This is a genomic window from Streptomyces achromogenes subsp. achromogenes (genome assembly GCF_000720835.1).
Taxonomy (GTDB): domain Bacteria; phylum Actinomycetota; class Actinomycetes; order Streptomycetales; family Streptomycetaceae; genus Streptomyces; species Streptomyces achromogenes.
Map to the genome: position 1 here is coordinate 1 of NZ_JODT01000020.1, position 56,615 is coordinate 56,615.

Annotated in this window: 50 protein-coding genes, 5 tRNA genes and 2 pseudogenes (1 of these 57 running past the window's edge); 39 read left to right on the forward strand and 18 right to left on the reverse strand. The window is 72.3% G+C overall.

Annotation, left to right across the window (positions count from 1 at the left end):
- The 4 genes and pseudogenes from IH25_RS0121155 to IH25_RS0121170 all read right to left on the reverse strand — a co-directional run.
- Positions 1–130: pseudogene (locus tag IH25_RS0121155) on the reverse strand (ATP-binding protein); the annotation flags it as partial.
- Positions 111–509, reverse strand: coding sequence for a DUF742 domain-containing protein (locus IH25_RS0121160; protein WP_030612634.1), 399 nt, complete (start codon positions 507–509; stop codon positions 111–113). The gene IH25_RS0121160 and the pseudogene IH25_RS0121155, both read right to left, overlap by 20 nt.
- Before the next feature lie 111 nt (positions 510–620).
- A complete protein-coding gene (locus tag IH25_RS0121165) occupies positions 621–1,034 on the reverse strand; it encodes a roadblock/LC7 domain-containing protein (RefSeq protein ID WP_014675212.1) in 414 nt (137 codons plus the stop codon).
- A 9-nt stretch (positions 1,035–1,043) separates the two neighbouring features.
- The gene (locus IH25_RS0121170) at positions 1,044–4,979 is read right to left on the reverse strand and encodes a sensor histidine kinase (RefSeq protein ID WP_030612638.1); all 3,936 of its coding nucleotides are present in this window, start codon (positions 4,977–4,979) and stop codon (positions 1,044–1,046) included.
- Between the two features lie 572 nt (positions 4,980–5,551).
- On the opposite strand from IH25_RS0121170, the gene IH25_RS0121175 reads away from it, so the two are divergent.
- From IH25_RS0121175 to gltX, 3 genes are all read left to right on the forward strand, one after another.
- Complete coding sequence (locus IH25_RS0121175; RefSeq protein ID WP_030612639.1) at positions 5,552–5,746, forward strand: hypothetical protein; 195 nt, start codon at positions 5,552–5,554, stop codon at positions 5,744–5,746.
- Between the two features lie 265 nt (positions 5,747–6,011).
- The gene (locus IH25_RS0121180) at positions 6,012–6,797 is read left to right on the forward strand and encodes a fumarylacetoacetate hydrolase family protein (RefSeq protein WP_030612642.1); all 786 of its coding nucleotides are present in this window, start codon (positions 6,012–6,014) and stop codon (positions 6,795–6,797) included.
- On the forward strand, positions 6,790–8,304 hold the full coding sequence (gltX, locus tag IH25_RS0121185) for a glutamate--tRNA ligase (protein WP_078844349.1): 1,515 nt from the start codon (positions 6,790–6,792) through the stop codon (positions 8,302–8,304). The genes IH25_RS0121180 and gltX overlap by 8 nt, the downstream gene beginning before the upstream one ends.
- A 69-nt stretch (positions 8,305–8,373) precedes the next feature.
- Here gltX and IH25_RS0121190 read toward each other — a convergent pair whose 3' ends face one another.
- Positions 8,374–8,658 (reverse strand): hypothetical protein, encoded by a 285-nt coding sequence (locus tag IH25_RS0121190; protein ID WP_037655370.1) that lies wholly within the window; start codon positions 8,656–8,658, stop codon positions 8,374–8,376.
- Between the two features lie 41 nt (positions 8,659–8,699).
- Between IH25_RS0121190 and IH25_RS0121195 the strand changes: the two genes are divergently transcribed.
- From IH25_RS0121195 to IH25_RS0121220, 6 genes are all read left to right on the forward strand, one after another.
- A complete protein-coding gene (locus IH25_RS0121195; RefSeq protein ID WP_030612652.1) occupies positions 8,700–9,431 on the forward strand; it encodes an HAD family hydrolase in 732 nt (243 codons plus the stop codon).
- A gap of 92 nt (positions 9,432–9,523) precedes the next feature.
- Positions 9,524–9,595: transfer RNA gene (locus IH25_RS0121200), tRNA-Gln, on the forward strand.
- 21 nt (positions 9,596–9,616) lie between these two features.
- Positions 9,617–9,689, forward strand: a tRNA-Glu gene (locus IH25_RS0121205).
- 29 nt (positions 9,690–9,718) lie between these two features.
- Positions 9,719–9,791: transfer RNA gene (locus IH25_RS0121210), tRNA-Glu, on the forward strand.
- Positions 9,792–9,812: 21 nt separating this feature from the next.
- Positions 9,813–9,884 (forward strand) — tRNA-Gln (locus IH25_RS0121215).
- Between the two features lie 43 nt (positions 9,885–9,927).
- A tRNA-Glu gene (locus tag IH25_RS0121220) sits at positions 9,928–10,000 on the forward strand.
- Between the two features lie 60 nt (positions 10,001–10,060).
- Here IH25_RS0121220 and IH25_RS0121225 read toward each other — a convergent pair.
- Positions 10,061–10,705, reverse strand: coding sequence for a MerR family transcriptional regulator (locus IH25_RS0121225; protein WP_030612654.1), 645 nt, complete (start codon positions 10,703–10,705; stop codon positions 10,061–10,063).
- Positions 10,706–10,785: 80 nt separating this feature from the next.
- Between IH25_RS0121225 and IH25_RS0121230 the strand changes: the two genes are divergently transcribed.
- The gene (locus IH25_RS0121230) at positions 10,786–11,283 is read left to right on the forward strand and encodes a DUF4188 domain-containing protein (RefSeq protein ID WP_030612656.1); all 498 of its coding nucleotides are present in this window, start codon (positions 10,786–10,788) and stop codon (positions 11,281–11,283) included.
- A gap of 121 nt (positions 11,284–11,404) precedes the next feature.
- Here IH25_RS0121230 and ndgR read toward each other — a convergent pair whose 3' ends face one another.
- Entirely contained in the window at positions 11,405–12,121 is a 717-nt protein-coding gene (gene ndgR, locus IH25_RS0121235) for an IclR family transcriptional regulator NdgR (RefSeq protein WP_023546516.1), read from the reverse strand.
- A gap of 208 nt (positions 12,122–12,329) precedes the next feature.
- Between ndgR and leuC the strand changes: the two genes are divergently transcribed.
- From leuC to IH25_RS0121255, 4 genes are all read left to right on the forward strand, one after another.
- Complete coding sequence (leuC, locus tag IH25_RS0121240; RefSeq protein WP_030612659.1) at positions 12,330–13,754, forward strand: 3-isopropylmalate dehydratase large subunit; 1,425 nt, start codon at positions 12,330–12,332, stop codon at positions 13,752–13,754.
- Positions 13,755–13,759: 5 nt separating this feature from the next.
- The gene (gene leuD / locus IH25_RS0121245; RefSeq protein WP_030612661.1) at positions 13,760–14,353 is read left to right on the forward strand and encodes a 3-isopropylmalate dehydratase small subunit; all 594 of its coding nucleotides are present in this window, start codon (positions 13,760–13,762) and stop codon (positions 14,351–14,353) included.
- A 275-nt stretch (positions 14,354–14,628) separates the two neighbouring features.
- Positions 14,629–14,859: an SCO5555 family protein gene (locus IH25_RS0121250; RefSeq protein ID WP_030612664.1), complete on the forward strand. Its 231-nt coding sequence runs from the start codon at positions 14,629–14,631 to the stop codon at positions 14,857–14,859.
- 137 nt (positions 14,860–14,996) lie between these two features.
- Positions 14,997–15,653 (forward strand): HU family DNA-binding protein, encoded by a 657-nt coding sequence (locus tag IH25_RS0121255; RefSeq protein ID WP_030612667.1) that lies wholly within the window; start codon positions 14,997–14,999, stop codon positions 15,651–15,653.
- A 71-nt stretch (positions 15,654–15,724) separates the two neighbouring features.
- On the opposite strand, the gene IH25_RS40760 is transcribed toward IH25_RS0121255, so the two are convergent.
- Both IH25_RS40760 and cofC read right to left on the reverse strand, forming a co-directional pair.
- A complete protein-coding gene (locus IH25_RS40760; RefSeq protein WP_030612670.1) occupies positions 15,725–15,928 on the reverse strand; it encodes a hypothetical protein in 204 nt (67 codons plus the stop codon).
- A 10-nt stretch (positions 15,929–15,938) separates the two neighbouring features.
- Positions 15,939–16,589: a 2-phospho-L-lactate guanylyltransferase gene (gene cofC, locus IH25_RS0121265; protein WP_030612671.1), complete on the reverse strand. Its 651-nt coding sequence runs from the start codon at positions 16,587–16,589 to the stop codon at positions 15,939–15,941.
- Between the two features lie 198 nt (positions 16,590–16,787).
- Here cofC and IH25_RS0121270 point away from each other — a divergent pair, with 198 nt between their 5' ends.
- The 3 genes from IH25_RS0121270 (at position 16,788) to IH25_RS0121280 (ending at position 19,864) form a co-directional block, all read left to right on the forward strand.
- The gene (locus IH25_RS0121270; RefSeq protein ID WP_030612674.1) at positions 16,788–17,576 is read left to right on the forward strand and encodes a lysophospholipid acyltransferase family protein; all 789 of its coding nucleotides are present in this window, start codon (positions 16,788–16,790) and stop codon (positions 17,574–17,576) included.
- Positions 17,573–18,583 (forward strand): NAD(P)H-dependent glycerol-3-phosphate dehydrogenase, encoded by a 1,011-nt coding sequence (locus IH25_RS0121275; protein WP_030612678.1) that lies wholly within the window; start codon positions 17,573–17,575, stop codon positions 18,581–18,583. The genes IH25_RS0121270 and IH25_RS0121275 overlap by 4 nt, the downstream gene beginning before the upstream one ends.
- 123 nt (positions 18,584–18,706) lie before the next feature.
- Positions 18,707–19,864: a D-alanine--D-alanine ligase family protein gene (locus IH25_RS0121280; RefSeq protein WP_030612681.1), complete on the forward strand. Its 1,158-nt coding sequence runs from the start codon at positions 18,707–18,709 to the stop codon at positions 19,862–19,864.
- A 13-nt stretch (positions 19,865–19,877) separates the two neighbouring features.
- Here IH25_RS0121280 and IH25_RS0121285 read toward each other — a convergent pair whose 3' ends face one another.
- Positions 19,878–20,399, reverse strand: a complete 522-nt coding sequence (locus IH25_RS0121285) for a DUF3515 domain-containing protein (protein ID WP_030612684.1) — start codon at positions 20,397–20,399, stop codon at positions 19,878–19,880.
- A 20-nt stretch (positions 20,400–20,419) separates the two neighbouring features.
- On the reverse strand, positions 20,420–20,653 hold the full coding sequence (locus IH25_RS0121290) for an Lrp/AsnC family transcriptional regulator (protein ID WP_030612688.1): 234 nt from the start codon (positions 20,651–20,653) through the stop codon (positions 20,420–20,422).
- A 267-nt stretch (positions 20,654–20,920) separates the two neighbouring features.
- On the opposite strand from IH25_RS0121290, the gene IH25_RS0121295 reads away from it, so the two are divergent.
- Together IH25_RS0121295 and thiD are read left to right on the forward strand one after the other, a co-directional pair.
- Positions 20,921–21,886: a thiamine-phosphate kinase gene (locus IH25_RS0121295; protein ID WP_030612691.1), complete on the forward strand. Its 966-nt coding sequence runs from the start codon at positions 20,921–20,923 to the stop codon at positions 21,884–21,886.
- Positions 21,883–22,668, forward strand: coding sequence for a bifunctional hydroxymethylpyrimidine kinase/phosphomethylpyrimidine kinase (gene thiD, locus IH25_RS0121300; protein ID WP_030612694.1), 786 nt, complete (start codon positions 21,883–21,885; stop codon positions 22,666–22,668). Before IH25_RS0121295 ends, thiD begins: the two co-directional genes overlap by 4 nt.
- A 153-nt stretch (positions 22,669–22,821) precedes the next feature.
- On the opposite strand, the gene rpmB is transcribed toward thiD, so the two are convergent.
- Positions 22,822–23,007: a 50S ribosomal protein L28 gene (gene rpmB / locus IH25_RS0121305; RefSeq protein ID WP_003993230.1), complete on the reverse strand. Its 186-nt coding sequence runs from the start codon at positions 23,005–23,007 to the stop codon at positions 22,822–22,824.
- 259 nt (positions 23,008–23,266) lie between these two features.
- Here rpmB and IH25_RS0121310 point away from each other — a divergent pair, with 259 nt between their 5' ends.
- Positions 23,267–25,027, forward strand: coding sequence for a DAK2 domain-containing protein (locus IH25_RS0121310; protein WP_030612697.1), 1,761 nt, complete (start codon positions 23,267–23,269; stop codon positions 25,025–25,027).
- A 53-nt stretch (positions 25,028–25,080) separates the two neighbouring features.
- Here the strand turns inward: IH25_RS0121310 and IH25_RS0121315 are convergent, their stop codons facing one another.
- Positions 25,081–28,233, reverse strand: coding sequence for a hypothetical protein (locus IH25_RS0121315; RefSeq protein WP_030612700.1), 3,153 nt, complete (start codon positions 28,231–28,233; stop codon positions 25,081–25,083).
- A gap of 585 nt (positions 28,234–28,818) precedes the next feature.
- On the opposite strand from IH25_RS0121315, the gene recG reads away from it, so the two are divergent.
- The 8 genes from recG to mutM all read left to right on the forward strand — a co-directional run bounded on the left by recG (position 28,819) and on the right by mutM (position 36,185).
- Complete coding sequence (recG, locus tag IH25_RS0121325; protein ID WP_030612706.1) at positions 28,819–31,020, forward strand: ATP-dependent DNA helicase RecG; 2,202 nt, start codon at positions 28,819–28,821, stop codon at positions 31,018–31,020.
- A 41-nt stretch (positions 31,021–31,061) separates the two neighbouring features.
- Positions 31,062–31,649: a 16S rRNA (guanine(966)-N(2))-methyltransferase RsmD gene (gene rsmD, locus IH25_RS0121330; protein ID WP_030612709.1), complete on the forward strand. Its 588-nt coding sequence runs from the start codon at positions 31,062–31,064 to the stop codon at positions 31,647–31,649.
- Between the two features lie 26 nt (positions 31,650–31,675).
- Entirely contained in the window at positions 31,676–32,155 is a 480-nt protein-coding gene (gene coaD / locus IH25_RS0121335; protein ID WP_030612712.1) for a pantetheine-phosphate adenylyltransferase, read from the forward strand.
- 58 nt (positions 32,156–32,213) lie between these two features.
- Positions 32,214–33,353, forward strand: coding sequence for an ATP synthase F0 subunit B (locus IH25_RS0121340; protein WP_030612715.1), 1,140 nt, complete (start codon positions 32,214–32,216; stop codon positions 33,351–33,353).
- A 130-nt stretch (positions 33,354–33,483) separates the two neighbouring features.
- Positions 33,484–34,128, forward strand: coding sequence for a YceD family protein (locus tag IH25_RS0121345; protein WP_030612719.1), 645 nt, complete (start codon positions 33,484–33,486; stop codon positions 34,126–34,128).
- Between the two features lie 2 nt (positions 34,129–34,130).
- A complete protein-coding gene (rpmF, locus tag IH25_RS0121350; RefSeq protein ID WP_003951102.1) occupies positions 34,131–34,304 on the forward strand; it encodes a 50S ribosomal protein L32 in 174 nt (57 codons plus the stop codon).
- A gap of 19 nt (positions 34,305–34,323) precedes the next feature.
- Positions 34,324–35,232, forward strand: coding sequence for a ribonuclease III (gene rnc, locus IH25_RS0121355; RefSeq protein WP_030612722.1), 909 nt, complete (start codon positions 34,324–34,326; stop codon positions 35,230–35,232).
- 92 nt (positions 35,233–35,324) lie between these two features.
- Positions 35,325–36,185 (forward strand): bifunctional DNA-formamidopyrimidine glycosylase/DNA-(apurinic or apyrimidinic site) lyase, encoded by an 861-nt coding sequence (mutM, locus tag IH25_RS0121360; protein WP_030612726.1) that lies wholly within the window; start codon positions 35,325–35,327, stop codon positions 36,183–36,185.
- Here mutM and IH25_RS0121365 read toward each other — a convergent pair.
- A complete protein-coding gene (locus tag IH25_RS0121365) occupies positions 36,158–36,553 on the reverse strand; it encodes a winged helix-turn-helix transcriptional regulator (RefSeq protein WP_030612730.1) in 396 nt (131 codons plus the stop codon). The two genes, mutM and IH25_RS0121365, sit on opposite strands and share 28 nt — an antisense overlap.
- Positions 36,554–36,691: 138 nt before the next feature.
- Between IH25_RS0121365 and IH25_RS0121370 the strand changes: the two genes are divergently transcribed.
- On the forward strand, positions 36,692–37,276 hold the full coding sequence (locus IH25_RS0121370; protein ID WP_030612732.1) for a flavodoxin family protein: 585 nt from the start codon (positions 36,692–36,694) through the stop codon (positions 37,274–37,276).
- Between the two features lie 37 nt (positions 37,277–37,313).
- Here the strand turns inward: IH25_RS0121370 and IH25_RS0121375 are convergent, their stop codons facing one another.
- Positions 37,314–38,630, reverse strand: a complete 1,317-nt coding sequence (locus tag IH25_RS0121375; protein ID WP_030612735.1) for a CAP domain-containing protein — start codon at positions 38,628–38,630, stop codon at positions 37,314–37,316.
- A 158-nt stretch (positions 38,631–38,788) separates the two neighbouring features.
- Between IH25_RS0121375 and IH25_RS0121380 the strand changes: the two genes are divergently transcribed.
- The 4 genes from IH25_RS0121380 to IH25_RS0121395 all read left to right on the forward strand — a co-directional run bounded on the left by IH25_RS0121380 (position 38,789) and on the right by IH25_RS0121395 (position 45,182).
- The gene (locus tag IH25_RS0121380) at positions 38,789–39,070 is read left to right on the forward strand and encodes an acylphosphatase (RefSeq protein WP_030612738.1); all 282 of its coding nucleotides are present in this window, start codon (positions 38,789–38,791) and stop codon (positions 39,068–39,070) included.
- 380 nt (positions 39,071–39,450) lie between these two features.
- A complete protein-coding gene (locus tag IH25_RS0121385) occupies positions 39,451–39,654 on the forward strand; it encodes a hypothetical protein (protein WP_030612740.1) in 204 nt (67 codons plus the stop codon).
- 248 nt (positions 39,655–39,902) lie between these two features.
- Positions 39,903–43,514: a chromosome segregation protein SMC gene (gene smc, locus IH25_RS0121390; protein WP_030612743.1), complete on the forward strand. Its 3,612-nt coding sequence runs from the start codon at positions 39,903–39,905 to the stop codon at positions 43,512–43,514.
- A gap of 249 nt (positions 43,515–43,763) precedes the next feature.
- Complete coding sequence (locus tag IH25_RS0121395) at positions 43,764–45,182, forward strand: sugar porter family MFS transporter (RefSeq protein ID WP_030612745.1); 1,419 nt, start codon at positions 43,764–43,766, stop codon at positions 45,180–45,182.
- A 138-nt stretch (positions 45,183–45,320) separates the two neighbouring features.
- Here IH25_RS0121395 and IH25_RS37670 read toward each other — a convergent pair.
- Positions 45,321–46,291, reverse strand: a pseudogene (locus tag IH25_RS37670) (LLM class flavin-dependent oxidoreductase).
- An 80-nt stretch (positions 46,292–46,371) separates the two neighbouring features.
- A complete protein-coding gene (locus tag IH25_RS0121405) occupies positions 46,372–47,823 on the reverse strand; it encodes a cytosine permease (RefSeq protein ID WP_030612747.1) in 1,452 nt (483 codons plus the stop codon).
- Between the two features lie 169 nt (positions 47,824–47,992).
- Between IH25_RS0121405 and ftsY the strand changes: the two genes are divergently transcribed.
- Positions 47,993–49,198 carry a signal recognition particle-docking protein FtsY gene (gene ftsY / locus IH25_RS0121410; protein WP_030612749.1) on the forward strand — a complete coding sequence of 402 codons (1,206 nt, stop codon included), beginning with the start codon at positions 47,993–47,995 and terminating at the stop codon, positions 49,196–49,198.
- A gap of 110 nt (positions 49,199–49,308) precedes the next feature.
- On the opposite strand, the gene IH25_RS0121415 is transcribed toward ftsY, so the two are convergent.
- On the reverse strand, positions 49,309–49,965 hold the full coding sequence (locus IH25_RS0121415) for a bifunctional DNA primase/polymerase (RefSeq protein ID WP_030612751.1): 657 nt from the start codon (positions 49,963–49,965) through the stop codon (positions 49,309–49,311).
- A 457-nt stretch (positions 49,966–50,422) separates the two neighbouring features.
- On the opposite strand from IH25_RS0121415, the gene nsdA reads away from it, so the two are divergent.
- The 5 genes from nsdA to ffh all read left to right on the forward strand — a co-directional run.
- Complete coding sequence (nsdA, locus tag IH25_RS0121420; protein WP_030612752.1) at positions 50,423–51,901, forward strand: transcriptional repressor NsdA; 1,479 nt, start codon at positions 50,423–50,425, stop codon at positions 51,899–51,901.
- 344 nt (positions 51,902–52,245) lie between these two features.
- Positions 52,246–53,583, forward strand: coding sequence for an ammonium transporter (locus tag IH25_RS0121425; RefSeq protein ID WP_030612754.1), 1,338 nt, complete (start codon positions 52,246–52,248; stop codon positions 53,581–53,583).
- On the forward strand, positions 53,580–53,918 hold the full coding sequence (locus IH25_RS0121430) for a P-II family nitrogen regulator (RefSeq protein WP_030612756.1): 339 nt from the start codon (positions 53,580–53,582) through the stop codon (positions 53,916–53,918). Before IH25_RS0121425 ends, IH25_RS0121430 begins: the two co-directional genes overlap by 4 nt.
- Before the next feature lie 28 nt (positions 53,919–53,946).
- Positions 53,947–56,403 carry a [protein-PII] uridylyltransferase gene (locus IH25_RS0121435; protein ID WP_030612759.1) on the forward strand — a complete coding sequence of 819 codons (2,457 nt, stop codon included), beginning with the start codon at positions 53,947–53,949 and terminating at the stop codon, positions 56,401–56,403.
- Positions 56,404–56,471: 68 nt separating this feature from the next.
- Positions 56,472–56,615, forward strand: partial view of a signal recognition particle protein gene (gene ffh / locus IH25_RS0121440; RefSeq protein ID WP_030612764.1) — the 5' end (the start) only. Its footprint extends 1,410 nt past the window's final position; only the first 144 of its 1,554 coding nucleotides appear in the window; its start codon is at positions 56,472–56,474; the stop codon falls past the right edge of the window.

Genomic DNA, 56,615 nt, shown 5'->3' on the forward strand with positions numbered 1-56,615 from the left:
CCTCTGTGCGCAGCGGGTTGATCTCCGAGACGGCGCCGACGAACGTGGTCTTGCCCACGCCGAAGCCGCCCGCCACCACGATCTTCGCGGAGGTGGTGGCCCGGCCCGCGTCAGAGCTTGCGAAGTCCACTGAGCACCCTTTCGAGCAGCGTCACATCCGGAGCGCCGCCGTTGTTCTCGTCGCCACCAGGCTGGTGGATGGCGACCATGCCGGCCTCGGCGAGGTCGGCCACCAGGATCCGGGCCACGCCGAGCGGCATGTTCAGCAGCGCCGACACCTCCGCGACCGACTTGACCTCGCGGCACAGATGGCAGATGCGCTGGTGTTCCGGCAGCAGCCCCATGAGCACGGCCGGGTCGGCCGTGGTGCTGATCAGCGCCTCGATGGCGAGCTGGTAGCGGGGCCGGGTCCGGCCGCCGGTCATGGCGTAGGGCCTCACCAGCGGCTGGTCGCCCTCGTCCCCGTACGGCTCCGCGTACGGATCATGATGGGCGGTGGGCGGGGTCATGAATCCTCCGGGCGGGACAGCAAGTCGGTCAGTCAAGCCGTCTGACGGGGCCGGTGGGGGGATTGTGGCGGCCGGACGGTGTTTTCGTGAGGTGGGTGGTGCCGGGGCCGGTCAGTGAAGCAGACTGCCCTGGAGTTCGGCGCGCAGGTCCGGGGTGAGTACCGCACCCGCGCGGTCGACGAGCAGTGCCATCTCGTAGCCGACGAGGCCGATGTCCGCCTCGGGATGGGCCAGCACCGCGAGGGACGACCCGTCCGAGATGGACATCAGGAAGAGGAACCCGCGTTCCATCTCGACGACCGTCTGTGCCACGGTGCCGCCCTCGAAGATCCGGGATGCCCCGGCGGTCAGCGAGGTCAGCCCGGAGGCGACGGCCGCCAGCTGGTCGGCGCGGTCTCTCGGGAAGCCTTCGGACATCGCCAGCAGAAGGCCGTCGGCGGAGACCACCACCGTGTGGGACACCCCGGGGGTGTTGTCCACGAAGTTGGTGATCAACCAGTTCAGGTTCTGTGCCGCCTGGCTCATCGGACTCAACTAACGCTCCTGCTGGTTGGTGGGGCTCGGGAAGCTGCCGGTCTGGCCGCTGCCGGCCTGACGGCCCTGAGCGATGCCCCGACGGAGATTGGTCAGCCGGCCGCGTACGTCATCGGGCGCACGCGAGACCTGCGGACCGCTTTGGTGCTGTTGCTGCTGGGCGGTGCCGGGCACGAGGTTCGCCCGGGGCACACGGCGCGGCAGGCCGGAGGTGGTGACCCCGCCCGCGGCGGGCTGCCGTACGCGCTCGGCCTGCCGGACGAGTTCGTCGTTCGGCGAGGTGCGCCAGGAGCCGGTGTTCGACCCGGACCGCTGCGGAGCGGACGCGGGCGACTGCTGCTGCGCCTGCTGCGGCTGTGCCTGCTGCGGCGCGGACGCGTTCTCCTGCTGCTGCTGGAACCAGTTGGTCTCCAGCGTGTCGAACAGCGGGGTACGACCGTCACCCGGGCCGCTGGCCGGCGGCAGCGCCTCCGGCTCCTGGCGGACCGGACGCTGCTGCTGCGGGGCGGCCGGGCGAGGGGCGCCGAAGTCGTCGTGGCCGGCCGGCCGCGGACGCTCGAACTGCCCGGTGTGGCCGGGGTCCGGCCGGCCGGGAAGGGCGTGCTGTCCGGTGGAGCCGCCGTCGTAACCGCCGTCGTACGCCTGCGGGGCCTGCGGCGCCGGGAACTGGCCCGTGTGCCGGTCACCGTGGTCCGGCCGGCCGGAGCCCGGCGCGCCGAACACGTCGGAGCGGGCGAACGAACCGGTGTCCTGCCGGGTGCCGGGGGCGTCGAAGGGACCCGCCTGCCGCTCGGCGTCCGGACGCGCGAACTGACCCGTGTGCCGGGTGTCGGGCTGCGGGAATCGGCCGGTCTGCTGGGTGTTGTCGAGCTGCGGGAACTGGCCGGTCTGCCGGCCGTTGTCCAGCTGCGGGAACTGGCCCGTCTGCTGGCCGCTGTCCGGCTGCCCGAACCCACCGGTCTGCCGGCCGCTGTCCGGCTGCGGGAACTGGCCCGTCTGCTGGCCGTTGTCCGGCTGCGCGTACCGGCCCGGCTGCTGGAGGTCGTCCGGGCGGGCGAACTGGCCCGTGTGCTGGGCGGAGTTGTCCGCGCCGGGCAGCTCCGGGCGCTGGAAGGCGTCCATCGCGGCCGGACCCCGGTCGTCGATGCGGGGCATCTCCGCGGTCGAGCCCGGACCCTGCTCGTCGTGGCCGCGCGGGGTGTCCAGCGAGGCACGGGACAGCGGGGCCTGTTCGGCCCAGCCCGGGGTGCGGGACTGCGGCTCGCCGCCGGGCAGCTCGGCCCGCGGGCCGCCGCGCGGCGGCAGCTGGGGCCGGCGCCCCTGGTCCGCCGGGCCGTCGGGCCGCTTGCGGCCACGGCCGCCACCGTTGTTGCCGCCGAACAGGTCCTGCTGCGGACCGTTCGGGTGGGCGGTCTGCAGACCCTGCGGCGCACCGGGCGCCTGACCGCCGCGGCCGCCCGCGCCGGAACCGGCCGGCACCCGGCCGCCCTGCTGCGGCGCGGCACCGGGGCCGCCCTGCGGACCGCGCGCTCCGCCCGGCGCACCGGGACGGCCGCCCTGGGCCGTATTGGGCAGCGCCGCCCGGGGACCCTGCCCGGGACCGGCCTGGCCGCGCGGGGCGGGACCGCCGCCGAGCAGACCGCCACCGGGCTGGCCGCCACCGGCGTTCTGGGCCTGCCGCCTGGCCGCGGCCGCACCGGCGGCGGCCTGCGCGGCGGCGGGGCCACCGGAGGACACGGGCGCGCCGGACTTGCCCGGAACCGGCTTCCGGTCGCCCTGGGCCACGTCCACCGGGAGCATGACCAGCGCGGTCGTACCACCGGAGTCGGACGGGCGCAGCTGGATGCGGATGCCGTGCCGCTGCGAGAGCCGGCCGACCACGAACAGACCCATGCGGCGGGACACCGACACGTCCACGGTGGGCGGCGAGGCGAGCCGCTCGTTGATCGCCGCGAGGTCCTCGGGGGACAGGCCGATACCGGTGTCGTGGATCTCGATCAGGACGCGGCCGTCGGGCAGCGCGTGACCGGTGACCTTGACCTTGGTCTGCGGCGAGGAGAACGAGGTCGCGTTCTCCAGCAGCTCGGCGAGCAGGTGCACGAGGTCGTTGACGACCCGGCCGGCGACCTGGGTGGTGGGGACGGCGGCCAGCTCGATGCGCTCGTACTGCTCCACCTCGGAGGCGGCGGCACGCAGCACGTCGACCAGCGGGACCGGGCGGGTCCAGCGACGGCCCGGCTCCTCACCGGCGAGCACGAGGAGGTTTTCGCCGTTACGGCGCATACGGGTGGCGAGGTGGTCCAGCTTGAACAGCGAGGACAGCTGGTCCGGGTCGGCCTCGCGGGACTCCAGCTCGGAGATCAGCGACAGCTGGCGCTGGATCAGACCCTGGGAGCGGCGCGAGAGGTTGGTGAACATCGCGTTGACGTTGCCCCGCAGCAGGGCCTGCTCGGCGGCGAGGCGGACCGCCTCGCGGTGCACGTCGTCGAAGGCCGCGGCCACCTGGCCGATCTCGTCCCGGGAGTGCACACCGACCGACTCCACGGAGGTGTCCACGTCCTGCGGGTCGGACTCGGAGAGCTGCTTGACCAGCTCGGGCAGGCGGTCCTGGGCGACCTTGGTCGCGGTCTCCTGGAGCCGGCGCAGCGAGCGGATCATGGAGCGGGCCACGACGAACGCGCCGACCAGCGAGACACCGAGCACGAGCAGGATCAGCGCACCGGAGATGATGGCGTCACGCTGGGTGGCGCTCTTCAGCTCGCGGGCCTTCTGCTCCATCTCCTCCAGGAGCGTGTGCTCGATCTTCTTCATCTGCTCGATCTTGGTCGAGCTGTCGTCCACCCAGTCCTTGTACGAGCGCGACGGCAACTGCTGGAGGCCGTCGGGGGACTCGAAGGACCGCTTGGCGTAGGTGTCGGCCGCCTCGATCGTCGGGTTGCCCTCGTCGATCGGCTTCAGCAGCTCCTCGGCGTTCTGGTCCGCGTAGATCTTGCGGAAGATCGCCAGCTCGGAGTTCTCGCTCTCGTACGCCGACTGGCCGTAAAGGCGGTCGTTCTCGGAGAGGTCGCCCTTGGTGGCGGGCGTCGCCGGCAGCGCGGCGGCGATCATGGCCCGCTGCACGGAGGCGTACTCCTTGGCGGTGGAGAAGGCCGCCAGGGCGCGGGTACGGGAGATCATCTCCGGGTTGCTGGACGCCTCGGCCATGTCCTGGGAGAGGCCGATCAGCTGGGTGATGAGCCGGTGGTACGACTCGACCGTCTGGGAGGCGTTCTGCTCCGACCCGTACGCCTTCTGACGGATCTTGGCCAGGTCGTCCAGCTGGTTGGCGAGGCCGACGAGCGCGTCACGCACGCCCTGGAGCTTGCCGTCCTTGCTCGCCGCGTCGATCTTCTCGGAGTCGTCCAGGAAGTCGTCGCGGGCCCGGTCGGTCTTCTGCTGGTAGGCCTTGATCTGGTAGTCGTTCGCGTTCAGACCGCCGCGCGACAGCGGGCCGGCGGACTGGTCGCGCTCCTCCTGGAGCGCCGCGGCCAGCTCGGTGGCCTGCTTGGTCATCTCCGTCAGCAGCTTCATGTTGTCGAGCTGCTGGATGTCGTTCAGGTTCTCGTTGATACGCAGGGCGCCCAGCGAGGTGGCCGCCACCACGGGGAGCGCGAGCAGCGAGACCAGGCGGGTGGAGATGCGCCAGTTGCGCAGGTGCAGCCGGGAGCCGGAGCCGACGGAGCCGCCCGGGACGGGCTTCACGGTCGGCGTGGGGGCGCCGGCGGGAGCCGTCTTCGCGGGGGTGGACAGGGCGGGGGCGCCGGGGCGTCCGCCGCCGTCCTTGGCCGGGGCCGGGCCCGGACCCTGGGCGTGCTGGGGCGTCGAACCGCGGTCGGTCCCGCCGTGCGGCTCCGGCTCCGCCGAAGCGCTGCCATCCCTCTTGAAACGTCCCTGCACTAGCGTCGCAACCTCTGGACCAGGCGCCCCTCCGCATGAACGGAGGGACACGGTGTCGGCGTTGTGGGGAGCGCCCTGAATACGCCCCCCGGGTGGTCTTGAGTGACCGGCGCTGGCTTCCCCCTGTCTCGCCGCCACTCGGCGCTGTGTCGCGCCCCCTGTGCGCCGGCTCGATCCCGCGGCGGTCCGTGGAATTCCAGCACAGTGCAGGATCTCCAACAAGGGCGGCGGGCCGAGCTGTGACCTCCGTGACAACCTGTGAGTGGTGGGTTACCAGCCGTTGAGTCATTTTCGGTCGAAAACGGGCATACGACGGCGAGTTGCCGGTCGGTGCCAGGTGTCCCAGTCGACATGATCAGGAGCGGAATGATGGCTTCAGGGATCCAATGTCCGTTTCGTTGGGACCAATTGACGGCCTGATTTGACCGGTTTGCCCATGAGTTGGTGAGCAAACTCACACACTTCTGAAGGACACTTGGCGACTTCGTCGGGGAATCGGATGTTTAGCCTGACGCTTTACAGGACGGGCGACTCTGCCAACCCACTCCACCAGAGGGCACAGGACGACAACGGTGAAGACGACGATGATGTTCCGCAAGATAGCCAATCCGCGACGCACGACCCTGGCGCACCTGAAGGACGCCGGCGAGCTGCACACGCCCGAGCTGCCGGAGCACCCCGTCGACCTCCCCGCCCAGACCGCCAACCCCCGGCGCACCGTCCTCATGGACGTCCCGGTGGGCGCGGGAGCCCCGGCGGGCGAGTGACCGACGGCTTCACCGGGCGCGGCCGGAGGGATCATCCGACGATCCTTCCGGCCGCGCTCGTATGTAGGCGTACGACATGCGGCTGTAGGCGTACGACATCCGGCTGTACGCGTACGACGTCCGGCACGGGTCCGCCCGAGCCGCCCGGAACCCCGGTGACCCGCCTCTGACCTGCGGCGACACCCCCAGCAGCGGTGAGCGTCCTATAGCTCCGATAACCTGGGGCGTCAATACGCCGGTTCTCAGTGAGGGGCGCGAGCATCCCGTGCGCATCGCCAGGTTCTCCATCGACGGGAACGTAGCCTTCGGCGCGGTCGAGGGCGACAAGCAGGACGAACTCGTCCTCGACATCATCAAGGGCATCCCGTTCGCGGACTTCGAACTGTCCGGGACGAAGGTGCCGCTCAGCAAGGTCAGGCTGCTCCCGCCGGTGCTCCCCAACAAGGTCGTGGCCTTCGGCCGCAACTACGCCGAGCACGCGCACGAGCTGGGCAACGAGGTGCCCGAGGCACCGTTCGCCTTCTTCAAGCCGTCCACCTCGGTGATCGGCCCCGGCGACGAGATCCAGTACCCGTCGTTCACCCGGGAACTGCACCACGAGGCCGAGCTGGCCGTCGTCATCGGCCGGATGTGCCGCGAGGTCCCGCGCGACCGCGTGAAGGACGTCGTCCTCGGCTACACCTGCGCCATCGACGTCACCGCCCGTGATGTGCAGCGGCGCGAGAAGCAGTGGGCCCGGGCCAAGGGCTTCGACAGCTCCTGCCCGCTCGGCCCCTGGGTGGAGACGGACATCGACCTCGCCCGCGCGAACGACCTGACCATCCAGCTCACCGTCAACGGCGAACAGCGCCAGCTGGGCCGCACGAGCGAGATGATCCACCCGATCGAGGACCTGGTCGTCAACATCTCGGAGGCCATGACGCTGCTCCCCGGCGACGTCATCCTCACCGGAACCCCCGCGGGGGTCGGCCCCCTGAACGTCGGCGACGAGGTCGCCGTCACCATCGAAGGCATCGGCACTCTCACCAACAAGGTTGTCAAGCGTGGCTAGCGCACCCTCCCCCAAGCTCTCGACTCCGCTCGAGCAGGGGGTACCCCCCCGCGTCCGTTTCTGCCCCTCGCCCACCGGTAACCCGCACGTGGGCCTGGTGCGCACCGCCCTGTTCAACTGGGCCTTCGCCCGGCACCACCAGGGCACCCTGGTCTTCCGCATCGAGGACACCGACGCGGCCCGCGACTCCGAGGAGTCCTACAACCAGCTCCTCGACGCGATGCGCTGGCTCGGCTTCGACTGGGACGAGGGCCCCGAGGTCGGCGGCCCGCACGCGCCGTACCGCCAGTCGCAGCGGATGGACATCTACCAGGACGTCGCCCGCAAGCTCCTGGACGGCGGCTACGCCTACCACTGCTACTGTTCCCAGGAGGAGCTGGACACCCGCCGCGAGGCCGCCCGCGCCGCCGGCCGGCCCTCCGGCTACGACGGCCACTGCCGGGACCTGAGCGCCGAGCAGGTCGAGCAGTACCGGGCACAGGGCCGCGAGCCCATCGTCCGCTTCCGGATGCCGGACGAGACGATCACGTTCACCGACCTGGTCCGCGGCGAGCTGACCTTCACCCCGGAGAACGTGCCCGACTACGGCATCGTCCGCGCCAACGGCGCCCCGCTGTACACGCTGGTCAACCCGGTCGACGACGCGCTGATGGAGATCACCCACGTCCTGCGCGGCGAGGACCTGCTCTCCTCCACCCCGCGCCAGATCGCGCTGTACAAGGCGCTGATCGAGCTGGGCGTCGCCCAGCGCGTCCCGGAGTTCGGCCACCTGCCGTACGTGATGGGCGAGGGCAACAAGAAGCTGTCCAAGCGCGACCCGCAGTCGTCGCTGAACCTCTACCGCGAGCAGGGCTTCCTGCCCGAGGGCCTGCTCAACTACCTCTCGCTGCTGGGCTGGTCGCTCTCCGCGGACCAGGACATCTTCACGATCGAGGAGATGGTCCGGGCCTTCGACATCTCCGACGTGAACCCCAACCCGGCCCGCTTCGACCTGAAGAAGTGCGAGGCGATCAACGGCGACCACATCCGCATGCTGGATGCGAAGGAGTTCGCCGAGCGCTGCCGGCCGTGGCTGAAGGCCCCGTTCGCGCCGTGGGCGCCGGAGGACTTCGACGAGGCCAAGTGGCAGGCGATCGCCCCGCACGCCCAGACCCGCCTGAAGGTCCTGTCGGAGATCACCGCCAACGTCGACTTCCTGTTCCTGCCGGAGCCGGCCGAGGACGAGGCGTCGTGGACGAAGGCGATGAAGGAGGGCAGTGACGCCCTGCTGCGCACCGCCCGGGAGAAGCTGGACGCGGCGGACTGGACCTCGGCGGAGTCCCTGAAGGAGGCCGTCCTGGCCGCCGGCGAGGCGCACGGCCTCAAGCTCGGCAAGGCCCAGGCCCCGGTCCGGGTGGCCGTCACCGGCCGCACGGTCGGCCTGCCGCTCTTCGAGTCCCTGGAGATCCTGGGCAAGGAGAAGACACTGGCCAGGATCGACGCGGCCCTGGCCAAGCTCACCGCGTAACCGACGTCTCATACGCCCGAGGGGCGGCACCCGGACCACCGGGCGCCGCCCCTCGGGCGTTCGTCACCGTCACTGTGCGTCGGCTTCGTCGATCAGGTAGTGGCTCTCGTCGAAGATCTCCAGCACGACGACGACCATGACCGCGCCGGCCACCATGTACTCCAGCATGACACCGGGGGCCACATACGCCTTGCGCAGATGCTCGTCGGGGCCCAGCTGCGCGGTCGAGGTCTTCCGGAACGGATCCCGGGCCAGTATGCGCACGGCCCTGTCCAACTGCGCGCGGCGCTCTGCGGGCAGCGCGTCGTAGGTGGCACGGGCCTCGACGGTGAACTGGACGCGGTACTCGGTCATGGCCCTCAGTGTGCCAGCCGTATGGCGGTACCGTCGGTCGTATGACGATCAGAGCCGTCGTCTGGGACGTGGACGACACCCTCTTCGACTACACGAGCGCGGACCGGGAGGGCATGCGGGCGCATCTGCTGGCCGAGGGGCTGCTCGCCGCGTACGGGAGCGTGGAGCGGGCGCTGCTGCGCTGGCGGGAGATCACCGACGTCCAGTGGGCCCGGTTCTCCGCCGGCGAGGTGGACTTCGTCACACAGCGTCGCGACCGCACCCGGGTCTTCCTGGGCCGGGACCTGACCGACGGCGAGGCCGACGCCTGGTTCGCGCGCTATCTGGCCCACTACGAGGCCGCCTGGAGCCTGTTCCCGGACGTCCTGCCCGCCCTGGACGCCCTCGCGGCCGGCTACCGGCACGCGGTGCTCTCCAACTCCAGCCTCACGGTCCAGGAGCACAAGCTGCGCACCCTCGGCCTCCTCGACCGCTTCGAATCCGTCCTGTGCGCCGCCGAGCTGGGTGTCTCCAAGCCGGAGCCCGGCGCCTTCCACGCGGCCTGCGAGGCGCTGGGGCTGCCCCCGCACGAGGTGGCCTACGTCGGCGACCACCCGGAGATCGACGGCCGGGGCGCCGCCGAGGCCGGGCTGCTGTCCGTGTGGATCGACCGCGGAACCGCCCTCGTACGGCCCGCCGGACAGCCCGTCGCGCTCCGGATCTCGACCCTCGCCGAACTCCCCGCGCTCGTCCGCGCCGATACCCGTTTTGGAGCCCCGTCCACCTTCGGGTAATGTTCTTTCTGCGCCGAGGGGCGCGGGCCGAAAGGCCGAAGCCCCGAGGAGCAAGCTAGAACGAGATCCCCCCGCAGGGGCTTGAGTTCCAGTGGCCTATGGTGTAATTGGCAGCACGACTGATTCTGGTTCAGTTAGTCTTGGTTCGAGTCCAGGTAGGCCAGCTCGCAGAGCTTATCTGCAAAGCCCCCGTTGTGTAGCGGCCTAGCACGCTGCCCTCTCAAGGCAGTAGCGCCGGTTCGAATCCGGTCGGGGGTACTGATCTCGATCTTGTCGGGATCGCTAGGGCCCCCGTTGTGTAGCGGCCTAGCACGCCGCCCTCTCAAGGCGGTAGCGCCGGTTCGAATCCGGTCGGGGGTACTGACTGGTCTAAACCATCATTGGTCTATGGTGTAATTGGCAGCACGACTGATTCTGGTTCAGTTAGTCTTGGTTCGAGTCCAGGTAGACCAGCTCGGATCTGCGGCGTTGTCCATCAAACGCTTGTAAGATCCACGCCCCCGTTGTGTAGCGGCCTAGCACGCCGCCCTCTCAAGGCGGTAGCGCCGGTTCGAATCCGGTCGGGGGTACACACAGGGAAGGCCCTCCACTTCGGTGGAGGGCCTTCGCCGTATCCCCGGCCCGCCGGCTCACTCGAAGCCGTACCGCCGTGCCGTCTCCTCCTCCTGGGCCAGCCGGTGCAGGGCCCGCAGCAGCGGCTCGTTGAGGATCGCCGCCAGGACCGCGGTCTCGACCCGCTCCGCCTCCGACGGCTGGGCCTCCAGGTGGTCCAGGTCCAGCACGGCCGTGCGGTGCATCAACTCCGCGTACGGCGCGAGCCGTTCCGCCCCCCAGTCGTAGCCGAGCCGGCGCAGCGCGGCCACCGCCACCACCAGCGAGCGGTACGCGGGGGAGATGGTCGTGAGCAGCTTCGCGTTGTGCCAGCCGAGCCGGTCCAGGAGCGCGGCGACCTCCTGGTGCGCGGCCCGGACGTACTCGTCGTCCTCGTCCGGCTCCGGCACCTGCGGCAGCGCCCACAGGGCCGCGCCCAGCCGGATGGAGCGGCCCAGGGAGTCGTCGTCCACGTGCCCCAGCACCTCGCGCACGGTCGACACCGGCAGCCGGCCCACCTGGATCATCGCCCGCACCAGGCGCAGCCGGCGCAGGTGCTCCTCGTCGTACTCGGCCGTGGTGGCGTTGATCTGGCGGCCGGGCGGCAACAGCCCTTCCCGCAGGTAGTACTTGATCGTCGCGGTGGACACACCGCTGTGTCTGCTCAGCTCTGCCAGCCGCATCCCTTGCGCTCCTTCATGGATAGCGGCACTATCTAAACATCGGCAGTTGGATAGTGTCGCTCACCAATGAGGGGGAAGCCATGGTGTCCCGTACCACCGCCGACGCGCGGGGCGAGGTCGTCGTCCTGCTGATCGGCATGCGCGTCAACCGCTTCCTGGCCGTGCGGGCGTGGCTGCCCGTGCTGCTGGGGATGGTCCGCATGCTGCGGGAACTGGGGAAGGACCCCGGCCGGGGCCTGCTGTCCAAGGTCCTGCTGACGGCGTCGCCGCGGACGTACTACGTCGTGCAGTACTGGGAGTCCAAGGAGAAGCTGTACGCCTACGCGACGGCGCCGGACGCGTTCCACCACAAGGCGTGGGCGCGGCTCAACCGCCTGGAGCGGGCCGGGAAGCTGCGCGGGCAGGTGGGGATCTGGCACGAGACGTACGTCGTGCCGGAGGGGTCCTACGAGGCGGTCTACGGCGACATGCCGGCGTTCGGGCTGGCCGCCGCGCACGGACAGATCCCGCTGGAGAAGCGGGGCCGCTACGCCAAGGACCGGCTGGCCTACCGGTCGGCGAAGGGGGCGGACGTCTAGCCGCCCGAGGGGGGCAGGGGGCGACCCCTTGAGGCCAAAGGTGCGCCCCGCCCCGGGAAGGGTCTGCCGCGGCGTTGAGGCGGCCTTCCCCGGGCGGGGCTCTCCCGTGCCGTCGGCGCCGTCAGCCCGAGCGGCGCAGGGCCTCCGAGAGGCGGGCCGCCGCGTCGATGACCGCCTGGGCGTGCATACGGCCCGGGTGGCGGGTCAGGCGCTCGATGGGGCCGGAGACGGACACGGCGGCCACCACGCGGTTGGAGGGCCCGCGCACGGGCGCCGAGACGGAGGCGACGCCCGGCTCCCGCTCACCGATGGACTGGGCCCAGCCGCGCCGCCGCACGCCGGACAGGGCCGTCGCCGTGAAGCGGGCGCCCTGCAGGCCCCGGTGCAGCCGCTCCGGCTCCTCCCAGGCGAGCAGGATCTGCGCCGAGGAGCCCGCCTTCATGGTGAGCGTGGAGCCGACCGGGACGGTGTCCCGCAGGCCGGAGAGACGTTCCGCCGCGGCCACACAGATCCGCATGTCACCCTGGCGCCGGTAGAGCTGGGCGCTCTCGCCGGTGACATCGCGGAGGTGGGTGAGCACGGGGCCCGCCGTCGCGAGTAGGCGGTCCTCGCCCGCCGCCGCCGCGAGCTCGGCCAGGCGCGGGCCGAGGATGAACCGGCCCTGCATGTCGCGTGCCACCATGCGGTGGTGTTCCAGGGCCACGGCCAGGCGGTGGGCCGTGGGTCGTGCCAGTCCGGTGGCCCCGACCAGACCCGCGAGGGTGGCCGGACCGGACTCCAGAGCGCTCAGGACGAGGGCCGCCTTGTCCAGAACGCCGACGCCGCTACTGTTGTCCATGCAACGATACTCACGTCTCACTCTGTGAAACGCAAGTTCAATTTTCCGTGGAACGCGCCACCCTGGAATCACACGACGGCCCGAGGACCAACGGGCCTGGCGGTGGACGCCCGGAATCACGACGTTCAGGGGCCCGAATGCCGGGCAGCCACCGCCCCTCAAGATCTCTAGTTGGGTCGGTGGACGCTTGCCGGCCGGAGGGAAAGCGATGGGTAGGACACTCGCGGAGAAGGTCTGGGACGACCACGTCGTCCGGCGCGCCGAGGGCGAGCCCGACCTCCTCTACATCGATCTGCACCTGCTGCACGAGGTGACCAGCCCCCAGGCCTTCGACGGTCTGCGCAAGAGCGGCCGGAAGGTCCGCCGCCTCGACCTCACCATCGCGACCGAGGACCACAACACCCCGACCCTCGACATCGACAAGCCGATCGCCGACCCGGTCTCCCGCGCCCAGCTGGAGACCCTGCGCAAGAACTGCGCCGAGTTCGGTGTGCGGCTGCACCCGCTGGGCGACGTCGAGCAGGGCGTCGTGCACGTCGTCGGCCCGCAGCTGGGCCTGACCCAGCCCGGCACCACGGTCGTCTGCGGCGACTCGCACACCTCCACGCACGGAGCCTTCGGCGCGCTGGCGTTCGGCATCGGCACCTCGCAGGTCGAGCACGTGCTGGCCACCCAGACGCTGCCCATGGCCCGCCCGAAGACCATGGCCATCACCGTCGAGGGCGAGCTGCCCGAGGGCGTCACCGCCAAGGACCTGATCCTGGCGATCATCGCGAGGATCGGCACCGGCGGCGGCCAGGGCTACGTCCTGGAGTACCGCGGCCCCGCCATCGAGAAGCTCTCGATGGAGGCCCGGATGACCATCTGCAACATGTCGATCGAGGCCGGTGCCCGGGCCGGCATGATCGCCCCGGACGAGACCACCTTCGAGTACCTCAAGGGCCGCCCGCACGCCCCCGAGGGCGCCGACTGGGACGCGGCCGTGGCGTACTGGAGGACCCTGCGCACCGACGACGACGCCGTCTTCGACGCCGAGGTGGTCATCGACGCCACCGAGCTGTCGCCGTTCGTCACCTGGGGCACCAACCCCGGCCAGGGCGCGCCGCTTTCGGCGTCCGTCCCCGACCCGGCTTCGTACGAAGACGCATCGGAGCGCCTGGCCGCCGAAAAGGCCCTGGAATACATGGGGTTGGCGGCCGGACAGCCGCTGCGCTCCATCAACGTGGACACCGTCTTCGTAGGTTCGTGCACCAACGGCCGCATCGAGGACCTGCGCGCCGCCGCCGGCATCCTGCGCGGCCGCAAAGTCGCCGACGGCGTACGGATGCTGGTCGTGCCCGGCTCCGCGCGGGTCGGTCTCCAGGCGGTCTCCGAGGGCCTGGACGTGGTCTTCAAGGAGGCCGGCGCCGAATGGCGGCACGCGGGCTGCTCGATGTGCCTCGGCATGAACCCCGACCAGCTGGCCCCGGGCGAGCGCTCCGCCTCCACCTCCAACCGCAACTTCGAGGGCCGGCAGGGCAAGGGCGGCCGTACGCACCTGGTGTCGCCGCAGGTCGCGGCGGCCACCGCCGTCCTCGGCCATCTGGCCTCGCCCGCCGACCTGACCGACGCCCCCGCGCCCGCTGGAGTCTGAGAACCATGGAAGCCTTCACCACCCACACCGGCCGGGCCGTGCCGCTGCGCCGCAGCAACGTCGACACCGACCAGATCATCCCCGCGCACTGGCTCAAGAAGGTCACCCGCGACGGCTTCGAGGACGGGCTGTTCGAGGCCTGGCGCAAGGACCCCGAGTTCGTGCTCAACCGGCCCGAGCGGCAGGGCGCCACGGTCCTGGTCGCCGGCCCCGACTTCGGCACCGGCTCCTCGCGCGAGCACGCCGTCTGGGCGCTGCAGAACTACGGCTTCAAGGCCGTGATCTCCTCCCGCTTCGCCGACATCTTCCGCGGCAACTCGCTGAAGAACGGCCTGCTCACGGTGGTCCTGGACCAGAAGATCGTGGACGCCCTGTGGGAGCTGACGGAGGCGGACCCGACCGCCGAGGTCACCGTGGACCTCCAGGCGCGTGAGGTGCGCGCCGCGGGCATCACCGCCTCCTTCGAGCTGGACGAGAACTCCCGCTGGCGGCTGCTGAACGGTCTGGACGACATCTCCATCACGCTGCGGAACGAGGCCGACATCGCCGCCTACGAGGCGGGGCGCCCCGCCTACAAGCCGCGCACGCTCCAGGTCTGATCCGGCGGGCCGCCCGGACCCCTCAGGGTCGGGTTTCGGCCACCGCGACATCCCGTCTGTACCCCCGATCGCCACGATCGGGGGTACAGCCATGTCCGGCCCCGTCCACCCCCGCGGCACCCTGCGGATTCTCTCAACTTCCCGTGTTACGAAGGGCGTTGGCTGGGTACGTGAGTGCTGTGTTCGGCTCCTTCACAAGTGCCTGGAAGGCCAATTGAGGCGGTAGTTACCCCCCTGCGCAGGCGACAACTCGCCCCAGATGGCACAATCTGTGCATGGAACACGACGGCCAACTCCAGCTCTATACGGCGGTCGCGAACCAACTCAAGGAAGCGCACGCAAGAGTGCGCGCACTGCAAGTCCCGGAGGGCGTACGGGTGGCGCTGACCCGGAAGCTGCTGGTCATTACGGCCGCGGCCAAGCACGACCTCGCCGACGCGGCAAGGCGGCTCGATCGGTTCACGGCGGATCTCGACGCGGGTCGGATGCCCGAAGAGGACCGCTGAAACCGTCCGGGACGGCCGAGTCCGCTGCGGCACAAGGGTGATAAGCCCGTTTCGTGTTTGATTTGCGGTATATATCTGCCTAACGTGCGAAAAAGCTTGAACACTTTCGTTCTGGCGATGTCTCCGAAGGGGAAGACGTGAACAAGGCGCAGCTCGTAGAAGCGATTGCCGACAAGTTGGGTGGCCGCCAGCAGGCCGCCGATGCTGTCGATCATGTCCTGGACGCCATCGTCCGCGCGGTCGTCGCGGGCGAGCGGGTCTCGGTCACCGGCTTCGGGTCCTTCGAGAAGGTGGACCGCCCCGCCCGTTACGCCCGCAACCCTCAGACGGGCGAGCGGGTTCGGGTCAAGAAGACCTCCGTGCCGCGCTTCCGCGCCGGTCAGGGCTTCAAGGACCTGGTGAGCGGCTCGAAGAAGCTCCCGCGTGGCGGCGAGGTCGCCGTCAAGAAGGCGCCGAAGGGCAGCCTGTCCGGCCCGCCGCCCACCATCGCCAAGGCCGCCGGCAAGAAGGCCGCCGCCAAGAAGACGACGGGTGCGGCGAAGAAGACCACGGCGAAGAAGGCGACGACGCCGGCGAAGAAGACGACGACGGCCGCCGCGAAGAAGACCACGGCGAAGAAGGCGACCACGCCGGCGAAGAAGACCACGGCGACCGCCAAGACCACCGCGGCCAAGAAGACCACCGCCAAGAAGGCCCCGGCGAAGAAGGTCACCGCGAAGAAGGCCCCGGCCAAGAAGTCGACGGCCCGCAAGACCACCGCCAAGAAGACGACCGCCCGCAAGGCGACGTCGTAAGGCCGCCAGGGCACTCACGCGCCGGGCCGGACTCCCCAGGGGAGCCCGGCCCGCGGCGTGTGCGAGGGCGGTTACAGGGTCTGGAGGGTGACGAGGGTGATCCGCGCCGCGTCCCCCTCGCCCTCCGTCTCGATCCGCACCCGCTGCCCGGGGCGCAGCAGCAGCAGGCCGCCGGCGTCGAACGCGGCGGCGTCGAAGGGCACGGGGGTGCCGTCGTCGAGGAGCACCTGTCCGCTGCGGGTCTGCGGGTCGTAGGTGTACGCGGTGGCCTGCATGGCCGTCAGCCTAGTGGGCGTCCCCGGAACCCGGGATCAGCAGCCCCGCCGCCACCGCCGCCGTGAACCGCCCCACCCCCAGGGCCAGTGCCGCGCGCAGGTCGGCGCCGGTGTCCACGTCCTGCCGTACCGAATCGACGCCCGCCGGCGCCAGTTCCGCGGCGCCGGAAACCCGGTGGCGGGCGCGGGAATCCACGCCGAACGCCGGGCGCAATTCCTGACCGCCCACCGCCGCCAGCAAAGTCGTGCCGACCTCGGCCGCATCCGGCAGAAAAGCCCGGGGGAATTCGGCGGCGGCGGCCAGCACCCGGGACAGTTCCGCCGGGCGCAGGGCCGGCAGATCGGCGTTCAGGGCCGCGACCGCGGCACCGGGGCGGCGGCGCCGTACGGCCGCCGCGCCGTGGGCCAGCGCGGCGTTCAGGCCGCCGCCGGGCACGTCCGGCACGATCCGCGCGCCGAGCGCCGCCAGTTCCCGGCCGGCCAGCTCGTCGTCCGTGACGACCGCCACATCCGGCACCTCCGCGCAGGCCAGCGCCGCGACCACCGTGTCCTGCGCGAACGCGAGCGCCAGCCCGGGGCGCACCCCGTCACCGGCGGTGTCCGCGAGCCTGCTCTTGGCCCGGGCCAGGGGCTTCAACGGGATGACCAAGGTCCACTGCACCGGCGTACCGTCCCTCCCTTGTCCCGTTCATTGTCCCCGGGCTCCGAGGTGGCCGGGGGAGCGGGGAGGGGCGTGGAGCTCGTCGCAAGGGCGGGGGCGGGTGACGGGCGGGCGTACGGTGTTCTCGACAGACCGGCGGCCCGGGGCCACACTTGTGCGACCCCCGCCGGGGTGGCAGTCCTAGAGGAAGGTGTCCTTGTGCCCCGCCGCAGAATCGGCTTCTGGTACCGCTTCGCCGCGGTGATCTGCAAACCGCCGCTGGTGGTTCTGATCAAGCGGGACTGGCGTGGAATGGAGCACATTCCGGCCGAGGGCGGATTTATCACCGTGGTGAACCACAATTCCCACGTGGACCCCTTCGCATACGCGCACTATCAGTACAACACCGGACGGGTTCCGCGATTCCTGGCGAAGAGCGGCCTTTTCAAGAAGGGATTCGTCGGCGCCGCCATGCGCGGTACCGGACAGATCCCCGTCTACCGCGAGTCCACGGACGCGCTCAGCGCCTTCCGCGCCGCCATCGACGCCGTCGAGCGCGGCGAGTGTGTCGCCTTCTACCCCGAGGGCACCCTCACCCGCGACCCCGACGGCTGGCCCATGACCGGCAAGACCGGCGCCGCCCGGGTCGCCCTCCAGACCAGGTGCCCGGTCATCCCGGTCGCCCAGTGGGGCGCCAACGAACTGCTGCCGCCGTACGCCAGGAAGCCGAACCTCTTCCCGCGCAAGACGCACCGCGTCCTGGCCGGCCCGCCCGTGGACCTCTCCCGCTTCTACGGCAAGGAGATGACCCCGGATGTGCTGAAGGAGGCCACCGAGGTCATCATGGCGGCCATCACCCGGCTGCTGGAGGAGATCCGCGGCGAGAAGGCACCCGAGACGCCGTACGACCCGCGCCGCGAGCGGATCGAGCAGCGGCGCCGCACCCAGGCGCAGGCACAGGCGCGGGCACAGGCGCGGAGCCGGCAGACGGAAGGGCAGACCAAGTGAGCAAGCCTGTGCGGGCGGCCGTCATGGGCACCGGCTCGTGGGGCACCGCCTTCGGCATGGTGCTCGCCGACGCCGGCTGTGACGTGACCCTGTGGGCCCGCCGGCCCCGGCTGGCCGAGGCGGTCAACTCCACCCGGACCAACCCCGACTACCTGCCCGGCGTGGAGCTCCCGGAGAACCTGCGCGCCACCGCCGACGCCGCCGAGGCGCTCGCCGGCGCCGACTTCACCGTGCTCGCCATCCCCTCCCAGACGCTGCGCGAGAACCTCGCCGACTGGTCCCCGCTGCTGGCGCCGGACACCGTCCTCGTCTCCCTGATGAAGGGCGTCGAACTCGGCTCCACCATGCGGATGAGCGAGGTCGTCGAGGACGTCGCCAAGGTCGGCGCCGACCGGATCGCGGTCGTCACCGGACCCAACCTGGCCCGCGAGATCGCCGCCCGCATGCCCGCCCTGGCCGTCGTGGCCTGCACCGACGAGCGGGTCGCCCAGCGGCTCCAGACCGCCTGCCACACGCCGTACTTCCGGCCGTACACCAACACCGACGTGGTCGGCTGCGAACTCGCCGGCGCGGTCAAGAACGTCATCGGCCTCGCGGTCGGCATCGCCGACGGCATGGGACTCGGCGACAACGCCAAGGGCTCGCTCATCACCCGCGGCCTCGCCGAGACCACCCGGCTCGGCCTGGCGATGGGCGCCGACCCGCTGACCTTCTCCGGCCTCGCCGGCCTCGGCGACCTGGTGGCCACCTGCTCCTCGCCGCTGTCCCGCAACCACACCTTCGGCACCAACCTCGGCAAGGGCATGACCCTGAAGGAGACCATCGCCGTCACCAAGCAGACCGCCGAGGGCGTCAAGTCCTGCGAGTCCGTGCTGGATCTGGCCCGCCGGCACGGTGTCGACATGCCCATCACCGAGACGGTCGTGGAGATCGTGCACGAGGGGAAGTCACCGGTCGCCGCGCTCAAGGAGCTGATGGCGCGCAGCGCCAAGCCCGAACGGCGCTGAACCCGGCCCCCGACGCCCCCGCCGGGCCGTCCGCGACGCTCCGCGACCATCCGTGCGACGCTGAGCGACGGCCCGGGAGCGCGCGCTGACTTGCCGTCTACCTCCAGGTACGCTCATCGCGATATGAGCACCGAGAACCTTCCCCAGAGCCCCGAGCAGCCGGCGCGCAAGCCGCGCGTGGCCGTCGTGTTCGGCGGGCGCAGCTCCGAACACGGGATCTCCATGGTCACCGCCGGCGCGGTCCTCACGGCCATCGACCGGACGAAGTACGACGTCCTGCCGATCGGCATCACGCGGGAGGGCCGTTGGGTGCTCACCGCCGACGCACCGGAGCGGATGGGCATCGCCGACCGCCGCACCCCCGAGGTCGCCGACCTCGCGGAGGAGCACGAGGGCGCCGTGGTGCTCCCCGTCGACCCCACCAGCCGCGAGGTCGTCTACAGCGAGCCCGGCTCCGTGCCCAAGGCGCTCGGCGAGGTCGACGTCGTCTTCCCGGTGCTGCACGGCCCCTACGGCGAGGACGGCACCCTCCAGGGCCTGCTGGAGCTGTCCGGGGTGCCCTACGTCGGCTCGGGCGTGCTCGCCTCGGCCGTCGGCCAGGACAAGGAGTACATGAAGCGGGTCCTCGCCTCCTACGGGCTCAAGGTCGGCCCGTACCTGGTGATCCGGCCCCGCGAGTGGGCCCGGGACGAGTCCGCCGCCCGCAAGAGGATCGTCGACTTCGCCGGCGAGCACGGCTGGCCGCTGTTCGTGAAGCCCGCGCGCGCGGGCTCCTCCATCGGCATCACCAAGGTCGACGGCCTGGCCGGGCTGGACGAGGCCATCGCCGAGGCCCAGCGGCACGACCCGAAGATCCTCGTCGAGGCCGCCGTACGGGGCCGTGAGATCGAGTGCGGCGTCCTGGAGTTCGAGGACGGCCCGCGCGCCTCCGTCCCGGCCGAGATCCCGCCGCCGGACGCGCACGCGTACTACGACTTCGAGGCCAAGTACATCGACTCCACGCCCGGCGTCGTCCCGGCCCCGCTCACCGAGGAGCAGACCGCCGAGGTGCGCCGGCTCGCGGTCGAGGCGTTCGAGGCGACCTCCTGCGAGGGCCTGGTCCGCGCGGACTTCTTCCTCACCGAGGACGGCGAGTTCGTGATCAACGAGATCAACACCATGCCCGGTTTCACGCCGATCTCGATGTACCCGCAGATGTGGCAGGCGACGGGCGTGAGCTACCCGGAGCTGATCGACCGCCTGGTGCGGGCGGCGCTCAGCCGCCCGACCGGACTGCGCTGAGCCCGCGACCGGATCAGTGCCGCATGGAGGCGATCCCCTCCGGGATCGCCTTCTTCACGGCCGGTGCCAGGTCCGTCAGCACCTGCGCGCTGTCGTCCGGCCCGGACAGCTCCTCGGGCAAGGTCACCTGCACATAGGCGCGGCGCTCGGACGTGGTGAACCGCCACGTCCCGTCGTCCTGCTTCTCCATCAGCCAGTCGACGCCGTCGACCCCGCCGCCGATCGCGTCCGGATCCTGCCCGAGGGCCACCTTCGGATCGACCATCTTGGGCGGCCGGGGGATGCCGCAGCGCAGTATGATCGCCGGGCTTCCCCAGGCCGCCGTGTAGGCGGACCGGGGCTCCGGGTCCCGGCGGGCCTGCCCGTCCACCTTCCGTGGCAGCGCCTTGTCGAGGTCCCGGCAGAGCGGGGCGGTCCGCGCGTCCGGGGTGGGCACCGCCACGGTGTGGCTGTCGTCCGCCGCGGAGCAGCCCGCGACCGCGAGGAGCAGGGCCACTGCGGGCAGGCCGAGAGGCCGGTGACGGAAGATGTTCACCGGCCAAGCGTAGACGGGGGCTACAGATGCACGACCGGGCAGGTCAGGGTGCGCGTGATGCCGTCCACTTGCTGGACTTTCGCGACCACCATGCGGCCGAGCTCGTCGACCGTGTCGGCCTGGGCACGCACGATCACGTCGTACGGGCCCGTCACGTCCTCGGCCTGGATCACACCAGGGAGCTTGCTGATCGTCTCGGCGACGGTCGACGCCTTGCCGACCTCCGTCTGGATCAGGATGTACGCCTGTACCACGGAACCTCCAGGGCGGCCACGAGGATCATGTGGGGAAAAGGAACGCCACGGTATCGCGTCGCCGTGCCCCGCGGGGAGACCTCCGGAATGCGGGCTTGCGCGGCGAGGCGCGGCCATGGCGGACGTTGACGGTCACCTGGACCGTACGGACGGTCACCGCGGCCGTGCCGCGGCCGGGGCGACCGCGACGACGGACACCTCGACCGTATCGGGGACACTGAAGACGCGCGACCGGGCACGGCATGGGAGAGAAGGGGAGCAAGGGACATGAAGGGCACTGTTGGTGAGCTCGGGGAGTTCGGGCTCATCAGGGAGCTCACCTCCCGTCTCACCAGTACTCCGGCGGTCCGGGTCGGCCCCGGCGACGACGCCGCGGTGGTCGCCGCGCCCGACCGCCGGGTGGTGGCGAGCACCGACATCCTGCTGGAGGGCCGGCACTTCCGCCGCGACTGGTCCACCGCCTACGACGTGGGCCGCAAGGCCGCCGCGCAGAACCTCGCCGACATCGCCGCGATGGGCGCCGTGCCCACCGCGCTGCTGCTCGGCCTGGTCGTCCCCGCCGAACTGCCGGTCACCTGGCCCACCGAGCTGATGGACGGCCTGCGCGACGAGTGCCAGGTCGCCGGCGCCTCCGTGGTCGGCGGGGACGTCGTACGCGGCGACACCATCATGGTGTCGATCACCGCGCTCGGCGATCTGCGCAACCACGAGCCCGTCACCCGGGCCGGCGCCCAGCCCGGCGACCTGGTGGCCGTCACCGGCTGGCTGGGCTGGTCCGCGGCCGGGTACGCGGTGCTCGCCCGCGGCTTCCGTTCCCCGCGCGCCTTCGTGGAGGCGCACCGGCGCCCCGAGCCGCCGTACCACGCGGGCCCGGCCGCCGCCGGGCTCGGCGCCACCGCGATGTGCGACGTGAGCGACGGGCTGATCGCCGACCTCGGGCACATCGCCGAGGCCAGCAAGGTCCGCATCGACATCCGCTCCGGCGCGATCGACATCCCCACGCAGATGCACGACATCGGCCAGGCGGTCGGCGTGGACCCGCTCCAGTGGGTGCTGACCGGGGGAGAGGACCACGCGATCGTGGCCACCTTCCCGCCGGACGTCAAACTCCCGGCCCGCTGGAAGGTCATCGGCGAGGTCCTCAACCCCTCCGCGCTGCCCCAGGTGACGGTCGACGGGGCGCCCTGGACCAGCAAGGGCGGCTGGGACCACTTCGGGGACATCGAGTCATGATCCCCAGGGTGCTCACGGTGGCGGGCTCCGACTCCGGCGGCGGGGCGGGGATCCAGGCCGATCTGAAGACGATGCTGGCGCACGGCGTGCACGGCATGAGCGTGCTGACCGCGGTGACCGCGCAGAACTCGCTGGGCGTCCAGGGCGCCTGGGAGCTGCCCGCGGCGGCGGTCCGGGCCCAGTACCGCAGCGTCGTGGACGACATCGGCGTCCAGGCCGTGAAGACCGGCATGCTGGCCTCCGCCGAACTGGTCGAGACCGTCGCCGACTTGATCTCCGGCACGGACGCCCCGGCCGTGGTGGACCCGGTGGGCGTCTCCAAGCACGGTGACGCGCTGCTGGCCGCCTCCGCGCTGGACGCCGTCCGCACCCGGCTGCTGCCCGCGGCGACCGTGGCCACGCCCAACCTGGACGAGGTGGCGCACCTCACGGGGATACGGGTGGAGTCCGAGGCGGACCTGCGCCGGGCCGCGGCGGCCGTGCTGGCCTACGGGCCGCGCTGGGTGCTGATCAAGGGCGGGCATCTGCCCGGGGACGCCGTGGACCTGCTCACCGACGGCTGTGAGGAGCACCTGCTGCGCGCCCCCCGGCACGACAACCGGCACACCCACGGCACCGGCTGCACCCTCGCCTCCGCGATCGCATGCGGACTGGCCCTGGGCAAGTCCGTACCGGAAGCGGTCACGGCGGCCAAGGAGTACGTCACCGGGGCGATCGCCGCCGGGTTCGCCCTGGGCGCCGGGATCGGGCCGGTGGATCACGGGTGGCGGTTCAGGAACTGATCCCGCACACGGGTACGGACACGGGTACGGACACGGGTGCGGGCACAGTACGGGTATGAGTACGGACACGGGTACGGCAAAAAGCCGGCCCACCGTGAGGTGGACCGGCTTCGTGCAGCGAACCAGGCAGTGGCCGCGCGCTCAGCTGTAGCGTCAGCGCGAGACCTTGCCGGCCTTGATGCACGAGGTGCAAGCGTTCACGCGCTTCGGCGTCCCGCCGACCACGGTACGCACACGCTGGATGTTCGGGTTCCAGCGGCGGGACGTACGGCGGTGCGAGTGCGAGATGTTGTTGCCGAAGCCCGGCCCCTTGCCGCAGACGTCGCAGTTGGCAGCCACGGGTCACTCCAAAGACTTCAGATGCACTTACGGTTGATCCCGGCATGCCGGGATCAAGGTCCTAGGATCCGAGATCTGAATGGCGTTGCCAGGGGGAATGGCCCGATCAGGATCGGGCAACCGGAGCAGCATACAACGGCTGCGCCAGTACAACGAAACTACCATGGCTGATCAGACCCCCGCTCCCGGCCCGCTTCCGGAGGACACCGGTCCAAGGTCTACGCTGCGTCCCACGTACGGCCGGGTCAGGGAGGCGCAGGTGGCGCAGGTGCCGCAGACATTCCTCGATGCTCTCGCGGTGCGTACCTGGTGCTCCCTGGCGCTGACGGCGCTGGGCCGGGCCCGGGAGGAGATCGACGCGATCAACGTCTACCCGGTGGCCGACGGCGACACCGGGACCAATCTCTATCTGACCCTGGAGTCGGCGGCCACGGCCGTGGAGGCGGTGTTCGCCGGGTACGAGACCGGCCGCGCGGAACCGTCCCTCGGCGACGCGGCCCGCGCGATGGCCCACGGCGCGCTGATCGGGGCCCGGGGCAACTCCGGCACGATCCTGGCGCAGCTGCTGCGGGGCATGGCCCAGGTGCTCGCCGAGACCGGTGACGAGCCCGCCGCCTCCGCCCCCACCGCCGCCTCCCGCGCCGACGGCCCCGGGCTGCGGCGGGCCCTGCGCCGGGCCGCCGACTCCGCCCGGCAGGCCGTGGCGCACCCCGTCGAGGGCACGGTGCTGACGGTCGCCTCGGCCGCCGCCGACGCCGCCGAAGAGGCCGGGGACGACTGCCGCACGGTCGCGCGGGCCGCCTACGAGGGCGCGCGGACGGCCCTGGCGGCGACCCCGGACCAGCTGGGCGTGCTCCGGCGGGCCGGGGTGGTCGACGCGGGCGGCCGGGGACTGGTGACGGTGCTGGGAGCGCTGGTGGAGGCGGTCACGGGGGAGGCGGTACGGGAGACCGCCGGGGGTGTCTCCGGCCCGGGGCCGGCTGGTCATGGTGCCGGGTCCGGTGGGCAGGGTGCCGGGCCGGCCGGGACGTGCGCCGCCGGGCCCGGTACGGAACCGGCCTGCCAGGGCGAGTCCGGGGACGACCGGGGCGGGGCCGGGGGGCCCGCCTTCGAGGTGATCTACCTGCTGGAGGCCGACGACGCGGCCGTGGCCCGGCTGCGCGCGCGGCTCGACGCCCTCGGGGACTCCCTGGTCGTGGTCGGCGGCGACGGACTGTGGAACGTCCATGTGCACGTCGACGACGCCGGCGCCGCCGTGGAGGCAGGCGTGGAGGCCGGCCGCCCCTACCGGATCCGGATCACGCACTTCGGGCACGGCGAGCCGCACCCCGGCCGGGAACGCCCGTCCCGCGCACCCGCCCAGCGGGCGGTCGTCGCCGTCGTACCCGGCGAGGGGCTGGCCGGGCTGTACGGCGAGGCCGGCGCGACCACCGTCCTCGCGCGCCCCGGGGAGCCGCCCGCCAGCGGGGAGCTGGTGCAGGCGGTACGGCGGGCCCACGCGCGCGAGGTCGTCCTGCTGCCCAACGACGCCGAGCTGCGCCACACGGCCGCCGCCGCGGCCGAGCAGGCCCGTACCGAGGGCATCCGGGTGGCCCTGATCCCGACCCGCTCGGCGGTCCAGGGCATCGCCGCGCTCGCCGTGCACGAGCCGCGGCGCCGGTTCGACGAGGACGTGGTCCAGATGACCTCGGCGGCGGGCGCCACCCGGTACGCCGAGGTCGTCGTCGCCGAACGCCAGTCCTGGACCACGGCCGGCATCTGCCAGGCCGGGGACGTGCTCGGCCTCATCGACGGCGACGTGGCCGTGATCGGCACGGACGTCACCGCCACCGCCCGCACCGTCCTGGACCGCATGCTCCAGTCCGGCGGCGAACTGGTCACCCTCGTCGTCGGCGACGACGCCCCGCAAACCGCCGCCGCGCACCTGGAGGCCCGGGTACGCGAGTCCTACCTGGCCGTGGACACGGTGGTGTACCACGGCGGCCGGCAGGGGGCGCTGCTGCTCATCGGCGTCGAGTGAGCGTGGAGTGAGCGGGGGCCGGTGGCCGTCCGCGGAGGGACGGGCCGGCGGGCTCAGTCCCGTTCCGTGTCCTCCGTGTCCTCCGTGTCCGTACCCTCCCGTGCCGCCTGGAGCATCTGGGCCGCCTCCGCACGCCGTTCCCGGACCGTCTCGTCCCCGTCGTCGGCGCCCTCGTAGACCGCGAGCACCGCACGCGCGCGTGCCTCCGCCCGCTCCGGACGGCCGAGGTCGGCCTCCAGCCAGCCCGCGCCCAGTTCGGCGCCGGTACGGCCGTGCAGCCCGGCGGCGCCGAGTGTGGTGAACACGGCCACGGCCCGGGTCATCTGCTCCAGCGCCGCCTCGAACGCGGCCCGGATCGCCGCGTCCTCGGCCTCCTCGGACGCCGAGCGGGCCAGCAGCTCGGCGAACTGCCGGTGGGTGCCGCCGAGTTCCGTGGCCAGCTCGGCCCGGTCCGCGCCCCGGGCCGCCGCCAGCGCCGCCTCGCACTCGCGCACCGCCTCCGTCATCAGCGCCCGGGCGGGTGCCGCCCCGGCCTCCCCGCCCAGCGCCAGCCAGGCGCGGGCGCGCAGCGAGCGCACCAGGAACGGGGCGTTGCCGAGCGCGCGCCACAGGTCGCCCGCGCGCGCGTAGGCCCGGTCCGCCTCCGTCGTGAGACCGGCGTTGCCCAGCGACTCCGCGGCGAGGTGGGCGAGCGTCGCGTGGTCCTGCTGGTCGGGCCAGTGCCGGGCCAGTTCGGCGGCCTCGAGCCATGCCTCGGCGGCGGCCCGGTGCTCGCCCAGCTCGCCCAGGCAGTCGCCGAGCCACCAGTGGGCCTGGACCACCGGCTCGTCGCCGTGGGTGCCGGGGCTCAGGTCGGCCAGCGCGGACCGGAGCACCTCGGCGGCCTCCGCGTACCGGCCCCGGCGCAGCAGGAACCCGCCCAGCTGCTGCCGGGCCCAGGCACCCAGGGTGGCGCCCTCGCCCGCCTCGTCGGCCCAGTACGCGGACTCCAGCGCGTGCCCCGTGGCCTCGGCGGGCGCGTCCAGGGCGCCGAGCACCTCGGCGAGCTGGAGGTGCAGCTGGGCCCGCCCGACCGGCTCCACGTACGGGCCGCCGTGGTCCAGCGCCGCCCGCAGCGCGCGCTCGGCCGCGGTGAGATCACCGGCCTGGTGGGCGAGGGCGGCGACCTGGACCTCGTACTCCACGGCGAACCACGGCAGCCCGGCGGCCACGTACGCGTCGGCGGACCGCCGGAACAGCTCCGCCGCCCGCCGCGCGTCCCCGGTCATCCCCGCCAGCTCGGCGAGCATCCCCCGCGCCTCGGCGGCCCGCGCCGCCAGCCGTACATCGCCCTCGCCGCGCCCCTCCACGAGCGCCAGCACCTCCCGTACGGCCGCCTCGGCATCGGCGACGGCCTGCCCGAGGCCGGTACCGGCACGGCGGACACCGACGCCGCGAGCGTCCTGCCCGCCGTCCGTGCCGCCGTCCGCGCCGCCGTCCGTGCCGGTCCGCACGGCTCCCGCGGCGGGTCCGCCGGTGTGCCCCCCGGCATCCCCGGCAGCCCCGGCACCCGTGCCACCCGCGTCCCCGTGGTCCACGCCCCCTGCGCCCTCCTCGGCCAGCGCGTGGACGCGGCGCATGAGAATCCGGGCCCGGCTGATCACCACCGACGCCGTCTGCCGTACTCCCGTGCCCTCGTCGGCGTACAGGGCGAGTACCTCGTCGTACAGCCGGGTCACCGTGGTCAACGCCGGCTCGACCTCGCCCGCCAGGGCGCGGACGTACGCCGCACGCGCGCGTGCCGCCAGGGCCTCCCCGGGGTCGCCCGCCTCCGCGTACAGCCGTGCCGCGCGCTCGAAGAGGGCGATTCCCTCGGGGCCGCGGGCCATCGCCTCGTGGTCGGCGATCTCCGCGCGGTCCCGGGGCTCCAGCTCGGTGTCCCGGGCGGCCCGGGCGACCGCCGCCCACGCCTGGAGCGCGTGCGGACGCAGGGTCCCCGACTGCCGCCGCGCCTCGGCGAGCAGCGCGGGCAGCCCGGGCTCCTCGGCGGCCCCGGTGGCCCCGGGCGCCGGAGGCGCGGCCGGTGGTGCAGTCGGCGGTGCCATGGCGGGCCGTACCGCGCGCACGCCCAGCGGCAGCCGGTCCACCAGCGGGCGCTGGTCCATCCGCGCCCGGACCCGGTCGCCGACGGCGAACGTGCCGTTGCGGCGGTCGAACCGCGCGGCGAGCTCCGTCGCCTCCCCGCGCGCGTGCGCGGCGAGTTCCCGCGCGGTCCAGCTCCGCCCGGCCGGCCCCGGCACCCGCTGCCCGCCCAGGCCCCGCTCGGTCAGCCGGTCCATCAGCAGCGTCACCACGGCCAGGAAGTCGAGCCTGCTGCGCGGATGCCCGGTGTCGGTGAAGTACGCCGGCCGCCCGGCCAGCAGCTCCAGGCCGCGCGCCTCGTTCCCGGTCAGCGCGCAGAACTCGACATGGTCGGCGTACGCGCCCCGCATGCTCTCCATCGGGCGCACCAGCCGGAATCCGCGCAGATGGTGTGCGCGGGCCTCGTCCAGCCGGCCGAGCCGCAGCAGCGGGGCCAGCGAGGAGGCCAGTACGGAGTGCGGCTCGTGCGCACACGCGAACTCGCCCTCCAGCACCGGCCGCCACAGCCGGAGCGCCTCGGCGTCCCGGCCGCACCGGACCTGCCAGGCCCCCTGCGTGTGCAGCTCACAGGCGGTGCAGTCGGCCATCCGGTCCGGGTCGGCGGCCAGCCACGCGGCGTACGCCCGTCGGGCGCGCGGGATGTCCCCGACGTGCGCGGCCACGCCGAACTCGGCGCCGCGCACCGCCCGTTCGGAGTGCCCGGCGAGCCGGTAGCGGCGCTCCATCTCGTCGAGCCACTTCTCGATCGAGGCGAGCGGGATGTGCGGCTGGTCCAGCATGCCCGCCGACATCCACTTGAAGGCCCAGTGCAGCGAATGCGTCTCGTACTCGTCGAAGTCCTCGGGCCGCTCGTCCCACATCCGCAGCAGCCGCGCGAACGGGACGCACGTCCGGTCCTTCTCGGAGCTGTAGTGGTAGACCTTCAACTGGTGTCCGAGCGCCTCGATCACGGCAAGCGGGACGTCCAGCCGCTCCGCCTCGGCGAGCAGCTCGTCCGCGCGCGCGTTGCGGGCCGGGCCCTCCGGCTGCTCGGAGTTCTCCGCCAGCGCCTGACGCAGCGCGTCGATGTCCGTGATCTCACTCATCGTCCGTCCCCCTCCCCGTGGGTCGCCCCTGCGGACAGCCCGATGAACGCCCGGCCGAGCGGCACCCGCCCGTACCGCGCCTCGGCCGCGGTGCCGGCCGGCTCCGGACCGCCGGGCGGACCGGCGTCACGAAGCGGGTCCGGCCGGCCCGGCACCGGCCGCGGGCGCCGGCCGCCGCCGCGCGGTGAGTCCAGCATGCCTGTCCCCAGGCCGTCGGCGCGCTCCTCGGCCGCGTACCGCCGCGCCGGGGCGTCCGGCCCGCCGGCCCGCGGGGCGGTGACGGCCGGGCCGCGCGGAGGGAACCGGAAGCCGTGGGGTGGGTGGGGTGGGAGGGGTGAACGAGGTGACCGGGGTGCGGGGGGTGCCTGTGGGCTGTGGGAATCCATCGTCACTGCGCCGAGGGGGGTGTGCGGGCGGCGCGGGGTCGGGCGGTCCCGGCGGGGCGGTGACCGCGAAGGATGGCCTTAAGCGCGCCATCCTAGGCCCGGATCAGCGCGCCTGACCAGGAGTTTCCCCGATGTTTACGGCATCCCGGCCGGGCGGCGCGGGGCGCGCTCTACGGCATTGTCAGTGCCGTGGTGTGCAATGGGTGGCGTGCCCGCACTGCAAGAACCGCTCAAGAAGGTGCTCGGCCCCGCCACCGCGAAGGTGATGGCCGAGCACCTCGGCCTGCACACCGTCGGCGATCTGCTGCACCACTACCCGCGCAGATACGAGGAGCGCGGCCAGCTCACCCACCTCGCCGACCTCCCCATGGACGAGCACGTCACGGTGGTCGCCCAGGTCGCCGACGCCCGGCTGCACAGCTTCGCCTCGGCCAAGGCACCCCGGGGCAAGGGGCAGCGCCTGGAGGTCACGATCACGGACGGCAGCGGCCGGCTCCAGCTCGTCTTCTTCGGCAACGGCGTGCACAAACCCCACAAGGAACTGCTGCCGGGCACCCGCGCGATGTTCTCCGGCAAGGTCTCCGTCTTCAACCGCCGCCTCCAGCTCGCCCACCCCGCCTACGAGTTGCTGCGGGGCGACGGTGACGAGGCCGTCGAGTCCTGGGCCGGCGCCCTGATCCCGATCTACCCCGCGACCGCCAAACTGGAGTCCTGGAAGATCGGCAAGGCGGTCCAGACGGTGCTGCCCAGCGCCCAGGAGGCCCTCGACCCGCTCCCGGACTCCCTGCGCGCCGGCCGCGGCCTGCTCCCGCTCCCCGAGGCCCTGCTCAAGATCCACCGGCCGCACACCAAGGCCGACGTCGCCGACGCCCGCGCCCGCCTGAAGTGGGACGAGGCCTTCGTCCTCCAGGTCGCCCTGGCCCGCCGCCGGCACGCCGAGACCCACCTGCCCGCCGTGCCCCGCGTCGCCGGCCCCGACGGCCTCCTCGCGGCCTTCGACGACCGCCTCCCCTTCACCCTCACCGAGGGCCAGCAAAAGGTCTCCCGCGAGATCTTCGACGACCTCGCCACCCCCCACCCCATGCACCGCCTGCTCCAGGGCGAGGTGGGTTCGGGAAAGACAATGGTGGCCCTGCGCGCCATGCTCGCCGTGGTCGACGCGGGGGGGCAGGCCGCCATGCTCGCGCCCACCGAGGTGCTCGCCCAGCAGCACCACCGCTCCATCACCGAGATGATGGGCGAACTGGCCGAGGGCGGGATGCTCGGCGGTGCCGAGCACGCCACCAAGGTGGTGCTGCTCACCGGCTCGATGGGCACGGCGGCCCGCCGCCACGCCCTGCTCGACCTGGCCACCGGCGAGGCCGGGATCGTCATCGGCACCCATGCCCTGATCGAGGACAAGGTGCAGTTCCACGACCTCGGTCTGGTGGTGGTGGACGAACAGCACCGCTTCGGCGTGGAGCAGCGCGACGCCCTGCGCGGCAAGGGCAAACAGCCCCCGCACCTGCTCGTCATGACGGCCACCCCCATCCCGCGCACGGTCGCCATGACGGTCTTCGGCGACCTGGAGACCTCCGTGCTGGACCAGCTCCCGGCCGGCCGCTCCCCGATCGCCAGCCATGTCGTCCCGGCCGCCGACAAGCCCCACTTCCTCGCCCGCGCCTGGGAGCGGGTCCGCGAGGAGGTCGAGGCCGGCCACCAGGCGTACGTGGTCTGTCCCCGCATCGGGGACGAGGAGGACGACCCGAAGAAGGCCGCCGGGAAGCCCGCCGAGGGCGAGGAGAAGCGGCCGCCGCTGGCCGTGCTCGACGTGGCCGAGCAGCTGGGCCGCGGCCCCCTGAAGGGCCTGAGGGTGGAGGTCCTGCACGGCCGGATGCACTCCGACGACAAGGACGCCGTGATGCGCCGCTTCGCGGCCGGCGAGACCGACGTCCTGGTGGCCACCACCGTCATCGAGGTCGGCGTCAACGTCCCGAACGCCACGGCCATGGTCATCATGGACGCCGACCGCTTCGGCGTCTCCCAGCTCCACCAGCTGCGCGGCCGGGTCGGCCGCGGCTCCGCCCCCGGCCTGTGCCTGCTGGTCACCGAGATGCCCGAGGCGAGCCCGGCCCGCCAGCGGCTGAACGCGGTCGCCTCCACGCTCGACGGCTTCGAGCTGTCCCGCATCGACCTCGAACAGCGCCGCGAGGGCGACGTCCTGGGCCAGGCCCAGTCCGGTGCCCGCTCCAGCCTGCGGGTCCTCGCCGTCATCGAGGACGAGGAGGTCATCGCGGAGGCGAGGGCGGAGGCGGCGGCGGTCGTGGCGGCCGACCCGGAACTGGAGCGCCTCCCGGGCCTGCGCACCGCCCTGGACGCCCTGCTGGACGACGAGCGGGAGCAGTACCTGGAAAAGGGGTGAGCCACACTGGACCTGAACCGACCCACGACCAAGGACCGAAGATGACCCGCGTGATCGCCGGCGCAGCCGGCGGACGTCGCCTCGCCGTCCCCCCAGGCACCGGCACCCGCCCCACCTCCGACCGCGCCCGCGAAGGTCTCTTCTCCACCTGGCAGTCCCTCCTGGGCGGCCCCCTGGACGGCGAACGCGTCCTCGACCTCTACGCCGGCTCGGGCGCCGTGGGCCTGGAAGCCCTCTCCCGGGGCGCGGGACACACCCTCCTGGTCGAAGCCGACGCCCGCGCGGCCAGGATCGTCCGCGAGAACGTGCGGAACCTGGGCCTGCCCGGCGCCGAGGTGCGGGCGGGCAAAGCGGAACAAGTCATCCGCACCGCGCCCCCCGCCGAGCCGTACGACCTGGTCTTCCTCGACCCGCCGTACGCCGTCACGGATCACGATCTTCGCGAGATCCTGCTCACACTCCACTCGGAGGGCTGGCTCGCCGAGCAAGCGCTCGTCACCGTGGAGCGCAGCACCAGAGGCGGCGAATTCCACTGGCCGGACGGTTTCGAGGCGATCCGGTCCCGTCGCTACGGCGAGGGAACGTTTTGGTACGGTCGCGCCGCCTCTACGTGCGAAGACGCACGATGACCGGACCGGAGAGCGAGGGATCACAAGTGCGCCGCGCCGTCTGTCCCGGGTCGTTCGACCCGATCACCAACGGACATCTCGACATCATCGCCCGAGCCTCCCGTCTGTACGACGAGGTCTACGTCGCGGTGATGATCAACAAGTCCAAGAAGGGCCTCTTCGAGATCGACCAGCGGATCCAGCTGATCCGCGAGGTCACCTCCGAATACGCCAACGTCCGTGTCGAGTCCTTTCACGGCCTCCTCGTGGACTTCTGCAAGCAGCGCGACATCCCCGCCATCGTCAAGGGCCTGCGCGCCGTCAGCGACTTCGACTACGAACTCCAGATGGCCCAGATGAACAACGGCCTCACCGGCGTCGAGACGCTGTTCGTGCCCACCAACCCCACTTACAGCTTCCTGTCCTCCTCCCTCGTCAAGGAGGTCGCGGCCTGGGGCGGGGACGTCTCCCACCTGGTGCCGCCGCAGGTGGTGGAGGCGCTGAACAAGCGCCTCGCCAGGGACTGATGGGGCTACAGTCGTCCCGTCCGTCTTTCGAACCGGCTGTAGAGAGTGGCGAGCACAGGTGGACGTGCAGAAGAAGCTCGACGAGATCGTCTCCACGGTCTCCGGCGCCCGGTCCATGCCCATGTCGGCGTCCTGCGTGGTCAACCGCGCCGAGCTGCTCGCGCTGCTCGAAGAGGTGCGCCAGGCGCTGCCCGGTTCCCTCGCCCAGGCGCGGGAGCTGATCGGCGACCGTGAGCAGATGGTCGAGCAGGCCCGGCAGGAGGCCGAGCGGATCATCGAGAGCGCGCACGCCGAGCGCGGCTCGCTGGTTGCCGGGACCGAGATCGCCCGCCGCGCCCAGGCCGAGGCCGACCGGATCCTGGCCGAGGCCCGCAAGGAGGCCGAGGAGATCCGCGCCGAGGCCGACGACTACGTGGACTCCAAGCTCGCCAACTTCGAGGTCGTCCTCACCAAGACGCTCGGCTCGGTCGGCCGGGGCCGCGAGAAGCTCCTCGGCACCGGCCCCGGCCTGGACGAGGAGGGCTACGCCGACGAGGACGCCCCCGAGCGCAGCCACGACCCGGAGACCCTGCGCCGCGACGCAGACGCCTACGTGGACGCCAAGCTCGGCGCCTTCGAGGCGGTCCTCGCCAAGACCCTGGAGGCGGTCGGCCGGGGCCGGCAGAAGCTGCACGGCCGGATCGCCACCGACGACCTCGGCGCGCTCGCCGACGACACCACGACCTTCCAGCACTCCAGCGACGCCGACTACCTCGCCGACCTCGCCGCCCTCGCGGACGACGACCGCGCGGACCGCCGGCAGCCCGGCCCGGCGGCACGCCCCGCCTACGATCCCCGGCCCGCCTACGCCCCCGCCGCCGGCTACGGCCCGGCCGAAGGCGCCCCCGGCGCGCAGCCGGACCCGTACGCGGGCTTCCCGCAGCAGCCGGAGTACCCGCCGGCCCAGGACCCGTACGGCTACGGACAGGCGGATCCGTACGGCTACCAGGGCTACGGCGCCCACCAGGCCCACCAGCCCCAGCAGAACCACGAGCCCCACCAGTCCCCGCACCAGCAGCAGCCCCCGCACCAGCCGCAGGCCCAGCCCCAGCAGGCCCAGCACCAGCAGGGCTACGCCCTGGACGAGACCAGCCTCTTCGACACCAGCATGATCAGCGCGGAGCAGTTGCGGGCGTACGAGCAGGGCCGGGGCCTGTAGCCGGGGACCGGATTGGGCGCTGAGCGAAAGGTCCAGTATCCTGGCTGTTCGGTCGCGCATGCCCGCGATCACCGCTGCCCGGGGACACCGTCGGGCGGCGTCCCTTCGAGTTCGCAGATCGAAAGCAGGAATGGCTCCCAACGCCCGCCTCGACCACCGCAACCCCCTCGTGATCGACACGCACGAGCTGGGCCGGCGTCCTGGCGCGCTGCAGCGCCTGACCCGTGAGATCGACGCTCCCCGGGATCTCGGCATCCAGGGAGTCATCGGAGTGCCGGAAGGCAGCCCGGTGGAACTCGACCTCCGCCTCGAGTCGGTCATGGAAGGGGTGCTTGTCACAGGCACCGCCCGTGCAACGGCCGAGGGGGAGTGCGTAAGGTGTCTGGAGCCGGTCGGGCTGGAGCTCGAAGCGGACTTCCAGGAGATGTTCTCGTACCCTGACGCCGACGACCGGGGCCGTGTGATCGCGGAACCGGGCGACGACGCCGAGGACGACGAGGGCAGGCTCTTCATCGAGGACGGTCTGATCGACCTCGAACCTCTGCTGCGCGATGCGGTGGTGCTCGCACTGCCGATGCAGCCGGTGTGCCAGGACGACTGCCCGGGTCTGTGCTCCGAGTGCGGAGTACGGCTCGCGGACGACCCGGACCACCATCATGACGCCGTCGACATCCGTTGGGCGGCTTTGCAGGGACTCGCCGGCACCATGACGGACGGCGAGAAGGACGAGATGAGCGGCGCCGAAGCGGGCGTCGACGAGAAGCAGGAGAAGTAGCCGTGGCTGTTCCGAAGCGGAAGATGTCGCGCAGCAACACGCGCCACCGCCGGTCGCAGTGGAAGGCTGCGGTCCCCACCCTGGTTGCGTGCGAGCGCTGCCACGAGCCCAAGCAGCAGCACATCGCGTGCCCGTCTTGCGGCACCTACAACAAGCGCCAGGTCCTCGAAGTCTGAGTGGCTGGTGAGAGGCCCGATGACTGACGCGAAAGCAGCTGGTCCCCGCCAGCGCGGGGGTAGTCCGCAGGCCTCGTCCCACACGCTTCTGGAAGGGCGGCTCGGCTACCAGGTCGAGTCCGCCCTTCTGGTGCGTGCGCTGACCCACCGTTCCTACGCGTACGAGAACGGCGGTCTGCCGACGAACGAGCGGCTGGAGTTCCTCGGGGACTCCGTGCTCGGCCTCGTCGTCACGGACACGCTGTACCGCACCCACCCCGACCTGCCCGAAGGCCAGCTGGCCAAGTTGCGGGCCGCGGTGGTCAACTCACGTGCGCTGGCGGAGGTCGGCCGTGGCCTGGACCTGGGCGCCTTCATCCGGCTCGGCCGGGGTGAAGAGGGCACGGGCGGCCGGGACAAGGCGTCCATCCTCGCCGACACCCTTGAAGCGGTGATCGGCGCGGTCTATCTCGACCAGGGCCTCGACGCGGCCTCCGAACTGGTGCACCGCCTGTTCGACCCGCTGATCGAGAAGTCCTCCAACCTCGGAGCCGGCCTGGACTGGAAGACCTCCCTCCAGGAGCTGACCGCGATCGAGGGGCTCGGCGTGCCCGAGTACCTGGTCACGGAGACCGGCCCCGACCACGAGAAGACCTTCACTGCTGCCGCCCGCGTCGGAGGCGTCTCGTACGGCACCGGCACCGGCCGCAGCAAGAAGGAGGCGGAGCAGCAGGCCGCCGAGTCCGCCTGGCGGTCCATCCGGGCCGCCGCGGACGAACGCGCCAAGGCGGCCAAGGCAGCCAAGGAAGCGGCCGAGGAGCCGGTCCGCGAGACGGCCGACGACGCCACCAAGGCGGTCGGGGAGCCCGTCCGCGAGACGGCCGACGAAGCCGTCGAGGCGGCCGAGGAGTCCGTGCAGGGCGCCGACGCGTCCTCCGCCACCGCCTGACCGAAAGCAGCACCCGAGCGCCCGCCCGGCCGTCCACGCCGGCGCGGGCGCTCGTACCGTCCACCGGTCCGTACGGTTCTCACGGGGGTCCCATGCCCGAGTTGCCCGAGGTCGAGGTCGTCCGGCGCGGCCTGGAGCGCTGGGTCGCCCACCGGACCGTCGCCGACACCGAGGTGCTGCACCCGCGCGCCGTCCGCCGTCATCTCGCCGGCCCCGACGACTTCGCGCACCGGCTCAAGGGCCACCACATCGGCACGCCCCGCCGGCGCGGCAAGTACCTGTGGCTGCCGCTGGAGGAGACCGACCAGTCCGTCCTGGCCCACCTCGGCATGAGCGGGCAGCTGCTGGTGCAGCCCCATGACGCGCCGGACGAGAAGCACCTGCGCATCCGGATCCGGTTCGCCGACCGGCTCGGCACCGAGCTGCGCTTCGTGGACCAGCGCACCTTCGGCGGGCTGTCACTGCACGACAACACCGCCGAGGGCCTGCCCGACGTCATCGCGCACATCGCCCGCGACCCGCTGGACCCGCTCTTCGACGACGAGGCCTTCCACCAGGCGCTGCGCCGCAAGCGGACCACCATCAAGCGGGCCCTGCTGGACCAGTCGCTGATCAGCGGCGTCGGCAACATCTACGCGGACGAGGCCCTGTGGCGCGCCCGCGTCCACTACGAACGCCCGACGGCGAACTTCACCCGTCCCGTCACGGCGGAACTCCTCGGCCACGTCCGCGACGTGATGAACGCGGCCCTCGCCGTCGGCGGCACCAGCTTCGACAGCCTGTACGTCAACGTCAACGGCGAGTCCGGCTACTTCGACCGGTCCCTGGACGCGTACGGTCGCGAGGGACTGCCGTGCAAGCGGTGCGGCACCCCCATGCGGCGCCGCCCCTGGATGAACCGGTCCAGTTACTTCTGCCCCAGGTGTCAGAGGGCGCCGCGCGTCTCGTCGTAGCGCGCGCGGGCCGCGAGGACGTCGTCCATCGCGCCCTCCACACAGTGGATGAGCGCCAGCAGCCGCTCGGCGACCCGGCGGCCCAGCGGCGTCAGCTCGTAGTCCACGCGCGGCGGGTTCGTCGGCTGCGCCTCGCGGTGCACCAGGCCGTCCCGCTCCAGCGCGTGCAGGGTCTGGGAGAGCATCTTCTCGCTCACCCCGTCGACGCGCCGGCGTAGTTCGTTGAAGCGCAGCGACCCCTCGTACAGCGCGCCGAGCGTCAGCCCGCCCCAGCGGCCCGTGACGTGCTCCAGCGTGCCGCGCGACGGGCAGGCCTTGGCGAAGACGTTGTACGCGAGGTCGTCGTGGTCCTGGGTGGTGGCCGTCATACCCCAAGGGTACGCCCACACAGCGCTCACCATCAGGTTGCACTAACTCTCGGTTAGTGCTTTCCTTTGGTTGCCGCAAGCGAGCCCCGCTCTCTTGCCGAGCCGTGCCGTATTCCGCCGCTTTTCCAAGGAGTCCCCATGTCCACGCCCGTGGTGTCCATCGCCTACCACTCCGGCTTCGGCCACACCGCAGTCCTTGCCGAGGCCGTCCGCGCCGGTGCCGCCGACGCCGGGGCCGAGGTGCACCTGATCAAGGTGGACGAGATCACCGACGCCCAGTGGGAGACCCTGGACCGCTCGGACGCGATCGTCTTCGGCTCGCCCACCTACATGGGCACCGCCTCCGGTGCCTTCCACGTCTTCGCCGAGGCCACCTCCCAGCGCTGGTTCGGCCGGACCTGGCAGGACAAGCTGGCCGCCGGCTTCACCAACTCGGCGTCCAAGAGCGGCGACAAGCTGCACACCCTGCAGTTCTTCCAGACCCTGGCCGCCCAGCACGGCATGCACTGGATCAGCCTCGGCCTGCTCCCCGGCTGGAACAGCAGCACCGCCTCCGAGAACGACCTCAACCGCCTCGGCTTCTTCGCCGGCGCCGCCGCCCAGTCCAACAACGACCAGGGCCCCGAGGGTGTCCACAAGGCCGACGTCGCCACCGCCGAGCACCTGGGCCGCCGGGTGGCACAGACGGCGAAGACCTTCGCCCTGGGGCGCGCGGCGGCCTAGACCGGACGATCCGGCCGGGTGTTCGCGGCCGGCCGGCTCAGCTCCCGAACTCCAGCGCCCACCAAGGGCCGCCCGGACCGAGGTGGACACCCGCGCCGAAGGCCGTGAAGCCGGGGTTCAGGATGTTGGCGCGGTTCTCGGGGCTGTCCATCCAGGCCGCCAGCACGGCCGCCGCGTCCGCCTGGCCACGGCCGATGTTCTCCCCGCCGAGACCGGTGACCCCGGCCCGCGCCGCCCGGTCCCACGGCGTCCTGCCGTCCGGGTCGGTGTGGGCGAAGAAGCCCCGCGCGGCCATGTCGTCGCTGAACTCCTCGGCCAGCCCGGTCAGCGCGGAGTTCGCGGCGAGCGCGCCGAGCCCGGCCTTCGCCCGCTCGTCGTTGACCAGCTTCAGCAGCTCCGCCTCGACGGCGGCCTCCCGCTCCACGGTGTCCGCGGGGGAGGAGGGGGCCGGGGCCGGGACCTCGGGCGTACGGGAGGGGGTTGCCGTACGGGAGGGGGTTGCCGTACGAGACGGGGTGGCCTTCGGCGTGGTCGGCTCGGGTTTGCCGGGCTGGGGCTTGGTCGGCTTGGGCTTGCCGGGCGTGGGCTTGGCCGGGGTGGCGGACGCGGACGGCTTGGCCGACGGTTCGGCCGGCCGGGCGGGCTTGGTCCGCTCGGTTCCCTGCGTCTTGCGGGGAGCGGCCTTCGGCGACGGCTTGCCGGTGGCCCTCGTTGCCGGGGCGGATCCGGCGGGCGCGGGCTTCGAGGCCGAGGCGGAGCCGGAGGGAGAGCCGGAGTGGGAGCCGGAGGGGGACGGGCTCGACGACCGGGTGGGCCGGGAGGGCCGCTCGCCGCCGCCGTCACCGGAGCCCGCCGTGGCACCGGCGCCGACGCTGCCCGAGGCGCCGCCCTGCTCGCTCGCCGTGTTGCCGGGGGAGGCCACGGCCCCCGTCCGCTCGCCGCCGGTGGTGTGCGTACCGCCGCCGAGCCGGTAGTGCTCCAGGCCCGGCACCGCGCCGGAGCCCACCGCGGCCGTGCCGAGGACGACGGCCACGGACACCCCGAGCAGAGCGGCGCGCACCGGTCGGACGGCCTTGGCCCACCCCCGGCCGTCCCCACTCGCCTTGCCGCCCTCGTTCCCGGAGCCGGGGCCGGCCCCGGACGCGGGCTCGGGCGCGGGAGGCGCCGGCTCGTCGTCCGTGGCGAACAGATAGGCCTGCGCCTTCGCGGCGGCCTCGGCGTAGGCCTCCGGAGCGGGATACGGCCCGATGGTCGCGGGGCCCGGACGTTCCCCGGGGTGCGCGGGCGTGTGCCGAGGGCCGTGCGCCTGCCGAGGGTCGTCGCTTCCGGCGGCGGAGCGTCGGTGGCGTCCCATGATCTTGCCCTCTTCCTCGTACGCGTTTCTCGTACGCGCGGCCGACCCACTCCACTCCTTCGAGTGAGTTTCAGCCACGATTCACCGGGTCCGGACGGTACCTGATGTCGCCGGGGCGCGACGTGTCCCGAGCGGCACCGGCCGGTTAGGTTGCACCCATGAGCGAGGACGTACGACTGGTCGCCTGGGTGCGCGGACACGTGCAGGGCGTGGGATTCCGCTGGTTCACGCGGGCCAAGGCACTGGAGCTCGGCGGGTTGAGTGGTTTTGCTCTCAATCTGGCCGACGGCCGGGTCCAGGTGGTCGCGGAGGGGCCGCGCGAGGGCTGCCAGGGGCTGCTGGACTGGCTCCAGGGCGCCGACACGCCCGGGCGCGTGGACGGTGTGACAGAGATCTGGGACACACCGCGCGGCGGCTACGACGGCTTCGCCATCCGCTGATCCGGCTCCACCGCGCCCCTCGGCCGGGGCGCCGTGGAGTGCCGCGGGCGCCCGCCGGGAGTGAAAACGCCCTGGTGGTTGCCAAGACGGGCGGGGCATGGCAGGCTCCGCAGGTACTGCTGGTCGCCACGCCCTGAGGGCCCGGAGAAGCGGCGGCACCGCCGTGTTCCCGGCCGTGCGCCCCCGGTTGCCCACCAATACAGGGCGTGATCGTGTTGACCGTCAAACTTTTTGGTGAGACGCTGAAAGCCCCGCGCACCTTAGCTGTTTGGCATGGAACAACAGCAGAGCAACACCCGGATGTGCCAAGCACCACGGGTGCGAATCCCTCACGACCCACACCGCATCGGTCGGTCACTCATTGTGGAGGACCATCCATCATGGCAAAGGCGCTTCTCGGTTACGTCGGCGGCTCCGACCCTCGACTCCTCGCCGAGATGCGACGGCTGCAGCAGCGTGTACAGGACCTGGAGTCCGAGCTCGGACGGATCCAGGCCGAGAACGAAGCGCTGACGGCTGCCGCCTCTCAGGAGAGGATCATGGAGAGCATCGACGCACACCAGGCGGAGCCTGCGCTCACCTGATCGCTGCATCAGCTCCACAACAGCAGAGACAGTGATCGGGCTGCCCGTATCAACCGCTCAGTTGATCGGACGACTGCGATCCAGTCGTCAGAGTAGCAAGGGACGCTTCGGCGTCCCTTCGTTCTTTACCCCCGCATCCTTTCACCTTCTTCAACATCTGGTGTGCCCTGCATGGTCAACCACGAAACCGCGCGGCGGCGGGGGTTGACGGGCCGGGCCGGGAGCGGCGGCGGGTAGAGTCCAGGGGCGTGCACCTCAAGGCCCTGACCCTGCGCGGGTTCAAGTCGTTCGCCTCCGCGACCACCCTCCGGTTCGAACCGGGGATCACCTGTGTCGTCGGCCCGAACGGCTCGGGCAAGTCCAATGTCGTGGACGCGCTCAGCTGGGTCATGGGCGAACAGGGCGCCAAGTCGCTGCGCGGCGGCAAGATGGAGGACGTCATCTTCGCCGGCACCACCGGCCGCCCGCCGCTCGGCCGCGCCGAGGTGTCCCTGACCATCGACAACTCCGACGGGGCCCTGCCCATCGAGTACGCCGAGGTCACCCTCACGCGGACCATGTTCCGCAACGGCGGCAGCGAGTACCAGATCAACGGCGACACCTGCCGCCTGCTGGACATCCAGGAACTCCTGTCCGACTCCGGCATCGGCCGCGAGATGCACGTCATCGTCGGCCAGGGCCAGCTCGACTCCGTCCTGCACGCCGATCCCATGGGCCGCCGCGCCTTCATCGAGGAGGCGGCCGGCGTCCTCAAGCACCGCAAGCGCAAGGAGAAGGCGCTCCGCAAGCTGGACGCGATGCGGGCCAACCTCGCGCGCGTGCAGGACCTCACCGACGAACTGCGCCGCCAGCTCAAGCCCCTCGGCCGCCAGGCCGCGGTGGCGCGCCGGGCCGCCGTCATCCAGGCCGACCTCCGCGACGCCCGGCTGCGGCTCCTCGCCGACGACCTGGTGCGGCTGCGCGCGGCCCTCCACGCGGAGATCGCCGACGAGGCGGCACTGAAGGAACGCAAGGACACCGCCGAGCGGGAACTGAAGCAGGCCCTGCACCGGGAGGCCCTGCTGGAGGACGAGGTACGCCGGCTCACCCCGCGGCTGACGCGCGCCCAGCAGACCTGGTACGAGCTGTCCCAGCTCGCCGAACGCGTCCGCGGCACGATCTCCCTGGCCGACGCCCGGGTCAAGAGCGCCACCTCCGCCCCGGTCGAGGAACGGCGCGGCCGGGACCCCGAGGACCTGGAGCGCGAGGCCGCCCGCGTACGGGAACAGGAGGCCGAGCTGGAGGCCGCCCTCGAAGCGGCGCGACGGGCACTGGAGGATACGGTCGAGCACCGCGCCGAGCTGGAGCGCGAACTGGCCGTGGAGGAGCGCCGGCTGAAGGACGTCGCCCGCGCCATCGCGGACCGCCGCGAGGGCCTGGCCCGGCTCTCCGGGCAGGTCAACGCGGCCCGCTCACGCGTCGCCTCCGCCGAGGCCGAGATCGACCGGCTCGCCACGGCCCGCGACGAGGCGCGGGAGCGGGCGGCGCGCGCGCAGGAGGAGTACGAGGCACTGCGCGCGGAGGTCGACGGCCTGGACGCGGGCGACGCCGACCTGGCCGAGCGGCACGAGGCCGCGAAGCGGGAGCTGGCCGACGCGGAGGCCGCCCTGGGCACGGCCCGCGACGCCCTCACCGCCGCCGAGCGCACCCGCGCGGCGACCCGGGCCCGCCACGAGGCGCTGGCGCTGGGCCTGCGCCGCAAGGACGGCACCGGCATGCTGCTCGGCGCGCGCGACCGCCTCACCGGCATCCTCGGCCCGGCGGCGGAACTGCTGAGGATCACCCCGGGCTACGAGACCCCCCTGGCGGCGGCCTTCGGCACGGCGGCCGACGCCCTCGCTGTCACCACCCCGGCGGCGGCGACCGAGGCCCTGACCCTCCTCCGCAAACAGGACGCCGGCCGAGCCACCCTCCTCCTGACGGGAGCCCCGGAGGAGGCGCCCCGAGGGGGCGCGGGGAACGGCGCGAGCAACCACGACGCCCCCGCACCCGACGACGTCGACACAGCACCCAGAACCCCCCTCCTCTTCGCCGCCACCCTCGTCCACGGCCCCGCCGAGCTCATGCCCGCCGTACGCCGTGTCCTGCGCGGCATCGTCGTGGTCGACACCCTGGCCGACGCCGAGACCCTGGTCCACGCCCGCCCCGACCTGACCGCGGTCACCGCCGAAGGCGACCTCCTCGGCGCCCACCTCGCCCACGGCGGCTCCGCGGGCGCCCCCAGCCTGCTGGAGGTCCAGGCCTCCGTGGACGAGGCCGCGGCCGAACTGGCCGAGCTGGAGGTCCGCTGCCGACAGCTGGCCGAGGCGCAGCGCGCGGCGGCCGAGCGCCGTACGCGGGCCGCCGCCCTCGTGGAGGAACTCGGCGAGCGGCGCCGCGCCGCCGACCGGGAGAAGTCGGCCGTAGCCCAGCAGCTCGGCCGCCTGGCCGGCCAGGCCCGCGGCGCCGCCGGCGAGGCCGAGCGGTCGGCCGCGGCGGCGGCCCGTGCGCAGGAGGCGCTGGACAAGGCGGTGCAGGAGGCCGAGGAGCTGGCCGAGCGGCTGGCCGTGGCCGAGGAGACGCCGGTGGAGGAGGAGCCCGACACCTCGGTCCGGGACCGGCTCGCCGCCGACGGGGCCAACGCCCGGCAGACCGAGATGGAGGCACGCCTCCAGGTCCGTACGCACGAGGAGCGGGTCAAGGGACTCGCCGGACGCGCCGACGCGCTCGACCGGGCGGCCCGCGCCGAACGTGAGGCACGCGCGCGTGCCGAGCGGCGCCGGGCCCGGCTGCGCCACGAGGCGGCCGTGGCCGGGGCGGTCGCCTCCGGCGCCCGGCAGCTGCTCGCGCACGTGGAGGTGTCCCTCGCCCGCGCCGAGCAGGAGCGCGCCGCCGCCGAGGCCGCCCGGGCCCGGGGCGAGCGGGAACTGGCCGCCGCCCGCACGGCCGGCCGCGAACTCAAGGCCGAACTCGACAAGTTGACGGATTCGGTCCACCGGGGCGAGGTACTCGGCGCCGAGAAGCGGCTGCGCATCGAACAGCTGGAGACGAAGGCGCTGGAGGAACTGGGTGTCGAACCGGAGGGACTGGTGGCCGAGTACGGGCCGCACCAGCCGGTGCCGCCCTCGCCCCCCGCCGACGGCGAGCGGCTGCCCGAGGACCCGGAGCACCCGCGCAACCGGCCCCGTCCCTTCGACCGCGCCGAGCAGGAGAAGCGGCTTAAGGCGGCCGAGCGGGCGTACCAGCAGCTGGGCAAGGTCAACCCGCTGGCGCTGGAGGAGTTCGCCGCGCTGGAGGAGCGGCACAAGTTCCTCAGCGAGCAGCTGGAGGACCTGAAGAAGACCCGCGCCGACCTGCTCCAGGTGGTGAAGGAGGTCGACGAGCGCGTCGAGCAGGTCTTCACCGAGGCCTTCCGGGACACCGCCCGCGAGTTCGAGGGCGTCTTCGGCCGGCTGTTCCCCGGCGGCGAGGGCCGTCTGGTGCTGACCGATCCCGCGAACATGCTCACCACGGGCGTGGACGTGGAGGCGCGTCCGCCGGGCAAGAAGGTCAAGCGGCTCTCCCTGCTGTCGGGCGGCGAGCGCTCGCTGACCGCGGTGGCGCTGCTGGTGTCGATCTTCAAGGCCCGGCCGAGCCCGTTCTATGTCATGGACGAGGTCGAGGCCGCGCTGGACGACACCAACCTCCAGCGGCTGATCGGGATCATGCGGGAGCTCCAGGAGAGTTCGCAGCTGATCGTGATCACGCACCAGAAGCGCACGATGGAGGTCGCCGACGCGCTGTACGGCGTGTCCATGCAGGGCGACGGCGTCTCGAAGGTCATCTCCCAGCGGCTGCGCTAGCCCCTTTTCCCGGGTTCACCAGGGATCCTTCAAGATCATCTTGCCGAGCGTTCAGTTCTTGAACGCAAGATCGTCAGGCATATCTGAAAACTCACAGTCGTTGAACTATTGACTTCGAAACTTGAAGGCATAGTCTCTGCAACGTTGCTTTTACCTTCAGGTGTAAGTGGCTCATCCGTATGCGCCACTGGAGACCTGTAAGGGCTCGCCCCCACCCGGCAGCGTTGCCGTGGCCCGAGGAGTTACACCGTGACCAGCACAGCGCAGGCACCTCAGTCAGGAGCCAGGACGGCTCACCCCGATCATCTCGGGCACGTCATCTTCATCGCGGCGGCTGCCGCCATGGGCGGCTTCCTCTTCGGCTACGACAGCTCCGTGATCAACGGCGCCGTCGAGGCCATCCGGGACCGTTACGACGTCGGTTCCGCCGCCCTCGCCCAGGTCATCGCGATCGCGCTGATCGGCTGTGCCATCGGCGCCGCCACCGCCGGCCGCATAGCCGACCGCATCGGCCGTATCCGCTGTATGCAGATCGCCGCCGTCCTGTTCACCGTCAGCGCCGTCGGATCCGCGCTGCCGTTCGCGCTGTGGGACCTCGCCTTCTGGCGTGTCATCGGCGGCTTCGCCATCGGCATGGCCTCCGTGATCGGCCCCGCCTACATCGCCGAGGTCGCCCCGCCCGCCTACCGCGGCCGGCTCGGCTCCTTCCAGCAGGCCGCGATCGTCGTCGGCATCGCCGTCTCCCAGCTGGTCAACTGGGGGCTGCTCAACGCCGCCGGCGGCGACCAGCGCGGCAAGCTGATGGGCCTGGAGGCCTGGCAGGTCATGCTCGGTGTGATGGTCGTCCCGGCCGTCCTCTACGGCATGCTGTCCTTCGCGATCCCCGAGTCCCCCCGCTTCCTGCTCTCCGCCGGCAAGCGTGAGCGCGCCCGGGAGATCCTGGCCGAGGTCGAGGGCAAGGACGTCGACCTGGACGCCCGCGTCGCCGAGATCGAGCACGCGATGAAGAGCGAGCACAAGTCCTCCTTCAAGGACCTGCTCGGCGGCTCCTTCTTCTTCAAGCCGATCGTCTGGATCGGTATCGGCCTGTCGGTCTTCCAGCAGTTCGTCGGCATCAACGTCGCGTTCTACTACTCCTCGACGCTGTGGCAGTCGGTCGGCGTCGACCCGTCGGACTCGTTCTTCTACTCCTTCACCACCTCGATCATCAACATCGTCGGCACCGTGATCGCGATGATCTTCGTGGACCGCGTCGGCCGCAAGCCGCTCGCCCTCATCGGCTCGGTCGGCATGGTCGTCGGCCTGGCGCTGGAGGCCTGGGCGTTCAGCTACGACCTGGTCGACGGCAAGCTGCCGAGCACCCAGGGCTGGGTCGCCCTGATCGCCGCCCACCTGTTCGTCCTCTTCTTCGCCCTGTCCTGGGGCGTGGTGGTCTGGGTCTTCCTCGGCGAGATGTTCCCGAACCGGATCCGCGCCGCCGCCCTCGGTGTCGCCGCCTCCGCGCAGTGGATCGCCAACTGGGCCATCACCGCGAGCTTCCCGTCGCTGGCCGACTGGAACCTCTCCGGCACCTACGTGATCTACACCGTCTGCGCCGCCCTCTCCATCCCGTTCGTCCTGAAGTTCGTCAAGGAGACGAAGGGCAAGTCCCTGGAGGAGATGGGCTGAGCCTCCTAGCGAGGCCCCCCGAACTCGGGGAGAAGGGCCAAGACCCCGCTGCCCTCTCCTCGTACCGTCCGCCGCCCCCGGTCCCGGCCACCCGCCCGGACCGGGGGCGGCGGTGTGCGTACGCCCGGGCGGCCCGGCTCAGCCGCCCAGCGCCGAAACGACCCGCTCCGCGAACAGCCGCAGGCCGCGCCGGCCCTCCTCCAGCGGCATCCCGCCCGCCGGCGGGTGCAGCACCAGGCTGTCCAGGCCCCGCGCCGACACTGCTCCGGGGTGAGGATCCGGTACACGCCCTCCGCCCGCAGCTCCGCCACCGTCGTGGCCGCCGACCGCACCGCCGAGCGGATCCCGTCCGGCTGCCAGGAGGCGTAGGTCCGGGCCTCGTGCAGCAGATGCCCGCCGTATTCGGCCCACGCCCGGTCCGGGTCCTCGGCGAGATGGAGCAGCGGCGTCCCGGCGGCCGGCATCATCGTCCAGCCCTCGGTGCCGTACTCGGCGAGCCGCTCCTCGTCGTACGCCGCCGGCTCCGGCAGGTGCGCGCTCGGGAAGAAGGGCAGGCCGAACCGGGCGGCCCGGCGCGCGGCGGCCTTCGAGGAGCCGCCGGCCGGCAGCGGCGGATGCGGCCGGGTGTACGGGCGCGGGGTGAGCCGTACCCTGCGGCCCCGGTAGTCGAACTCCTCACCGGTCCACGCCGTCGGCAGTGTCTCCGGCAACTCGTCCTGGAGCAGGCCGCGGCGAACCCGGTCGACGCCGAGCATGGCGTACTCCTCGGGCCGGTAGCCGATCCCGGCCACGGTCACCAGCCGGCCGCCGCTCAGCAGGTCCAGCACGGCGATGTCCTCCGCGAGCCGCAGCGGGTCGTGCAGCGGGCCGATCACCGCCGACACCGTCACCGCGATCCGGCGGGTGGCCCCGAGCACCGCGCCCGCGAAGACCAACGGCGACGGCAGCCAGCCGTTCTCCGCGCCGTGGTGCTCCTCGGTCCGCACGGTCGCGATCCCGTGCGCGTCCGCGTAGCAGGCCATCTCCACCGCGGCCCGGTAGCGGGCGGACAGGGCGTCGGGAGCGGCGCCGGGCGCGACGAGGTTGAAGCGTACGACCGTGACGGGCATGCGACGTCCCCCTCCGGTACGGCTCGGTGGAGGGGGACGTTGGCTGACGCTGCGTCAGTTGGCCAGGGGCCCGGCCGGTGTCAGGCGCCGGTGGTGGCGGGCTGCCCGGCGATCTCCTCGGCCGCGGGCCCGGTGGCCGGCGCCGGCTTCGGCAGCACCAGGTACAGCGCGCCGGAGATCACGATCGTGGCGACCCAGCCGAGGCCGTACTCGCCGATCACGTTGTTCGTCGCCAGCGGGCCGGTGAACCAGTCCGAGGTGGTGAACATTAGGCCCGACACCAGGCCGATCGCCCAGGCGGCCACGGCCGCGGGGGAGAAGCCGCCCTTGTACCAGTAGGCGCTGGTGCGGGTGGTGTCGGCCATGGCCCGGCCGTCGTACTCGGTACGGCGCAGCATGTCCGCGCCGAACACGCCGACCCATGCGGAGAAGGCGACCGCCAGCAGCGACAGGAAGGCGATGAAGGAGCCCATGAAGCTGGTCGCCACCAGCATCAGCACCCCGCCGAACACCAGCGAGATCACCGCGTTCACCGAGACCGCCCAGTGCCGCGGCACCTTGATGCCCAGGGTCTGCGCGGTGAAGCCCGCCGAGTACATCGACATCGAGTTGATCAGCAGCATGCCGATCAGCGCGATGAACAGGTAGGGCACCGCGATCCACGTCGGCAGGATCTCGCCCAGGAAGGACACCGGGTCGCTGGCCGAGGCCAGGTCCGGGGTGGACACCGCCATCACCGCGCCCATCAGCACCATCGGCAGCACGACGACACCGGCGCCGCCCACCGCCGTCCCCACGATCGCCTTCGAGGACGCCGTACGCGGCAGATAGCGGGTGAAGTCCGGGGCCGAGGGGATCCAGCTGACACCGCCCGCCGCGATCATGCCGACACCGGTGATCACCGAGGCCGTGGAGCCGGCGCTGTGGTCCATCACCTTCGACCAGTCGGTGTCCACCACCAGATAGCCCAGCACCAGCACCGAGAAGACGCCGAAGAAATAGGTCGCGTACTTGTTGCACTTCTGCACGGCGTTGATGCCGAGCCCCGAGATCGCGAAGGTCGCCACGACGAACAACAGCAGCATCACCATGTCCAGGACGTTGTTCGCCTTGATGCCGAACAGGATGTCCAGGATGGTGAGCATCGCGTACGCGCCGGTCACCGCGTTGATCGTCTCCCAGCCCCAGCGCGCGACCCAGATCAGCGAACCGGGCAGCAGATTGCCGCGCTGCCCGAAGACCGCGCGCGACAGCGCCATGCCGGGCGCACCGCCCCGCTTGCCCGCGATGCCGATCAGGCCGACCAGGCCGTACGACACGACCGGCGCGGCCACCGCGACGATCAGGGCCTGCCAGAAGTTCAGGTGGTAGGCGACGACGAGGCTCGCGCCCATCGTCAGCAGCAGGACGCTGATGTTCGCGCCGACCCAGGTGGGGAACAGCTGCCGCGGACGCGCGGTGCGCTCGTGGTCGGGGACCTGCTCGATACCGCGGGTTTCGAGAGCGCCTTCGGTCTCGGCGGATGTGCTCATGGAAGAGGTGCCTGACATGGGGGACAAGGTGACGTGGGGACTCTACGCGCGTGGATAGAGGTGCCACCATCGTACTTTGCTCCGAGTCCTCGTGTTAAGTGGCCTTTGTCTCTCGGAGAAAGCCACAAACGAGGTTCTCGCGGACCCTATGGCCGATACTGGTCGGGTTATGGAAACCGTCATCCTTGCTGTAGTCATCGCCGTGGTCGTGCTCGGCGCGCTCGGCGGGCTGATCGTGGGCAGCCGGCGCCGGAAGCCGCTGCCCCCGCCGCCCCCGAAGGCGCCCGACATCACCGCGCCCCCGGCCGAGCCGCACGTCGGCGAAGAGGCCGAGACGCCGCGCGACGAACCGCGCCGGACGATCGAGGAGGTGGATCTCCCGGGCGGCCCCGCGGTCGTCGTCGAGGAGCCCCCCGTCGCCGAGGCTCCCGAGATCGAGATCGAGGTCCCGGAGCCCACCGCGGGCCGGCTCGTCCGGCTGCGCGCCCGCCTGTCCCGCTCGCAGAACGCCCTGGGCAAGGGCCTGCTCACCCTGCTCTCCCGCGAGCACCTGGACGAGGACACCTGGGAGGAGATCGAGGACACGCTGCTGACCGCCGATGTCGGCGTGCAGCCCACCCAGGAACTGGTCGAGCGGCTGCGCGAGCGCGTCAAGGTGCTCGGCACCCGCACCCCCGAGGAACTGCGCGGCCTGCTCCGCGAGGAACTCCTCCAGCTGGTCGGCACCGACCTCGACCGCACGGTCAAGACCGAGCCCGAGGGCCGCAAGCCCGGCATCGTGATGGTCGTCGGCGTCAACGGCACCGGCAAGACCACCACCACCGGCAAGCTCGCCCGGGTCCTGGTCGCCGACGGCCGCACCGTCGTGCTCGGCGCCGCCGACACCTTCCGTGCCGCCGCCGCCGACCAGCTCCAGACCTGGGGCGAGCGCGTCGGCGCCCACACCGTGCGCGGCCCCGAGGCCGGCGACCCCGCCTCCGTCGCCTTCGACGCGGTGAAGGAGGGCAAGGAGATGGGCGTCGACGTGGTGCTCATCGACACCGCCGGACGCCTGCACACCAAGACCGGCCTCATGGACGAGCTGGGCAAGGTCAAGCGCGTGGTGGAGAAGCACGCGCCGCTGGACGAGGTGCTGCTCGTCCTGGACGCCACCACCGGCCAGAACGGCCTGGTGCAGGCCCGCGTCTTCGCCGAGGTCGTGGACATCACCGGCATCGTGCTGACCAAGCTGGACGGCACGGCCAAGGGCGGCATCGTGGTCGCCGTCCAGCGCGAGCTGGGCGTGCCGGTCAAGCTGATCGGGCTCGGCGAGGGCGCGGACGACCTCGCGCCGTTCGAGCCGGAGGCGTTCGTGGACGCGTTGATCGGCGACTGAGTCACCGGAATCACGCCGCTTTGTTCTAGGAACGTTCCTGGGTGACAGAGCGAGAGCGCCCGCCCCCCACGTGCAGTCGGGGGCGGGCGCCGCTCTTTTCTCCAGCCGTCCTACCCCCGCGACCGATGCGCCACATACGCCAGCGCCCCCAGCAGCAGCCGGGCCGCCGGAGGCCGGGTCGCGGAGTCCAGCGCGGGCGGGCGCAGCCAGCGCACCGGGCCCAGGCCGCCCCGGTCGGAGGGCGGGGCGGTGATGTGCGTCCCCGGGCCGAGACCGCGCAGGTCCAGCGCGGCCGGGTCGTCCCAGCCCAGGCGGTACAGCAGCCGGGGCAGGTCGGCGGCGGCGCCGGGGGCGACGAAGAAATGGGCGCGGCCGTCCGGGGTGGCGGCGACCGGACCCAGGGGCAGGCCCATCCGCTCCAGTCGGACCAGCGCGCGACGGCCGGCCGGCTCCGACACCTCCAGGACGTCGAACGCCTGGCCGACCGGCAGCATCACGGAGGCGCCCGGGAACTCGGACCAGGCCTTGCTCACCTCGTCCAGCGTGGCCCCGGCCGGGACCGGGGGCGCGAACTCCAGCGGATGCGCGCCCGGCGCCGCGCAGTCGGGCCGCCCGCACGAGCAGGCGCCCCCGGCGGCCCGGGCCCCCGGCACCACGTCCCAGCCCCACAGTCCGGTGAATTCGGCGACGAGGGTGCACTCCGCCAGGCGCCCGCGCCGACGCGTGCCGGAGCGGATCTCGCGGATGCCGCCGATCGTGAAGCCCATGCCCCCTCCAACGGGTCCTGCGCGCCGGTGGTTACGACACGGAACGAGACGGAAGCGGAACGTAACGTTACGGCTCCGCCTGCCCGCGCGGTGATGGGGCCAATGCGGCGCCTTGAAGCGTGCCGGGTGGCATATCAGGCTCCGTGCGCCCCTGAGTGCATCACTCCGCCGGCTTCCGCCCGTCCCCCGTAAGTACAGCGCGCGGAGCCAATCGTGTGCGCATTCGAAGGGGTGGCGAATGGTGGCGTTTCCGGTACGCCCGGGACTGGAGGGTGATCGTGGGATTACTCTGAGTGCGCGAGTTCACGGGGGCGCATGCACGCGCGGATATGCCGGAGGCAAGCCGTCAACTCGTTCGAAGGGTGAGAACCGCCGGACAGGAGGCTTTATTTACCGGCATTCTGATAAGGCTTGGCGCACCAGGTGACAAGTGGTCTCAGGAATTGGGGGCATCCCAGTGGGCGGCAACGGCGGTAGCGGTACGAGCGCTGAAAAGCGCCCCAACGAGCTGCTCGGCTCGTGGTTCGTGCGCAGCGGCTGGTCCAAGGGCGAGCTGGCCCGGCAGGTGAACCGCAGGGCACGCCAGTTGGGCGCCAACCACATCTCGACCGACACCTCGCGGGTGCGCCGCTGGCTCGACGGCGAGAACCCCCGCGAACCGATCCCGCGCATCCTGTCCGAGCTGTTCTCCGAACGCTTCGGCTGCGTCGTCTCCATCGAGGACCTCGGCCTGCGCGCCGCCCGGCAGTCGCCCGCCGCCTCCGGGGTCGACCTGCCCTGGACCGGCCCGCAGACGGTCGCCCTGCTCGGCGAGTTCTCCCGCAGCGACCTGATGCTCGCCCGGCGCGGCTTCCTCGGCACCTCCCTCGCCCTGTCCGCCGGCCCCTCCCTGATCGAGCCCATGCAGCGCTGGCTCGTGCCCACCCCCGGCGCCCCGGCCCCCGCCGGACCCGCCCCCGTGCTCGACTCCCGCCGCCCGGGCCGGCTCTCCCAGCCCGAGCTGGAGCTGCTGGAGACCACCACCCGCATGTTCCGCAAGTGGGACGCCCAGTGCGGCGGCGGACTGCGCCGCAAGGCGGTCGTCGGACAGCTGCACGAGGTCACCGACCTGCTCCAGGAACCCCAGCCCGAGGCCACCACCCGCAAGCTGTTCCAGATCGCCGCCGAACTGTCCCAGCTCGCCGGCTGGATGTCGTACGACGTCGGCCTCCAGCCCACCGCGCAGAAGTACTTCGTGCTCGCCCTGCACGCCGCCAAGGAGGCCGGCGACAAGCCGCTCGGCTCCTACGTCCTGTCCAGCATGAGCCGCCAGATGATCCACCTCGGCCGGCCCGACGACGCCCTGGAACTGATCCACCTCGCCCAGTACGGCAGCCGCGACTGCGCCGGCCCGCGCACCCAGGCCATGCTGTATGCGATGGAGGCCCGCGCCTACGCCAACATGGGCCAGCCCGGGAAGACCAAGCGCGCCGTCCGCCTGGCCGAGGACACCTTCGCCGAGATCGACGAGTGGGACGAGCCGGACCCCGACTGGATCCGCTTCTTCTCCGAGGCCGAGCTGTACGCGGAGAACTCCCACTCCTTCCGCGACCTCGCCTACAACGCCGGACGCAGCCCCAGCTACGCCTCCCTCGCCGAACCGCTCATGCGGCGCGCCGTGGAACTGTTCGCCAAGGACTCCGAGCACCAGCGGTCGTACGCCCTCAACCTCATCGGCATGGCCTCGGTGCACCTGCTCCAGCGCGAGCCCGAGCGCAGCACGGAGTACGCGGCGAAGGCCCTGGACGTCGCCAAGAAGGTCCGTTCCGAACGGGTGAACACCCGTATCCGCAAGACGGTCGGCACGGCCGTACGCGACTACGGCGAGCTGGCCTCCGTGATCGACCTCTCCGACAAGCTCGCCGCCGACCTGCCGGAGGCCGCCGAAGCGGGCTGACCCCCGGCATCCCCCCAGCCCCGGCCGCGGCCGGTCCTCGCGAACCGCCCGACTCGGCTCCCCCATGCCAGGTCGTCGAGAGGACCGCCGCGGCCGGTCCGTTCCTCCACCGGGATCGCCCCGGAGAAGGTCGCGCCACGATAACGACCGGCGCGGCCCGGCAACTCCCGCTTCACCGACGCGTAACACACAGGGCGCCTTCGTCACCCCGGCGAAACAACGAGGGGCTTCCACCGAAACCGCGCTGCGCGAGTCTCGTGGCGCACAACCGGCCCACCCCTCACCCGACCGGACCGCTCAGGCACCGCCCGCACGGGGCCGTACCAATCGACGAGGAGACGCCGATGGCACCAGCCATCATGCTCGCGGCGGAGGCACCCAGACTGTCGTCCGCCAACACCGGCTTCATGCTCATCTGTTCCGCCCTGGTGATGCTGATGACCCCGGCCCTGGCCTTCTTCTACGGAGGCATGGTCCGCGTCAAGAGCACCCTGAACATGCTGATGATGAGCTTCATCAGCCTCGGGATCGTCACCATCCTGTGGGTGCTCTACGGCTTCTCCCTCGCCTTCGGCAACGGCAACAGCCTGATCGGCTACAACGCCGACTGGATCGGCCTCAGCGACATCGGTCTGACCGAGCTCTGGGACGGCTACACCGTCCCGGTCTTCGTCTTCATGGTCTTCCAGCTGATGTTCGCCATACTCACCCCCGCCCTGATCAGCGGCGCCCTCGCCGACCGGGTCAAGTTCTCCGCCTGGGCGCTCTTCGTCGCCCTGTGGGCGACCATCGTCTACCTCCCCGTCGCCCACTGGGTCTGGGCCTCCGACGGCTGGGCCTTCAAGCTGGGCGTGATCGACTTCGCGGGCGGCACGGCGGTCCACATCAACGCCGGCGCGGCGGCGCTCGGCGTCATCCTCGTCATCGGCAAGCGCGTCGGCTTCAAGCGGGACCCCATGCGCCCGCACAGCCTCCCGCTGGTCATGCTCGGCGCCGGTCTGCTCTGGTTCGGCTGGTTCGGCTTCAACGCCGGCTCCTGGCTCGGCAACGACGACGGCGTGGGCGCCCTGATGTTCGTCAACACGCAGGTCGCCACCGCCGCCGCGATGCTGGCCTGGCTCGGCTACGAGAAGGTCCGGCACGGCGCCTGCACCACCCTCGGCGCCGCCTCCGGCGCGGTCGCCGGCCTGGTCGCCATCACCCCCTCCGGCGGCGCGGTCTCCCCGCTCGGCGCGATCGCCGTCGGCGCCATCGCCGGCGTCGCCTGCGCCGCGGCCGTCGGCCTGAAGTTCAGGTTCGGCTACGACGACTCCCTCGACGTCGTCGGCGTCCACATGGTCGGCGGCATCCTCGGCTCCCTCCTCGTCGGCTTCTTCGCCACCGGCAAGGGCCAGTCCACCGCCACCGGCGTCTTCTACGGCGACCACGGCTTCGACCAGCTGTGGAAGCAGTGCGCGGGCGTCTTCGCGGTCCTCGCCTACTCCCTGATCGCCTCCGCCGTCCTCGCCTTCCTCCTCGACAAGACCCTCGGCATGCGGGTCACCGAGGACGAGGAGATCTCCGGCATCGACCAGGCCGAACACGCCGAGACCGCATACGACTTCAGCGGAGCGGGCGGCGGCGTCGCCGGCGGTGCCACCGCTGCCCTGGCCGCCGCGCAGACCCGGAAGGTGGACGCATGAAGCTCATCACCGCAGTCGTCAAGCCCCATCGGCTCGACGAGATCAAGGAAGCCCTCCAGGCCTTCGGCGTGCACGGGCTCACCGTCACCGAGGCCAGCGGCTACGGCCGGCAGCGCGGCCACACCGAGGTCTACCGCGGCGCCGAGTACACCGTCGACCTCGTCCCCAAGGTCCGCGTGGAGGTACTGGCCGAGGACGACGACGCCGAGCAGCTGATCGAGGTCATCGTCAAGGCCGCCCGCACCGGCAAGATCGGGGACGGCAAGGTGTGGTCCCTGCCGGTGGAGACCGCCGTCCGCGTCCGCACCGGCGAGCGCGGTCCGGACGCGCTCTGACCAGGACCGACAGGAAGAGGAGTCGCCGGTGACGGGCACGGACACGCACACAGGGACGGAAGACCCGGGGACCGGCGGCTACGCGGCGGCCCGGCTGCGCCTCCTCACCGAGGACGCGCGGTCCGGGCCGCCGCGCCGTTCCGCACTCGCCGGCCTGACCGACGACTGGCTCGCCGGACTGTTCGGCGCGGCGGACGGCCCCGCCCGCGGCGTCTGTCTCGTCGCCGTCGGCGGCTACGGCCGCGGCGAGCTGTCCCCGCGCAGCGACCTCGACCTCGTCCTGCTGCACGACGGCTCCGACCCCGGCGCCGTCGCCGCCCTCGCCGACCGGATCTGGTACCCCGTCTGGGACCTCGGCCTCTCCCTGGACCACTCCGTCCGCACCCCCGCCGAGGCCCGCGCCACCGCGGCCGAGGACCTGAAGGTCCAGCTCGGCCTGCTGGACGCCCGCCACCTGGCCGGTGACACCACCCTGACCGCAGGCCTGCGCACCGCCGTCCTCACCGACTGGCGCAACCAAGCCGCCAAGCGCCTGCCCGAGCTGCGCGAACTGTGCGCCGAGCGCGCCGCCCGCCAGGGAGAACTGCGCTACCTGCTCGAACCCGACCTCAAGGAGGCCCGCGGCGGCCTGCGCGACGCCACCGCGCTGCGCGCCGTAGCCGCCTCCTGGCTCGCCGACGCCCCGCGCGAGGGACTGGCCGACGCCCGTCGCCGGCTGCTCGACGTCCGCGACGCCCTCCACCTGGCCACCGGCCGCGCCACCGACCGGCTCGCCCTCCAGGAACAGGACCAGGTGGCCGCCGAGCTGGGCCTGCTCGACGCCGACACCCTGCTGCGCCAGGTCTACGAAGCCGCCCGCGTCATCGCGTACGCCGCCGACGTCACCTGGCGCGAAGTGGGGCGCGTGCTGCGCGCACGCGCCGTACGGCCACGCCTGCGCGCCATGCTGGGAGGCGGCCGGCCGGCCACCGAACGCTCGCCGCTGGCCGAGGGCGTCGTGGAGCAGGACGGCGAAGTGGTGCTCGCCCGCGCCGCCCGCCCCGACCGCGACCCCGTCCTGCCGCTGCGCGCCGCTGCCGCCGCCGCGCAGGCCGGCCTCCCGCTCTCCCCGCACGCCGCCCGGCACCTGGCCGCCACCGCGCGCCAACTGCCCACCCCCTGGCCCGCCGAGGCCCGCGAGCAACTGGTCACCCTGCTCGGCTCCGGCCGCCCGACCGTCGAGGTCTGGGAGGCGCTGGAGGCCGAGGGCCTGATCGCCCGCCTGCTGCCCGACTGGGAGCGGGTCCGCTGCCGCCCCCAGCGCAACGCCGTCCACATCTGGACCGTCGACCGGCACCTCATCGAGACCGCCGTGCGCGCCTCCGCGCTCACCCGCCGGGTCGGCCGCCCCGACCTGCTCCTGGTCGCCGCCCTGCTGCACGACATCGGCAAGGGCTGGCCCGGCGACCACTCGGTGGCCGGCGAGATCATCGCCAAGGACGTCGCCGCGCGCATCGGCTTCGACCACGCCGACGCCGCCGTGCTGGCCACGCTGGTCCGCCACCACCTCCTGCTCATCGAGACCGCCACCCGCCGCGACCTGGACGACCCCGCCACCGTCCGCTCCGTCGCCGACGCGGTCGGCACCCAGAGCACCCTGGAACTGCTGCACGCCCTCACCGAGGCGGACGCCCTCGCCACCGGCCCGGCCGCCTGGTCCTCCTGGCGCGGCAACCTCGTCACCGACCTGGTCCGGCGGGTCTCCGGTGTCCTCGCCGGGGCCGCCCCCGACGAGCCCGAGCCCGCCGCGCCCACCGCCGAGCAGGAGCGCCTCGCCATCGAGGCCTTCCGCACCGACGGCCCGGTCCTCGCCCTGCGCGCCCAGACCGAACCCGCGCCGGGCGCCGACCCGCCGCCCGGCGAACCGGAACCCCTGGGCGTCGAACTGCTCATCGCCGTCCCCGACCAGCCGGGCGTCCTGCCCGCGGTCGCCGGGGTCCTCGCCGTGCACCGCCTCACCGTCCGCACGGCGGAACTGCGCGCCCTGCGGCTGCCGGACGACGTGGACGACGACGGCACGATCCTCCTGCTCGACTGGCGGGTCGCCGCCGAGTACGGCTCCCTGCCCCAGGCGGCCCGGCTGCGCACCGACCTCGTCCGCGCCCTGGACGGCACCCTGGACATCACCGGCCGCCTCGCCGAACGCGACGCCGCCTACCCCCGCCGGCGCGGCTGGACCGCCCCGCCGCCCCGGGTCACCGTGGCCCCGGCCGCCTCCCGCCACGCCACGGTGATCGAGGTCCGCGCCCAGGACGCCCCCGGCCTGCTGCACCGCATCGGCTCCGCCCTGGAGAAGGCGGGCGTACGGGTGCGCAGCATGCACGTGTCGACGCTGGGCGCGAACGCGGTGGACGCGTTCTACGTCACGACGGGCACGGGGGCGCCGCTGCCGGAGGAGGACGCGGGATCACTGGCACGGGTACTGGAGGAGACGCTGCGGGCGTGACCTTTCGCTTGCGGAGCCGGATACTCTTGAGGGCGACCCAGCTTCCGACTCTGAGGACCGACGCCGCCGTGTTCGATACTCTCTCCGACCGCCTCTCAGCCACCTTCAAGTCCCTCAGGGGCAAGGGCAGGCTCAGCGAGGCGGACATCGACGCCACGGCACGTGAGATCCGCATCGCGCTTCTCGAAGCCGACGTGGCCCTCCCCGTCGTC

Bases quoted from the DNA above. Each gene is read 5' to 3' on its own strand.
- IH25_RS0121160 (WP_030612634.1), bottom strand. From the start codon at position 509: ATGACCCCGCCCACCGCCCATCATGATCCGTACGCGGAGCCGTACGGG.
- IH25_RS0121165 (WP_014675212.1), bottom strand. From the start codon at position 1,034: ATGAGCCAGGCGGCACAGAACCTGAACTGGTTGATCACCAACTTCGTG.
- IH25_RS0121190 (WP_037655370.1), bottom strand. From the start codon at position 8,658: ATGACCGAGTACCGCGTCCAGTTCACCGTCGAGGCCCGTGCCACCTAC.
- IH25_RS0121195 (WP_030612652.1), top strand. From the start codon at position 8,700: ATGACGATCAGAGCCGTCGTCTGGGACGTGGACGACACCCTCTTCGAC.
- IH25_RS0121225 (WP_030612654.1), bottom strand. From the start codon at position 10,705: ATGCGGCTGGCAGAGCTGAGCAGACACAGCGGTGTGTCCACCGCGACG.
- IH25_RS0121230 (WP_030612656.1), top strand. From the start codon at position 10,786: ATGGTGTCCCGTACCACCGCCGACGCGCGGGGCGAGGTCGTCGTCCTG.
- ndgR (WP_023546516.1), bottom strand. From the start codon at position 12,121: ATGGACAACAGTAGCGGCGTCGGCGTTCTGGACAAGGCGGCCCTCGTC.
- leuC (WP_030612659.1), top strand. From the start codon at position 12,330: ATGGGTAGGACACTCGCGGAGAAGGTCTGGGACGACCACGTCGTCCGG.
- leuD (WP_030612661.1), top strand. From the start codon at position 13,760: ATGGAAGCCTTCACCACCCACACCGGCCGGGCCGTGCCGCTGCGCCGC.
- IH25_RS0121250 (WP_030612664.1), top strand. From the start codon at position 14,629: ATGGAACACGACGGCCAACTCCAGCTCTATACGGCGGTCGCGAACCAA.
- IH25_RS40760 (WP_030612670.1), bottom strand. From the start codon at position 15,928: ATGCAGGCCACCGCGTACACCTACGACCCGCAGACCCGCAGCGGACAG.
- IH25_RS0121280 (WP_030612681.1), top strand. From the start codon at position 18,707: ATGAGCACCGAGAACCTTCCCCAGAGCCCCGAGCAGCCGGCGCGCAAG.
- IH25_RS0121295 (WP_030612691.1), top strand. From the start codon at position 20,921: ATGAAGGGCACTGTTGGTGAGCTCGGGGAGTTCGGGCTCATCAGGGAG.
- thiD (WP_030612694.1), top strand. From the start codon at position 21,883: ATGATCCCCAGGGTGCTCACGGTGGCGGGCTCCGACTCCGGCGGCGGG.
- IH25_RS0121315 (WP_030612700.1), bottom strand. From the start codon at position 28,233: ATGAGTGAGATCACGGACATCGACGCGCTGCGTCAGGCGCTGGCGGAG.
- recG (WP_030612706.1), top strand. From the start codon at position 28,819: ATGGGTGGCGTGCCCGCACTGCAAGAACCGCTCAAGAAGGTGCTCGGC.
- rsmD (WP_030612709.1), top strand. From the start codon at position 31,062: ATGACCCGCGTGATCGCCGGCGCAGCCGGCGGACGTCGCCTCGCCGTC.
- IH25_RS0121345 (WP_030612719.1), top strand. From the start codon at position 33,484: ATGGCTCCCAACGCCCGCCTCGACCACCGCAACCCCCTCGTGATCGAC.
- rnc (WP_030612722.1), top strand. From the start codon at position 34,324: ATGACTGACGCGAAAGCAGCTGGTCCCCGCCAGCGCGGGGGTAGTCCG.
- mutM (WP_030612726.1), top strand. From the start codon at position 35,325: ATGCCCGAGTTGCCCGAGGTCGAGGTCGTCCGGCGCGGCCTGGAGCGC.
- IH25_RS0121365 (WP_030612730.1), bottom strand. From the start codon at position 36,553: ATGACGGCCACCACCCAGGACCACGACGACCTCGCGTACAACGTCTTC.
- IH25_RS0121370 (WP_030612732.1), top strand. From the start codon at position 36,692: ATGTCCACGCCCGTGGTGTCCATCGCCTACCACTCCGGCTTCGGCCAC.
- IH25_RS0121375 (WP_030612735.1), bottom strand. From the start codon at position 38,630: ATGGGACGCCACCGACGCTCCGCCGCCGGAAGCGACGACCCTCGGCAG.
- IH25_RS0121380 (WP_030612738.1), top strand. From the start codon at position 38,789: ATGAGCGAGGACGTACGACTGGTCGCCTGGGTGCGCGGACACGTGCAG.
- IH25_RS0121385 (WP_030612740.1), top strand. From the start codon at position 39,451: ATGGCAAAGGCGCTTCTCGGTTACGTCGGCGGCTCCGACCCTCGACTC.
- IH25_RS0121405 (WP_030612747.1), bottom strand. From the start codon at position 47,823: ATGAGCACATCCGCCGAGACCGAAGGCGCTCTCGAAACCCGCGGTATC.
- ftsY (WP_030612749.1), top strand. From the start codon at position 47,993: ATGGAAACCGTCATCCTTGCTGTAGTCATCGCCGTGGTCGTGCTCGGC.
- IH25_RS0121415 (WP_030612751.1), bottom strand. From the start codon at position 49,965: ATGGGCTTCACGATCGGCGGCATCCGCGAGATCCGCTCCGGCACGCGT.
- IH25_RS0121425 (WP_030612754.1), top strand. From the start codon at position 52,246: ATGGCACCAGCCATCATGCTCGCGGCGGAGGCACCCAGACTGTCGTCC.
- IH25_RS0121430 (WP_030612756.1), top strand. From the start codon at position 53,580: ATGAAGCTCATCACCGCAGTCGTCAAGCCCCATCGGCTCGACGAGATC.